Here is a 53,438-nt window from a genome sequence, read left to right on the forward strand (position 1 = left end):
CGAGATGGAAGTGCGCGAGCTGCTTTCGTCGTACCAGTTCCCGGGCGACGACATTCCGATCACCATGGGTTCGGCCAAGGCCGCGACCGACGGCGTGAACCCGGAAATCGGCGAACAGCGCGTTCTGGCGCTGATGGAAACGGTCGACGCCTACATCCCGCAGCCGGAGCGTCCGATCGACCTGCCGTTCCTGATGCCGGTGGAAGACGTCTTCTCGATCTCGGGCCGTGGTACGGTCGTGACCGGCCGCGTCGAGCGCGGCATCGTCAAGGTCGGTGAGGAAGTCGAGATCGTCGGCATCCGTCCGGTCCAGAAGACGACCTGCACGGGCGTGGAAATGTTCCGCAAGCTGCTGGACCAGGGCCAGGCGGGCGACAACGTCGGCGTTCTGCTGCGCGGCACCAAGCGTGAAGACGTCGAGCGCGGCCAGGTGCTGTGCAAGCCGGGCTCCATCACCCCGCACACCAAGTTCGTCGCCGAAGCCTACATCCTGACCAAGGAAGAGGGCGGCCGTCACACCCCGTTCTTCACCAACTATCGTCCGCAGTTCTACTTCCGCACCACGGACGTGACCGGCACCGTCGAGCTGCCCGAGGGCACCGAGATGGTGATGCCGGGCGACAACATCGCCCTCGGCATCAAGCTGATCGCGCCGATCGCCATGGACGTCGGCCAGCGCTTCACCATCCGTGAGGGCGGTCGTACCGTCGGCGCGGGCGTCGTGAGCGGCATCGACAAGTAAGATAGCGGATCGGCGCCCCGGCGCCGGCCCGACACGCGGCGGCCCGGCTCTCCTCAAAAAAGGAGAGTCGGGCCGTTGCCATTTAATGAGGGCTCCTTTAAGGGCGCCCCTTCAAGTTTTACTGAGTTACGGCTCTTTCTCGTCGCCCCCGCCCAGCGTGGGGGTCTCATCCCGCCGGTCCAGCACCAGCGGCACGAGTCCTACGCTTCCATGCGGAGGAGACGGCCGGGGTCGTGCTCCATCGCATCGGTAGGGATCATGGACAGCAACATCCGCATTCGCCTCAAGGCGTTCGATCATCGCGTGCTCGACCAGGCGACCGGCGACATCGCCGACACCGCGCGTCGTACCGGCGCGCTCATCCGCGGTCCGATTCCGCTGCCCACGCGCATCGAGAAGTTCACCGTCAACCGCGGTCCGCACATCGACAAGAAGTCGCGCGAGCAGTTCGAGGTCCGCACCTACAAGCGCATGCTCGACATCGTGCAGCCGACCCCGCAGACGGTCGACGCGCTGATGAAGCTCGACCTCGCCGCGGGCGTTGACGTCGAGATCAAGCTGGCGTAATGGCCCGCATCCCGCGGTCGACGTCGATTCCCGCGGGTTTGCCGTTTCCGCCCTGGCGGAGCGGCCGGTTTGGGAACTCCGTCCTGCGGAGCACCTGACAGACACGAGATACCGCCGGCTCCCCGGAGCCGGGACAGCGTCTCCCGTCATGTCCCCGGCAACGGGGGCGACCAGCCCGGGACGGGGCGACGCAAAGACCTACGGGCTGGACTGGCACCGTTTCGGCGGTGTCGCACGCACGCACGGGAATGGTCCCGGGCGTGCCTCTGTAAAAGGAGTGCAGGATCATGCGTACTGGCGTGATCGCGAAGAAAATGGGTATGACCCGCCTGTTCCAGGACGACGGCCGCCACGTGCCGGTCACCGTTCTGCAACTCGAAGGCCTCCAGGTCATTGCCCGTCGCGAACAAGATCGTGATGGCTATACCGCCGTCCAGCTCGGTGCTGGCGTCGCCAAGGCTAAGAATGTCGCCAAGCCGCAGCGCGGCCACTTCGGCAAGGCCGAAGTCGAGCCCAAGGCGGTCGTCGCCGAATTCCGCGTCACCGAGGACAATCTCCTCGACGTCGGCGCAGAGATCTCGGCAGAGCATTTCGTCGCTGGCCAGCTGGTCGATATCCAGGGTCGTACCCAGGGTAAGGGCTTCGCCGGCGGCATGAAGCGCTGGAACTTCGGCGGTCTGCGCGCGACGCACGGCGTGTCGGTGTCGCACCGTTCGCTCGGTTCGACCGGTCAGCGTCAGGATCCGGGTCGCGTCTTCAAGAACAAGAAGATGGCCGGCCACATGGGCGACAAGTATCGCACGCAGCAGAACCTCGAGGTCGTCGGCACCGACGCCGAGCGCGGTCTGATCTTCGTGAAGGGTTCGGTCCCCGGTTCGAAGGGCGGCTGGCTGTTCGTGAAGGACGCGGTCAAGGTCAAGGCGCATGCCGAGGCTCCCTATCCCGCCAGCCTGAAGCAGGCTGCCAACAGCAACACCGCAGCCGACACGCCCGCAGAGACGAGCGCGCCGGAAGCTACCGACGGCCAGGAGGGCTGAACGTGAAGGTCAAGGTTCAATCCTTCGCCGGCACCGCTGCGGCGGACGTCGAGCTCAACGACGAGGTCTTCGGCCTCGATCCGCGCGCCGACATCCTGCACCGCGTGGTCACCTGGCAGCTCGAGAAGCGTCGCGAGACGGCTCGTGGCACCCGCGAGCGTGCGGACGTCGCCCGCACCGGCAAGAAGTTCGGTCGCCAGAAGGGCGGCGGTACGGCTCGCCATGGCGATCGTCGCGCTCCCGTCTTCATCGGCGGTGGTAAGGCTCACGGCGCCCGCGTCCGCGACTTCAACCCCGGCCTGAACAAGAAGGTTCGCGCGCTCGGTCTCAAGATGGCTCTGTCGAGCCATGCCAAGGCCGGCTCGCTGATCGTCATGGACAGCATCGTGGTCGAGGGCAACAAGACCAAGACGCTGGTCGGCGATCTCGCCAAGGTCGGCTTCGGCAAGACCGCGCTGGTCATCGATGGCGACGCCGTCGAGACGAGCTTCGCGCTGGCCGCTGGCAACCTCCATGGCATCAACGTGATGCCGTCGGCCGGTGCCAACGTCTATGACATCCTGAAGGCTGACACGCTGGTGCTGACCCGCGCGGCGGTCGAGAAGCTGGAGGCTCGCTTCAATGGCTAAGCAGCAGAAGGCCGTCGACAACCGTCATTATGACGTGATCGTCGCGCCGCACATCACCGAGAAGGCGACGCTGCTCTCCGAGCACAACGCCGTCGTGTTCAAGGTTGCGAACGACGCGACCAAGCCGCAGATCAAGGCTGCCGTCGAAGCTATCTTCGACGTCACCGTGACCGGCGTGAACACGATCGTCCAGAAGGGCAAGACCAAGAAGTGGAAGGGCGCTCCCTACCAGCGCTCCGACATGAAGAAGGCCATTGTCACCCTGAAGGACGGCCAGTCGATCGACGTAACCGAGGGGGCCAAGTAAGATGGCACTCAAGCATTATAACCCGACGAGCCCGGCCCGCCGCGGCCTGATCCTCGTCGACAAGTCCAGCCTGTACAAGGGCAAGCCGGTCAAGGCGCTGACCGAAGGCAAGCGCAAGACCGGTGGTCGCAACAACAAGGGCCATGTGACCTCGCGCGGCATCGCCGGCGGTCACAAGCAGAAGTACCGCTACGTCGACTTCAAGCGTCGCAAGTGGGACGTCGAGGGCACCGTCGAGCGGCTCGAGTACGATCCCAACCGCACCGCGTTCATCGCGCTGGTGAAGTATGCCGACGAAGAGCTGGCCTACATCATCGCGCCGCAGCGTCTGGCGCCGGGCGACAAGGTCCTCGCGGCCAAGAAGACCGACACCAAGCCGGGCAACGCGATGGAGATCGGCCAGGTCCCCGTCGGCACCATCGTCCACAACGTGGAGATGAAGCCGGGCAAGGGTGGCCAGATCGCCCGTTCGGCCGGCACCTACGTGCAGGTCGTGGGTCGCGACCGCGGCATGGTCATCGTCCGCCTCAACTCGGGCGAGCAGCGCTACATCCGTGGCGAGTGCATGGCGACGGTCGGTGCGGTGTCGAACCCGGACAACCAGAACCAGAACCTCGGCAAGGCCGGGCGTTCGCGCTGGATGGGCAAGCGTCCGCTGACCCGCGGCGTCGCCAAGAACCCGGTCGACCATCCGCACGGCGGTGGTGAAGGTCGGACCTCGGGCGGCCGTCATCCGGTCACCCCGTGGGGCAAGCCGACGAAGGGTGCGCGCACCCGTCACAATAAGTCGACCGACAAGATGATTATCCGGTCGCGTCATTCGACTAAGAGGAAGGGCTAACCATGGCTCGTTCAGTCTGGAAGGGCCCGTTCGTCGAACTGAGCCTTCTCAAGAAGGCGGAAACCGCGCAGGACGCCGGTGGCCGCGCGCCGATCAAGACCTGGTCGCGTCGTTCCACCATCCTGCCGTCGTTCGTCGGCCTCACGTTCAACGTCTACAACGGCCGCAAGTTCGTGCCGGTGTCGGTCAATGAAGACATGGTCGGCATGAAGCTGGGTGAATTCGCGCCGACGCGCTATTTCCCCGGCCACGCCGCCGACAAGAAGGGCAAGCGCTGATGAGCAAGCCAGTCTCCCCCCGCAAGGTCGGCGAAAAGGAAGCCCTTTCCGTCGGCACGCAGATCCGCGGTTCGGCGCAGAAGCTGAACCTGGTCGCTGCCCTGATCCGCAACAAGCCGGTCGGCGACGCGATGAACATCCTTGCCTTCTCGACGAAGGCGATGGCGGTCGACGCGCGCAAGGTGCTGGCCTCGGCCATCGCCAATGCCGAGAACAACCACAACCTCGACGTCGACGCCCTCGTCGTCGCCGAGGCGTCGGTCGGCAAGTCGATCACCATGAAGCGCTTCGCGACCCGCGGCCGTGGCAAGTCCACCCGCATCCTGAAGCCGTTCAGCCGTCTGCGCATCGTCGTGCGCGAGCAGGAAGAAGCATAATGGGTCACAAGAGCAACCCCATCGGCATGCGGCTCCAGATCAACCGGACCTGGGACAGCCGCTGGTTCGCCGAGGGCCATGATTATGGCCAGCTGCTGCTGGAGGATCTGAAGATCCGCGCCTTCATCATGAAGACGCTGCCGCAGGCCGCCATCTCCAAGGTCGTCATCGAGCGTCCGGCCAAGCTGTGCCGCATCTCGATCTTCGCTGCCCGTCCCGGTGTCATCATCGGCAAGAAGGGCTCGGACATCGAGAAGCTGCGCAAGACGATCGGCGCGATGACCAAGTCCGACGTGTCGCTGAACATCGTCGAGATCCGCAAGCCGGAGATCGACGCCAAGCTCGTCGCACAGGGGATCGCCGATCAGCTCGAGCGCCGTATCGCCTTCCGCCGCGCCATGAAGCGTGCGGTGCAGTCGGCGATGCGCCTGGGTGCCGACGGCATCCGCGTCGCCTGCGGCGGCCGCCTCGGCGGCGCCGAGATCGCGCGTTCGGAAAGCTATCGCGAAGGTCGGGTTCCGCTGCACACGCTGCGCGCGAACATCGATTATGCCGAGGCCCAGGCCCACACGTCCTACGGCGTGTGCGGCGTGAAGGTCTGGGTCTTCAAGGGCGAGATCCTCGGCCATGACCCGATGGCGCAGGACCGGCTGATGATGGAGGCTCAGACCTCCGGCGTCCGCCCGGCCCGCGACGACCGTCGTTAAGGACTGACACGATATGTTGCAGCCAAAGCGCACCAAATTCCGCAAGGCCTTCAAGGGCCGCATCCATGGCGACGCCAAGGGTGGCACCAGCCTCAACTTCGGGTCGTACGGCCTGAAGGCGATGGAGCCGGAGCGGATCACCGCACGCCAGATCGAGGCGGCCCGCCGCGCGATCACGCGTCACATCAAGCGCCAGGGGCGTTTGTGGATCCGCATCTTCCCGGACGTTCCCGTCTCGTCGAAGCCGGCCGAAGTCCGCATGGGCTCGGGCAAGGGTTCGCCGGAGTTCTGGGCCGCCCGCGTCAAGCCGGGCCGGATCCTGTTCGAGCTCGACGGCGTCGAAGGCAAGATCGCTGCCGAAGCGTTCGAGCGCGCCGCGATGAAGCTCCCGATCAAAGTCAAGGTCGTCGCCCGCCTGGGTGACACCAGCCACCTCGGAGGCGAATGATATCATGGCAAAGACCGATTTCGTCAGCCAGAGCGACGATCAGCTGTCCGAGAACCTCGGCCAGCTGAAGCGCGAGCAGTTCAATCTCCGCTTCCAGGCGGCGACGAACCAGCTCGAAAAGCCGAGCCGCGTCAAGGAAGTCCGTCGCGACATCGCGCGGATCAAGACCCTCCAGGCGCAGCGCACCAGCGCCGCGGCTGCCAAGTAAGGATAGTAGCACATGCCTAAGCGCGTGCTGACCGGGCTGATCGTCTCCGACAAGGGCGACAAGACGGTGGTTGTGAATGTCGAGCGCAAGGTCAAGCACCCGCTCTACGGCAAGATCATCCGTCGTTCGAAGAAGTACCACGCCCATGACGAGGCGAACGAATACAAGCAGGGTGAGACCGTGCGCATCGAAGAGACCGCGCCGATCTCCAAGCTGAAGACCTGGAAGGTCGTCGATCGGGTCAACACCCATGCGACGCCCGAGCGGGTCGACGTCGACGCATAATCCGGTGCCGGCTCCGGCCGGCTGACCGGATGAGGGCAGGGGGCTTGCCTCCTGCCAGCGGAGTGGTTACAGGGCCGCTCCCCCGGTGCAGTTCGCTGCGCCGGGGTCATTATTTTAGGCGGGGTTGGGTCGGTATCCACCCCATAGACGAGAAGGAAATGGATCGATGATCCAGATGCAATCCAATCTCGACGTCGCTGACAACAGCGGCGCGAAGCGGGTGCAGTGCATCAAGGTGCTGGGCGGCTCGAAGCGTCGCACGGCATCGGTTGGCGACATCATCGTCGTCAGCATCAAGGAAGCACAGCCCCGCGGTAAGGTGAAGAAGGGTGACGTGCATCGCGCCGTCATCGTCCGCACCGCCAAGGACATCCACCGTGCCGATGGCTCGACCATCCGCTTCGACGGCAACGCCGCCGTCCTGGTCAACAAGAACGAGGAGCCGATCGGCACCCGTATCTTCGGCCCGGTCGTGCGCGAGCTGCGTGGCAAGAAGCACATGAAGATCATCTCTCTCGCTCCCGAGGTGCTGTAATGGCTGCCGCGAAGATCAAGAAGGGTGACCGCGTCGTCGTTCTGTCCGGCAAGGACAAGGGCAAGACCGGCACCGTGACGCTGGCGATGCCCAAGGACGGCAAGGTCGTGGTCGAGGGCGTGAACATTGCGACCCGCCACAAGAAGCCGACCCAGGCGAACCCGCAGGGCGGCCTCGAGAAGATCGAAGCGCCGCTGCACATCTCGAAGGTCGCGCACGTGACCGCCGACGGCGAGCCCACCCGCGTCCGTTTCGAGACGCAGGACGGCAAGAAGGTCCGCGTGGCCGTCAAGACCGGAGACAAGATCGATGGCTGATGCAGTCTACAAGCCCCGGATGAAGGGCCTCTACGAAGAGACCATCATCAAGGCGATGGTCGAGAAGTTCGGCTACAAGAACGTCAACGAGATCCCGCGTCTGGACAAGATCGTCCTGAACATGGGTGTCGGCGAGGCGACCCAGGACAAGAAGCGCGTCGACCAGGCCGCTTCCGAGATGGAGCTGATCGCCGGTCAGAAGCCGGTGATCACCAAGGCGAAGAAGTCGATCGCGCAGTTCAAGCTGCGTGAAGGCATGCCGATCGGCGTGAAGGTCACCCTTCGCCGCGAGCGCATGTACGAATTCCTCGACCGGTTCATCACGATCGCGCTTCCCCGCGTCCGCGATTTCCGCGGGCTCAACCCGAAGAGCTTCGACGGCCGTGGCAATTACGCCTGCGGCATCAAGGAGCAGATCGTGTTCCCCGAGATCAACTATGACCGCATCGACAAGGTGCGCGGCATGGACGTGATCGTCACCACCACTGCGAAGACCGACGACGAGGCGCGCGAGCTGCTGCGTCTGTTCGGTTTCCCGTTTCCTCAGCCCGAGGCTGAAGAGCAGAAGCAGGCTGCGTGAGCAGCCTCGCTTTTCTGAAGTAAGGAAGAGAGCTTAAGTCCATGGCGAAACTGAGTTCGATCAACAAGAATGAGCGTCGCAAGAAGCTTGTGAAGCAATATGCTCCCAAGCTGGCGAAGCTGAAGGCGATGGCCAATGACCAGAGCCTCGACGAGAGCGAGCGTCTGATCGCCCGCCTCAAGATGGCGGAACTGCCGCGCAACTCGAACCCGACCCGGATCCGCAACCGTTGCGAGATCACTGGTCGTCCGCGCGCTTACTACCGCAAGTTCCGTCTCGCTCGCGTGATGCTTCGTGATCTGGCCAACAAGGGCATGATCCCGGGCCTCACCAAGTCGAGCTGGTAAGGATTCAATCATGGCATTGACCGATCCCCTGGGTGATTTGCTCACCCGCATCCGCAACGGCCAGCGCGCGAAGAAGGACTCCGTCCTTTCGCCCTCGTCGAAGCTGCGCATCCGCGTCCTCGACGTGCTCCAGCGCGAAGGCTACATCCGTGGCTACAGCGACGAGCAGATGGGCCCGGCCGCCGGCGTCCGCATCGAGCTGAAGTATTTCGAGGGCCAGCCGGCGATCAAGCACGTCGCGCGCGTCTCGAAGCCCGGCCGCCGCGTCTATTCCGGCTCGCAGGAACTGCCGCGCGTCCGCAACGGCCTCGGCATCACCATCGTCTCGACGCCTCGCGGCGTTCTGTCCGACGCGGAAGCGCGCGAGCAGAATGTCGGCGGCGAAGTCCTTGCGGAGGTCTTCTGATGAGCCGCATCGGTAAGAAGCCGGTTCCCGTCCCGGCCGGCGTGACGCCGTCGATCGACAAGGGCATCATCAGCGTGAAGGGTCCCAAGGGCACCCTCACCATGCCGATGCGCGACGAGATCAGCTACACGATCGAGGATGGCGGCATTTCGGTGCAGCCCGCGAACGACACCAAGCGCGCCCGTGCCTTCTGGGGCATGCAGCGCACGATGGTGCAGAACCTGGTGACCGGCGTGACCGACGGCTTCACCAAGAAGCTGCTCATCACCGGCGTCGGCTATCGTGCCGCGGCGCAGGGTCGCAACCTCAAGCTGCAGCTCGGCTACAGCCACGACGTCAACATCGACGTGCCGGAAGGCATCGAGGTCAAGACGCCGGACGCCACCACCGTCGAGATCAGCGGCTCGGACAAGCAGAAGGTCGGCCAGCTGGCCGCCGAGATTCGTCAGTGGCGCAAGCCGGAGCCCTATAAGGGCAAGGGCATCAAGTACGACGGCGAGTTCATCTTCCGCAAGGAAGGGAAGAAGAAGTAATGACCAAGGGTCTCTCTCTTTTCGCGAAGCGCCGTCGGCGCAATCGTACCGCGCTGAAGGCGCGTGCCGGCACCCGTCCGCGGCTGTCGATCCATCGTTCGGGCAAGCACATCTATGCCCAGGTCATCGACGACGTCGCCGGCAAGACCGTCGCGTCGGCATCGACGCTGGAAAAGGACGTGCGCGACCAGTCGGGCGCCAACGTCGCGGCAGCGACCGCAGTCGGCACCCGCGTGGCGGAAAAGGCCAAGGAAGCGGGCGTGACGCAGGTCGTGTTCGATCGTGGCGGCTTCCTCTATCACGGTCGTGTCAAGGCGCTGGCCGAGGCCGCGCGTGAAGCCGGATTGGAGTTCTAATAATGGCTGACGAGAACAACGTGCAGCCGGCAGCGGCTGAAGGCGCTCCCCAGGAGGCCAATGCGGCCCCCCAGGGTGGCCAGCAGGGCGGCTTCGGCGGTCCCGGCGGTGGTCGTGGTGGCCCCCGCGGCGGTCGCGGTGGTGGCGGTGGCGGTCGTGGTCCGGGTGGCCCCGGCGGCAATCGCGGCGGTCGTGACGGCGGTCGCGGTCGCGACAATCGTGGCGGTCGTCCCGGTCAGGACGATGGCGGCGAAGAGCTGATCGAGAAGCTGGTTCACATCAACCGCGTCTCGAAGACGGTGAAGGGCGGCAAGCGCTTCGGCTTCGCGGCGTTGGTCGTCGTGGGCGACGGCAAGGGCCGGGTCGGCTTCGGCCACGGCAAGGCGCGCGAAGTGCCGGAAGCCATCTCCAAGGCCACTGCGGCCGCGAAGAAGGCGATGGTTCGCGTTCCCCTGAAGGACGGCCGTACGCTGCATCATGACGGCAACGGCCACTTCGGTGCCGGTCGCGTGACGCTCCGTTCGGCGCCGCAGGGCACCGGCATCATCGCGGGTGGCCCGATGCGCGCCATCTTCGAGAGCCTGGGTGTCGCCGACGTCGTGACCAAGTCGATCGGCACGTCCAACCCCTACAACATGATCCGCGCCACGTTCGAGGCACTGGGTGAGCAGACTTCGCCGAAGTCGGTCGCGCAGCGCCGTGGCAAGAAGATCGCCGACCTGCTCGGCCGCGGTGGTTCGCAGACCGCCGAGGCGGATGCTGCGGCCGTCGTGGAGTAATCGACATGGCGACTATCAAGATCAAGCAGACCGGTTCGCCGATCCGCCGGACCAAGGACCAGCGCGCGACGCTGATCGGTCTCGGCCTCAACAAGATGCACAAGATCTCGGAGCTGGAAGACAGCCCCGAGGTCCGCGGGATGATCCGCAAGGTGCAGCACATGGTCGAGGTGCAGGGCTAACCCCCTTCGCGTTCACCTAGTGACAAATACGGGGAAGGGGGCTAACCGGCCCCCTTCCTTTTTCCATGTTTTTCCGTCCGCGCGACAAAAGCGAAAGCGAGTGCATATCATGAAGCTCAACGAACTCCGCGACAACCAGGGTGCCCGCAAGTCCAAGATCCGCGTCGGACGCGGCATCGGCTCGGGCAAGGGCAAGACCGGCGGCCGCGGCCAGAAGGGTCAGAAGAGCCGCGAGGGCGTCAGCATCGCCGGCTTCGAGGGCGGCCAGATGCCGCTCCACATGCGTCTGCCGAAGCGTGGCTTCAACAACATCTTCGCCAAGGATTATGCCGAGGTGAACACCGGGGCGATCCAGAAGGCGATCGACGCGGGCAAGCTGTCGGCCGAGGGCACGATCGACCAGGCGGCGCTGAAGGCAGCCGGCCTCGTCCGTGGTGGCAAGGACGGCGTCCGTCTGCTCGCCAAGGGCGAACTGACCACCAAGCTGGCGTTCCACGTCGCGGGCGCATCGGCCGGCGCGAAGGCGCAGGTCGAGAAGACCGGCGGCTCGCTCGAGATCCCGGTCGTCGTTCCCGCTGCCGAAAAGGCTGCCGCCAAGAAGGGCGTGCAGTATAAGGCACGCCAGGAAAAGAAGGCGTCGTTCAAGGCGTAAGCGCTTCTGTTCCCCGGCGGAGGCCGGGGTCCAGTGACGAGCCGCTCGCGACTGGACCCCGGTCTTCGCCGGGGAACATCGCTCTATAGGTTAGACAACCTTCGGAGCATGACTATATGAGCGGCGGGGCGGTTCAAACGCATCCCGCCGTTTTTGTTTCCAGGACACCGACACGCATGGCATCCGCAGCCGACCAGATGGCGCAAAGCATCAGCCTCGCGAAATTCGCGAAGGCGACCGACCTCAAGAAGCGGCTGTGGTTCACGATCGGTGCGCTGATCGTCTTCCGCCTGCTCAGCTACGTGCCGCTGCCGGGGATCGACCCGACCGCGCTCAACCTGCTCAGCGAGCGGACGACGGGCGGCGTCCTCGATTTCTTCAACACCTTCTCGGGCGGTTCGCTCAGCCGCATGTCGCTGATCGCGCTCGGCGTGATGCCGTACATCACCGCCTCGATCGTCGTGCAGCTCGCCACCTCGCTGTCGCCGCAGCTCGCCGCGATCAAGAAGGAAGGCGAATCGGGCCGCAAGAAGCTCAACCAGTATACCCGCTACGGGACGGTCGCGCTGACCGCGATCCAGGGCTATTTCATCGCCGTCGGGCTGGAGGCGCTCAGTGCCACCAACGGCGTCGCAGCGGTGATCGAGCCGGGCATGACCTTCCGCGTCGCGGCGGTCATCAGCCTGATCGGCGGCACGATGTTCCTGATGTGGCTGGGCGAGCAGATCACCAGCCGCGGTATCGGCAACGGCGTGTCGCTCATAATCATGGCCGGGATCGTCGCGCATCTGCCGACCACGCTCGTCAACCTGCTCGAAGGCGGCCGGTCCGGCTCGATCGACGCGGTCCGGCTGATCGGCATCGTCATCGCGGTCGTCGCGCTGATCCTGTTCATCTGCTTCATGGAACGCGCGCAGCGCCGCATCCTGATCCAGTATCCCAAGCGCCAGACGCAGCGCGGCATGCAGGCCGATCGCAGCCACCTGCCGCTGAAGATCAACACTGCGGGCGTGATCCCGCCGATCTTCGCCTCGTCGCTGCTGCTGATGCCGCTGACGATCAGCCAGTTCGCCGGGCAGCGCGTCGCGGGCGAATCGAAGTGGGGCGATTTCATCATCACCCTCAACCAGTATCTGGCGCACGGGCAGCCGGTGTACATGGCGCTCTACGCCGCCGGCATCATCTTCTTCTCGTTCTTCTACACCGCGGTGGTGTTCAACCCCGAAGAAACGGCGGACAATCTGAAGCGCTACGGCGGCTTCATCCCCGGCATCCGTCCCGGCAAGAACACCGAGACCTATTTCGATTACGTCCTGACCCGCATCACCGTGATCGGCGCGGCCTATCTGACGATCATCTGCCTGTTGCCGGAATATCTCGTCTCGGCGCTGTCGATCCCCTTCTATCTGGGCGGCACCAGCCTGCTGATCGTGGTCAACGTCACCATGGATACGGTGACGCAGATCCAGTCGCACCTGCTGGCCCACCAGTATGGCGATCTCATCAAGAAGGCGAAGCTGAAGGGCGGGCGTCTCCGCTAAAGGCGGGGCGACGCGTGTAAACAGGGGAGTGCGGCTGTGAACATCATCCTTCTTGGGCCGCCGGGTGCGGGCAAGGGCACCCAGGCGCAACGGCTGATGGCCGCCCGCGGCATGGTCCAGCTGTCGACCGGCGACATGTTGCGTGCCGCGGTCAAGGCGGGCACGCCCGTCGGGTTGCAGGCGAAGGCGGTGATGGAAGCGGGGGAACTCGTGTCCGACGACATCGTCTCGGCGCTGATCGGCGAGCGGCTCGACCAGGGCGTCGCCGGCGGGGCGATCTTCGATGGCTATCCGCGGACCGCCGCGCAGGCGCAGGCGCTCGATTCGTTGCTCGAGGCGCGCGGCCTGACGCTCGATCACGTCATCGAACTCGAGGTCGACGAAGCCGCGCTGATCGAGCGCGTCGAGGGGCGCTATACCTGCGCCAAGTGCGGCGAAGGCTATCACGACCGGTTCAAGCATCCGAAGGTCGATGGCGTCTGCGATGTCTGCGGCTCGACCGAGTTCAAGCGCCGGCCGGACGACAATGCCGAGACGGTCCGCACCCGCATGCAGGAATATCGCGCCAAGACCGCGCCGATCCTGCCGATCTACCAGACCCGCAATCTGGTGCAGCGCGTGAACGGCATGGCGGACATCGACCATGTGTCGCAGGCGATCGCGAGCATTCTGGACGGCGACGCGGCCTAGATCCGACCCGCCCCCCGGCACGACGCAGGGACGACCTGCGCTGCCATGGGGCGGGACGTTTGCCGCGTTTGTGATCCCTCTCATACGCCTGCTCCGGCAGCGGCCGGGGGCGGCCGGGCGGGCGTTCGCCGTGACATCCGGCCACCATCCGGCCGGCACATATTGCGACAACCATGATGCTTTTGTCATGTCGTGGTCATCGCCCCGCCAAGCGCCTCCGCCTACAACGAACCCACGGTCGCAGCGCGGCCGGCAAGTTCGATGAGATCGGTGCCCGACACTCCCGGGGGTGCCGTAGGGGGCCGGCGGAAGGGATGCTTTCCGCCGGCCTTTCCTGTAGAAGACTGGCGTGAGGAAGCACCCGTGACCCGCAAGATCCTGATCGTGGAGGATGACAGCTCGACCGCGGCCTATCTTGCCAAGGGGCTGTCCGAGGCCAGCTATTCGGTCGAATCGGCGCGCGACGGACGCGACGGGCTATTCCTCGCCAGCGAAGGGATTTTCGACCTCATCATCGCCGATCGCATGCTGCCGGGCCTGGACGGCCTGTCGATGGTCAGTGCGATCCGCGCCGCGGGCATTGCTACGCCGGTGCTCGTTCTGTCCGCGCTCGCCGCGGTCGACGACCGCGTCGACGGGCTCAAGGCAGGGGCCGACGATTATCTCTGCAAGCCGTTTTCCTTCGCCGAACTGTCGGCGCGGATCGAGGCGCTGGTCCGCCGGTCCGACCGCGCGGCGACCGAACCGACCAGGACGCGGCTCGCGGTCGGCGATCTCGAGATCGACCTGCTCGCGCGTCACGTCACCCGTGCCGGACGGGCGATCCCGCTCGGCGCACGCGAATTCAACCTGCTCGAATTCCTCGCCCGGCATGCCGGTCAGGTCGTCACCCGCACGATGATGCTGGAGAAGATCTGGAACTATCATTTCGACCCGGGCAGCAATGTCGTCGACGTGCATATCGGCCGCCTGCGCCGCAAGCTGGAGGATGGTTTCGCTTCGCCGATCCTCCATACGGTACGCGGCGCGGGATATCGGCTTGCGGCCGATCCGGTCTGACCGCGGTTCGCTTTCGTCCGTGAACCGGCTAAGGCAGGCCATGCGCCTGTCCGTCACCGCCCGCATCGCCTTGTTGTCGATCGGTCTGGCCCTCGTCTCCAACCTCGTGCTGGTCGGATTCGTCTGGAAGCAGACGGATGCGGCGGTGATCGGCACCGTCCGACGCGAGACGATCGAGCAATCTGACGCGATGCGGTCGATCTACCATGTCGGTGGCCTGCCCGCGGTGGTCGAGGCGATCGGCCATGCACGCGCGACGGGCGATACGTCGCTGCTGCTGGCGGTGCTCGACAGCCGCGGCGTACGGATCGCCGGCTTCGCGCCCGCGGGGATCGCGCTACCGCTGACGCCCAGCCCGTTTCGCATCGCTGATCTCGACCCGGCCCGGGCGACCGGCGACATCGGCTATACGCTGCGACCGATCGGCCGCTACTGGCTGCTCACCGGCCGCCGGCTCGATCTGGTCGAGGCGGAGCGGCGCGCGATCGAGGGCGCGCTGGCGGTGGCGGTGCTGCTGTCGCTGGTGCTCGGCGTTGGCGCGGGACTCGTGCTGGCGCGCTATGTCGGCATGCGGCTCAACCGGATCGCCGCGGTGATCGAGGCGGCGGGGGAGGGCGATCTTTCGCGACGCGTGCCGGTGGCAGCGAGCCGGCGCGACGCCTTCGACCGGCTCGCCAACCAGCTCAACCTCATGCTCGGCAAGCTCGAACGGCTGATGGTCGAACTGCGCCTCGTCACCGACAGCCTCGCGCACGACCTGCGCTCGCCGCTCAGCCGGCTGCGGACCAAGACCGAACAGGCGGTGCTGATCGCGGACCCCGCCGCGCGCGAGGCGGCGCTGGGCGGGCTGCTTGCCGAAACCGATCTGGTCATGCGGATGCTGACGATGCTCATCGAGATCAGCCGGTCGGAGGCGGTGTCGCGCGACCGGTTCATCGAGGTCGAGCCTGCCGAACTGGTCGAGGAGATCGCCGAACTCTACGAACCGGTCGCGGAGGAGGCGGGGTTCGCCTTCACCACCGCGATCGACGATACGGCGCCGGCGATGCTGCTCCACCGCGAATTGCTGAGCCAGGCGATCACCAACCTGATCGACAATGCGTTGAAGCACGCCGCGAGCGGCGGGGTGCTGACGCTCCGGCTGGTCTGCCTGCCGCAGGCGATCGCGATCCAGGTCGAGGATCGCGGCAGCGGCATCGCGGAGGCGGACCGGGCGCAGGCGCTGAAGCGATTCGGCCGGCTCGATTCCGCCCGGACGACGCCGGGGGCGGGGCTCGGCATGGCGCTGATCGAAGCGGTGGCGCGGTTGCACAACGGCCGGTTCGAGCTTGCCGACAACGCACCGGGGCTGATCGCGCGGATCGTCCTGCCGGTCTGACGCCGCGACTTCGTCGCATTTCCGCCCCGGCTGAGGGTTAACCACTTGCTAGCCCGGGTCCGATAGTGTGTTGGACGGGCGCGGCCGGGGGGCTGCATCTTATCGAGGGGCTTTGCGCCGGGTTCGGCAAGAAGGAGCGTTATGCTTGGGGCGATCGTGTTCACCTATGGCATGCTGATGAGCTTCGTGTTGCAGGGGGCATCCCGCAACGCGAAGCTGAAGCGGCCCAATCCGCCGATGCTGCAATATGTCGGCTACGTATTGTGCGGCCTGTCCGCCGGACTGTCGGGGCTGCTGCTGCTCATGGCTTTCACCGCGAAGGCCCCGTTTCCCCTGATGTGACCGGCAGGCGCGCTCAGGCAGCGCGGCGGGTGCCGAGGGCCGCGTCGATCCGGGCGATCAGCTCGCCGAGCGCGGGCGGCGACCATGGCGTACCGACGCCGGGCGCGGGGGCCTGCATCTTTCTGGCGATTCGACTATAAGCGTGTTGCGACGGAGCCATCTGCATATCCTCTGACCGGGAGGCGCTGTGGTCCGTCCGCCGCTACCAAATGGTTAACGGGCCGGCAGGACGTTGACCGAACTGTCGAAACCGGAACCGCCAGCCCCGCGGCCCTCCCACAGGATCATCATGGACGCCCTCAGTCTGTTCGGCCTTTTTGCCATTCTGTTCATGCTCCTGTGCTATCTGATGGAGGAACGGTCGCCGTGGTGGACGTTCGGGTTCGCCATCGGATGCCTGCTCAGCTCGACCTACGGGTTTCTGCAGGGGGCTTGGCCGTTCGGTGCGGTCGAGCTGTTGTGGACGGCCATCGCGCTGCGCCGCTGGTGGATCGCGCTCGCCAAGCGACGGACGGTGGAACCGGTCGCTTGACACGGCGTTTGCGCGCGCCTACCTGCCTTTCCCTCCGAAATACCGGTTGCTCCGGCGGCGCTCGTTTGCGCTCGCCGCGTTTTGCGTAGACGCGAACAGGGGCGGGCGGTGTTGCTCGGAGGATGCGACGAGATGGGGGTCGTGCGGCCATGCCGAACCCCGTGGAGCTAGGAGAAACATTTCATGGCACGTATCGCGGGTGTCAATATCCCGACCAACAAGCGCGTGGTGATCGCGCTGACCTACATCCACGGCATTGGTCTGACCAAGTCGAAGGAAATCACGGCCAAGCTGAACATCGCGCCCGAGCGTCGCGTTCAGGACCTGACCGATCAGGAAGTTCTGCAGATCCGCGAGACGATCGACGCCGACCACACGGTCGAGGGCGATCTGCGTCGTGAAACCGCGATGAACATCAAGCGCCTGATGGATCTGGCCTGCTATCGCGGCCTGCGTCATCGCAAGGGCCTGCCGGTCCGCGGCCAGCGCACGCACACCAATGCGCGCACCCGCAAGGGCAAGGCAAAGCCGATCGCCGGCAAGAAGAAGTAAATCGGCCCGGGGACGATTTACTCCGCCGGAGGCTCCCGACGTTCGCCGTCGATCCTCTGGCGTTTCAGCTAGATTAAGGTCAGGACTCATCCATGGCACGTGAACCGCAGCGTATTCGCCGTCGCGAACGCAAGAACATCACCGCCGGCGTCGCCCATGTGTACGCCAGCTTCAACAACACCATGATTACCATCACCGACGCGCAGGGCAACGCCATCTCGTGGTCGTCCGCCGGCATGATGGGCTTCAAGGGCAGCCGCAAGTCGACCCCGTATGCCGCTCAGGTGGCCGCGGAAGACGCCGGCAAGAAGGCCGCCGAGCACGGCGTCCGCACCCTCGAAGTCGAAGTGAAGGGTCCGGGTTCGGGCCGTGAATCGGCGCTGCGCGCGTTGCAGGCGGTCGGTTTCCAGATCACCTCGATCCGTGACGTCACCTCGATCCCGCACAATGGCGTGCGGCCGTCGAAGCGTCGTCGCGTCTGATCTCTCACGCGCCGGCTGACGAGTCGGCGCGTCTTTCTCCCGGCTGGAGCTGCCCCCTGTTCCGGCCCAAATTAGGGGACACCTGTGTCTGTCAATGCAAAGAACTGGCAGGAACTGAAGAAGCCCAACGGCCTTGAGAAGAAGGGCGGCGATGGCAAGCGCAAGGCTACCTTCGTGGCCGAGCCGCTGGAGCGTGGTTTCGGCCTGACGCTTGGCAACGCGCTGCGCCGCGTGCTGCTCTCCTCGCTGCAGGGTGCCGCCGTCACCTCGATCAAGATCGAGAACGTGCTGCACGAATTCTCCAGCCTGGCCGGCGTCCGCGAGGACGTCACCGACATCGTTCTGAACGTCAAGCAGATCGCCATCCGCATGCAGGGCGAGGGGCCGAAGCGCCTCCAGCTCTCGGCGACCGGGCCCGGCGAAGTGAAGGCCGGCGACATCGCCGTGTCGGGCGATATCGAGGTGATGAACCCCGATCTGGTCCTCTGCCACCTCGACGAAGGCGCGACGCTCAACATGGAGCTGACCGCCGACATCGGTAAGGGCTATGTTCCCGCGACCGCCAACCGTCCGGCCGACGCGCCGATCGGCCTGATCCCGGTCGATGCGCTGTATTCGCCGGTACGTCAGGTGTCGTACAAGGTCGATCCCACCCGCGTCGGGCAGGACCTCGATTACGACAAGCTGACGCTGACGATCGAAACCGACGGCACGGTGACCCCGGAAGACGCGGTGGCCTATGCCGGTCGCATCCTCCAGGACCAGCTCGCGCTGTTCGTCCACTTCGACGATTCGGCGATCACGCGCTCGTCCGCGCCGATCGGCCAGGCGGCTGCTCCGGCGGCCGGTGGCGAGACGGCGGGCGACACCCAGCAGATCAACCGTTACCTTCTCAAGAAGGTCGACGAGCTCGAACTGTCGGTGCGTTCGGCGAACTGCCTCAAGAACGACAACATCATCTATATCGGTGACCTGGTCGGCAAGACCGAGGCCGAGATGCTCCGGACCCCGAACTTCGGCCGCAAGTCGTTGAACGAGATCAAGGAAGTCCTCTCGTCCATGGGCCTGCGCCTCGGCATGGAAATCCCGGGCTGGCCGCCCGAGAACATCGAAGAGATGGCGAAGAAGCTCGAGCAGGAAATCATGGGGTAATCGCAGGCAGATAGCCTCGGCTATCTGCCGTCTCGGCGATGACCTCGGCCGACGGGCGGGGAAGCGGCCACGCCGCGACACCGTCCCGTTCGACGTGACCGGTGCGGCTTCGCCGCACCGCCACCCGGCCAGAGTTCAAGAGGTCCCGGCTCGAGCCGGGACGACGGTTACCGGTCGGCTCACCGTCCCGACCAGATCTGGGGTTCCGTGAAACGGCCCCTTAACGAACGAAGGAATTACCCATGCGTCATCGCGTTGGCGGTCGTAAGCTGCAGCGTACCTCGGCCCATCGTACGGCCCTGTTCCGCAACATGTCGGCCGCGCTCATCAAGCATGAGCAGATCACCACCACCGTCGCCAAGGCGAAGGAACTGCGCCCCTACGTCGAGAAGCTCATCACGCTGGCGAAGAAGGGTGGCCTGTCCAACCGTCGTCTCGCGCATGCGCGGCTGCTCGACGATGCGCAGCTGGTGAAGCTGTTCGACGTGCTCGCGTCGCGCTACGCCGACCGCAACGGCGGTTACACCCGCATCATCAAGGCCGGCATCCGCGCGTCGGACGCCTCGCCGATGGCGATCATCGAATTCGTCGATCGCGACGTCTCGGCGAAGGGCCAGGATTCGGGTCCGGTCCAGTCGGACGAGGATTTCGACGAGGCGGCGTAAGAGCCAGCGAAGCTGGACCCGAGGCTGACGCCTCGTCCGGCCGGCGTCGCTACAGCGACGTCCGACGACTCGGCTTTGCCGGGTCGCTACCCATCGAAGGGGCCGCACCAGCGATGGTGCGGCCCCTTTTTGGTTATAGTCCGATACCGACTGCCGCCGCGGCAAAGCCGCGTCGTCGGACGGGGCCAAGCCCCGCCGGCCGGGCTTGGCCTTATGCGGCTGCGCCGCTAAGGCCTGCGCCCATGCAGCACACCGACAGCATCCTCATCGTCGATTTCGGCAGCCAGGTGACCCAGCTCATCGCCCGCCGCGTCCGCGAAGCCGGCGTCTATAGCGAGATCGCCCCCTTCCAATCCGCCGAAGAGGCATTCGACCGGATCAGGCCCGCTGGCATCATCCTGTCCGGCGGTCCCGCGTCGGTGACGCTGGCGACCAGCCCGCGCGCGCCGCAGCGGTTCTTCGAGGCGGGCATCCCCATCCTCGGCATCTGCTACGGCCAGCAGCTGATGAGCGCGCAGCTCGGCGGCAACGTCGTCATCTCCGGCGACGGCGGCGAATTCGGCAAGGCGTTCGTCGACGTCAAGTCCGACTGCGGCCTGTTCCACGGCCTGTGGGCCGAGGGCGAACGCCATCAGGTCTGGATGAGCCACGGCGACAAGGTCGATGCGCTGCCGCCCGGCTTCGTCCCCGTCGCCACCTCCGAAGGCGCGCCCTTCGCGATCGTCGCCGACGAGGCGCGGCGTTTCTACGGCGTCCAATTCCACCCGGAGGTCGTCCATACGCCCGACGGCGGCAAGCTGATCGCCAATTTCGCGCGCCACGTCTGCGGCCTCGCCGGCGACTGGACGATGGCCGAGTTCCGCGACGCCAAGATCGCCGAGATTCGCGAACAGGTCGGCACGGGCAAGGTGATCTGCGGCCTGTCGGGCGGGGTCGATTCCTCCGTCGCCGCGCTGCTGATCCACGAGGCGATCGGCGACCAGCTGACCTGCGTCTTCGTCGATGGCGGCATCCTGCGGGCCGGGGAGGCGGAGCAGGTCGTCGGCCTCTTCCGCGGCCATTACAACATCCCGCTCGTCCATGTGCAGGCGCAGACGCTGTTCATGAACGGCCTCGCCGGCGTCACCGACCCCGAGGCGAAGCGCAAGTTCATCGGCAAGACCTTCATCGACGTGTTCGAGGCGGAGGCGAAGAAGATCGGCGGTGCCGAGTTCCTCGCGCAGGGTACGCTCTACCCCGACGTGATCGAGAGCGTTAGCTTCACCGGCGGTCCGTCGGTGACGATCAAGAGCCACCACAATGTCGGCGGCCTGCCCGAGCGCATGAACATGAAGCTGGTCGAGCCGCTGCGCGAACTGTTCAAGGACGAGGTGCGGGCGCTCGGCCGCGAGCTCGGCCTGCCCGACGTCTTCGTCGGTCGCCATCCGTTTCCCGGACCCGGCCTCGCCATCCGCATCCCCGGCGAAGTGACGCAGGAGCGTTGCGACATCCTGCGCAAGGCGGATGCGGTCTATCTCGAGGAAATCCGCAACGCCGGCCTGTATGATGCGATCTGGCAGGCGTTCGCCGTGCTGCTGCCGGTGCGCACGGTTGGCGTGATGGGCGACGGGCGCACCTATGACCACGTCCTCGCGCTGCGCGCGGTGACGTCGACGGATGGCATGACCGCGGAGGTGTTCGACTTCCCGAGCGACTTCCTGCCGCGCGTCGCGACGCGGATCGTCAACGAGGTGAAGGGCGTCAACCGCGTCGTCTACGACTACACCTCCAAGCCGCCCGGCACGATCGAGTGGGAATGACCTCGCCGCAGCGCGCTTGACCTGCGTCGCTTCTTGTCTGACAAGAGGCGCGGCAAGGGGAGAGGAACGGACGTTCCCCCGCGGACAGGCGCCGGCAGGCGAGGGAGAGCGACCGATGAAGACGATAATGACCGCGCTGGCGTTGGTTCTGGCTGCGTCCGCTCCCGTGATGGCGCAGGATGTGGCCCCTCCCGCCGACACCGTCATCGTCCATGGCGACCGGCCAGCGCCCAGGTTCGACAAGCGCATCTTCGGCCAGTTCGCCGAGCATCTGGGCACCGGCATCTACGGCGGCATCTGGGTGGGCAAGGGCAGCCGCATCCCCAATGTCGACGGCTACCGCCGCGACGTGCTCGACGCGCTGAAGGCGATCCGCGTGCCTGTCGTCCGCTGGCCCGGCGGCTGCTTCGCCGACGAATATCACTGGCGTGAGGGGATCGGTGCTCCGTCGAAGCGCAAGGTGAAGATCAACACCAACTGGGGCGGCGTGACCGAGGACAATGCGGTCGGTACGCACGAATTCATGAACTATTCCGAGATGCTCGGCGCCGAACCCTACGTGTCGGGCAACGTCGGCAACGGCACGCCGAGCGAGATGGCGGAATGGGTCGAATATATGACCTCGCCGACCGGATCGAGCCTCGCCAAGGAGCGTGCCGCCAACGGCCGCAAGACGCCCTGGGCGCTGCCGATGTTCGGGATCGGCAACGAATTGTGGGGCTGCGGCGGCAATATGCGCCCCGAATATGCCGCCGACATCACGCGACGCTACGGCACCTTCCTGAAGATGCCCGAGGGGCAGAAGGTGATGAAGATCGCCAGTGGCGCCAATGCCGAGGATTACAACTGGACCGAAGTGATGATGCGCGATGCCGGCCGTCATTTCGACGGGATCGGCGTGCATTATTACACCATTCCCTATGACTGGAAGCACAAGGGCGCCGCGACCGGCTTCGACGAGGATCAATGGGCGCGGACGCTCGCCAAGACCGTCAAGATGGAAGAGCTGATCGCGAAGCATGCGGCGGTCATGGACAAGCATGATCCGCAGAAGCGCGTCGCGCTGCTCGTCGACGAATGGGGCACCTGGTACGATCAGGAACCCGGCAGTCATCCGGGCTTCCTCTACCAGCAGAATTCGCTGCGCGATGCGCTGGTCACCAGCCTGAACTTCGACATCTTCGCCCGCCACACCGACCGGCTGCGCGGCGCAAACATCGCGCAGATGGTCAACGTGCTCCAGGCGATGATGCTGACCGACGGCAGTCGCATGGTCAGGACGCCGACCTATTGGGTGTTCGACCTCTACAAGGATTATCAGGACGGCATCGTCCTGCCGGCCGACGTCCAGTCGCGCTGGTATTCCAAGAACCAGTGGGTGCTGAAGGCGGTCAGCGCCAGCGCGGTGCGCGGTGCCGATGGCGTGGTTCACATGGGACTGACCAACGTCGATCCCAACCGGCCCGCGACCGTGACGGTGCAACTGGACGGCGTCGCCGGCGGGGCGGTGACCGGCCGCATCCTCACCGCCGCGACGATGGACGCGCACAACACCTTCGACGCGCCGAATGCGGTGGTACCGGCCGCCTTCGCCGGGGCGACGCTGGCGGGGGGCAAGCTGCAGGTAACGCTGCCGGCCAAGTCGGTGGTAATGCTGGATATTCGCTAAGGGAAGGGGAGGGATTGGCGCGCCCCGTATAGCGCCCCGTATAGCGAATGCGGGCACTCAGGCCGTTGGCAGATTTCGGTTCGAATGAAGTGAGGTTGAGCGGAGGCTGACGCATCGCGATCGGGTCGGCACCCATCGGTGTCATTGCTCAGCCGGGTCGGAGCGGCGCGGACGTCCATGAGGCGAAAAACGCCGATGTGGTGCGCACTGCCTGTCCCGCGCATCCGGTTTATGCCAAAAGCCGGACATGACTGTATCCAATCGCCGCCCGATCGGGAATCGCGCATGACCGCGATCGGCATCTATGGCAGCAGCGGCCGGATGGGCCGTGCGATCGCCGAACAGATCGCGGTGGAGGGCGCGACGCTCGCCGGCGGCGTCGATGCGGGCGGCGACCCGGCGGCGCTGGCGCAGCGGTCGGACGTGCTCGTCGACTTCTCGACCTCCTCGGCGCTCGAGGCGCATCTCGCCATCGCCCGCGCCGCCGGCACGCCCTTGGTCATCGGTACCACCGGCCTTACCCAGGCGCAGCATGCCGCGATCGATGCCGCCGCGGCCGATATCGCGGTGCTGCAGACCGGCAACACCTCGCTCGGCGTCACGCTGCTGGCGCAGCTGGTGCGCGAGGCGGCGGCGAAGCTCGGCACCGACTGGGATATCGAGATCGTCGAGAGCCACCACCGGCACAAGGTCGACGCGCCCTCGGGCACCGCGATCCTGCTCGGCGAGGCGGCGGCGGCAGGGCGGGGGACGACATTGTCCGAACTGCGCGTCGACGGCCGCGCCGGGCTCACCGGCGCGCGGACCGAGGGGACGATCGGCATGGCGTCGCTGCGCGGCGGGTCGGTGATCGGCGACCATAATGTCGTCTTCGCCAGCGAGGGCGAGCGGATCGAGCTCGCGCATCTGGCGCAGGACCGCAGTATCTTCGCCCGCGGTGCGGTGCGCGCCGCGCTGTGGATCGCGGACCAGCCGCCCGGGCGCTACCGCATGGGCGACGTACTCGGGCTGTGAGCGCGGTGCGGTGAAGAAGGCGGACGTCTTCGAATTCTACCGCCGGCTGGCGGAGGCGAACCCGCATCCGGAAACGGAACTCGAATCGGGCAATGCCTATCAGCTGTTGGTTGCGGTCGTGCTGTCGGCACAGGCGACCGATGCCGGGGTCAACAAGGCGACGCGCGCCCTGTTCGCGACGGTGACGACACCCGAACAGATGGTGGCGCTCGGCGTTGACGCGCTCAAGCGGCATATCCGCACGATCGGCCTGTACAACACCAAAGCGAACAACGTCATCGCCCTCTCCGAAACCCTGATCGCCGAACACAACAGCCAGGTGCCCGACGACCGTGCGGCGCTGGAGCGCCTGCCGGGAGTCGGCCGCAAGACCGCCAATGTCGTCCTCAACGTCGCCTTCAGTGCGGAGACGTTCGCGGTCGATACGCATATCTTTCGCGTCGGCAACCGCACCGGCCTTGCCCGGGGCAAGACGCCGCTCGCGGTCGAACTGAAGCTCGACAAGGCCACCCCGCAGCCCTTTCGCCTCCACGCGCACCACTGGCTGATCCTGCATGGTCGCTACGTCTGCAAGGCGCGGCGGCCCGAATGCTGGCGCTGCATCGTCGCCGACCTGTGCGCCTACAAGCCCAAGACCCCGCCGCCGAAAGCGGTCGCCGCATAAACCCACTGGCGCAGCCCGCGGGGCTTTGCTAGGCGCGTCGCTCAGGCACCCGTAGCTCAGCTGGATAGAGCGCTGCCCTCCGAAGGCAGAGGCCACTGGTTCGAATCCAGTCGGGTGCACCAGCTTTTCACTGCATGACCGACGCGCCGTGTGACCGAGCGTCGCGGGTTGTGGATCACCAGCCGAACGTCAGCATGTCGGGGGTGAGGTCGTTCCATGTTGCATGTTCGACGAGCACGTCGACATTGCCGAGGTGGAACAGCAGCCCGTCGGCAGTCTGTTCGCCGTGACGGAAGACATCCGCGGCGCTGGTAAAGCCGCTGCCGGCGATCCGGATCATGTCGTGTTCGACATCGTTCAGCCGGAAATCCTCGATCGTCACCCGGCCGGCCCGCGTCGTATCGATGACGAACGTATCGTCGCCGAGGCCGCCGTTGAGCCGGTCGGTGCCGCCGCCACCCGTCAGCCGGTCGTTGCCTTCGCCGCCATAGAGGACATCGTTACCGCCACGGCCGTCGATCGTGTCGTTGCCGGCGCCGCCCGACAGCAGGTCGTTGCCCGCCGTGCCGGTGATCGCGTCGCTGCCGGCGAGGCCGAACACGCGCGAGCCGGTCAACGTGTCATTGCCCGCCGTACCCTGCCGCGCCGCGGTGTAGGCGACGTCCTGATCGAGCGATTCGAAGACGCCGCTCCACGTCATATCTTCGAGATGGTCGGCCGCGAGGGCGTAGGTGCGGCCGATCAAGGGCAGGCCGGCATCGAGGAACGTCACCTTCTCGACCCCCGATACGATGTTGAGGCCGAAGGATTGGGAGAAGAACGCGGTCGTGCCGTCCGACAGGCGCGACACGCTCCAGTCGCTCATCTTGCCGTCCAGTTCCAGCGTATCGCTGCCTGCGCCGCCCTCGACCCGGTTGGCGCCTAGCCCGGTGCGGATGATGTCGTCGCCGGCACCGCCGTCGATATAGTCGTTGCCGACATTGCCACGCAGCCGGTCGGCATAGTCCGAGCCGATCAGGAAGGCGGAATCGCCGACATGGTCGTGCGTGTCCGACGGGCGGCGGACGTCCTCGACCCAGGTGACGCCGCGGGTCAGCCCGGTGAGGTTGGAGACGATGACCAGACTGTCGCGCGCGGTGTAATCATAGAAGGCGGAATGCGTTATGCGCGGGATCGCGTCCGAGACGATCCCGGCGATATGCGCGCTCCATCCGCCGACCAGATTGTACAAAGCGAAGGGTCCCGCCGGCCACAATGGGCTGGCGTAATCGTCGCTGAACAGGATCAGATTGTCCGTCGAGGAGGCGAGGGCGTAATCCTGCCCCTGCAAGCCGGGGGCATGCGCGACCGCATCGCCGAACGTGGGGAAATCCGCCGCGGCGCGGTGCACGACGTCGTTCTCATACCCGATGTTGAGCACGCGGTCCTGCCCCTCGAAGGTATAGGGCACCTCGTGGGCGATATAATTGCTGTTGGCGAAGAAGCCGCCGGCCAGCGTGTCGGCATATTTCGCCATGATGTTGGTATAGGCGGCGCCCAGCGAATAGCCGGTGACGAGGACGTGATCCGCCGCCACGTCATGCGCGAGCGCATAGGCGCGCACCGCGGCGAGCAAGGGTTCCAGCTTGGGTGCGATCTCTCCGCTGTTGAGCTGGGTGTAGTCGGGCAGATCGACGGGGGAGTTCGTTCCGGTGAAGGTCACCGACAGGCGGGTGATCCGCCCGGCGGCATCGCGCTCCTCGAACACCTCGGCCTGCGGGCCGGAATAGGTCCTGCCGGTCAGCGGGCTGTCGATGATGAAATAGCCGTCCGCATCCACCGAATCGGCCGGCAGGTGGAGCGGCGCGGGGCCAACCTTGGTCCATCCCGCGGGCAGCGCGGCATGCGGCGTATTGGCGGTCAGACCGGCCGGCATGATGCTGCCGAACAGGTTGACGACCGCCGCGCCGTCAATCCCGATGATGCGATCGACCTGCCCGAAGGTGGCAAGCTTGAGCGAGGTTTCGGCAAGTTCCGCAGATTCCCTAGCGGAATATCGACGGTAATCGAACAGACCCATGACAGTTTCCTCTCCTCTGGCACCGGTCCCGCGTCGCATTCGCGTATCTGCGGGGGCAGGATATTGACCGAACCCGGTCGTGACGGGCCGATGTGGGTTTCGTCTGGCCGCGTTATTTGCGTGTTGCGCGGTCTATGGCGTTGCCGACGCATGATAAGCGGCTTTCTGCTTGCGTCCACAGAAATGTCGGAAATGGTCAGGCGTGCCCGACCGCGAGATTTACGGTGCTTCCCCCGCGGCGCTTGGCTATGCCGTGGCGACAGCGACCGCGGGCCACCCGGACGAAGGCGCGCCGACGAGAGGGAGGGGACTTGCGATGACCTACGACCATATCCTGGGGGAGCGGCACGGCGACGTGCTTGTGCTGACGCTCAACCGGCCCGACCGGCTCAACGCCGCCCCGCCGGCGCTGTTCGACGAATTGCGCGCGGCGATCGCTAAGCTGGACGGCGCGCGGGCGGTGCTCGTCACCGGTGCCGGGCGCGCCTTCTGTTCGGGCGCGGACGTGGGCGGCGGCGCGCTGGGCAGCGACAATCCGGGCGAGACGACCCATGCGGCGCTGACCGACCATTACAATCCGACGATCATGGCGATCGCGGACCTGGGCGTGCCGGTGGTGAGCGCAGTGCGCGGCCCGGCGGCGGGGATCGGTTGCAGCCTCGCGCTCGCGGCCGATTTCTGCGTCGCGAGCGAGACGGCCTATTTCCTCCAGGCGTTCGTCAACATCGGCCTCGTCCCCGACGGCGGCGCATCGTGGATGCTGCCGCGGCTGATCGGCCGGGCGCGTGCGGCGGAGATGATGATGCTCGGCGAGCGCGTGCCGGCGGCAAGGGCGCTGGAATGGGGCATGATCCACCGGGTCGTCGCCGACGAGGCGCTCGATGCCGAGGCGCTGGCGCTGGCGACGCGGCTGGCGGCGGGGCCGACGATGGCGCTGGGGCTGATGCGCCGGGCGCTCGGGCGCGCGCTGGAGACGGACTATGCCGATGCGCTGGCGGCCGAGGCGGATGCGCAGCGCACGGCACGCGGATCGGCAGATTCGATGGAGGGGGGTATTGCCTTCCTCCAGAAGCGCAAGCCCACGTTCACCGGGCGGTGACCGGGCGGTAACTGGGCGCGTGTCCGCGCTGACACGCAAGCGAGACAAATTGCGACACAAAATCGCTGGACGCCGCCGGGTGTGTTGACCACACAGCACGCCATGGTTCGTGTTCCCGCACTCCTGCTGTTTACCGCTGCGCTGGCCGGCTGCACCGTCGGACCCGATTATCGTCCGAGAAGCGCGACGGAACTGGGCGTGCCGACCGGCTATTCGGTGCCGGCGCAGGCGAGCCCCGAGGATCTGACCCGCTGGTGGTCGAACTTCGACGATCCGGTGCTGGGACAGCTGGTCGAACAGGCGCGGGTCGCCAACACCGACGTCGCGCAGGCGGTGGCGCGGTTGCGGCAGGCGCGCGAGGCGCTGGTGCAGAGCCGCGCGACGTTGCTGCCGACGCTGTCGGGATCGGCCGGATACCAGCGCAACGAGAATCTGCGCGGCGGCGGGCGGTCGTTCACGCTGCCCGACGGCACCGTGGTCGACACCGGCGGCGGTGGCACCAACAACTTTTCCGCCGGCCTGTCGGCAAGCTATCAGGTCGGCCTGTTCGGCGAGATCCGCCGCACGGTCGAGGCGAGCCGTGCGCAATATGAAGCGAGCGGGTTCGACTATGCGACGGTGCTGCTGACGGTGGAGAGCGAGGTCGCGCGCAACTACGTGCTCGCCCGCGCCTATCAGGCGCAGCTCGCCAATGCGCGCGCCAGCCTCGGCATCCAGGACGACAATCTGGAGATCGCCGGTTTCCGCGTGCAGGCGGGGCTGGTGTCGTCGGTCGACGTCGAACAGGCGCGCAGCCAGCGGGCGCAGACCGCCGCGACGGTGCCGCAGATCGAGCAGCAATATGCGGCATCGGTCGCGCGGCTGGGCGTGCTGACCGGGCAGGCGCCGGGCGCGCTGCGCACTGCGCTGGCGGCGGCGAAGCCGATCCCGAAGGGGCCGGCGACGGTCGGCGTCGGCATCCCGGCCGACACGTTGCGCCGCCGTCCCGACGTGCGCGCGGCCGAACGGACGCTCGCCGCCACGACCGCGCAGATCGGCGTCGCCAAGGCTCAGCTCTATCCGGCGCTGGCGATCACCGGCAACATCAACACCAATGCGACCAGCATCGGCGATATCGGCAATGCGATCACCGGCGGCCTGTTCGCCGGGCTGACGCAGGCGATCTTCAACGGCGGCCGGCTGCGCAGTCAGGTCCGCTCTAGCGAAGCCGCCGCCGATGCCGCGTTCGCCACCTATCGCGGCACTGTGCTGACCGCGCTGGAGGATGTCGAGAATGCCATCGTCGCGCTCGACACCGCACGGCAGCGCGAGACGCAGTTCCGCATCGCCTTCGACGCCGCCAGCGCATCGGCGATCCTCAGCCGCAGCCAGTATCGCAGCGGCCTGACCGATTTCACGACGCTCAACCAGCAGGAGGCGGCGCTGCTGTCCGCGCGCAACGGCCTCGTCCAGGCGCGATCGGATCAGGCGACGGCGCTGATCGCGCTCTACAATGCGCTCGGCGGCGGCTGGGATGCGAGCGTCACCCCCGAAGCGCCGCCCGCGACCGGCGTGCAAACCCCCGTGGCAGAGACCCGCTGATGGCCGACGAACAGATCGACGATTTCCTCGGCGTGAAGCCGGTGCCGGCGTGGCGGCGCTACCTGAAATGGGTGTTCGTCGCGATTGGCGTGGTGCTGCTCGCGCTGCTGCTCAAGAGCTGCTTCGGGCCGAAGGCGGAGGCCGGCTATTCGACGCAGGCGGCGGAGCGCGGCAACCTGACCGTCACCGTCTCGGCGACCGGCAAGCTGGCGCCGACCAATCAGGTGACGGTGGGTTCGCAGCTGTCGGGGCTGGTCACCAAGGTGGTGGTCGACGTCAACGACCGCGTCACCGCCGGCCAGCCGCTCGCGCTGATCGATCCCGAGCAGATCGAGGACCAGATCCGCCAGCAGCAGGCGCAGATCGCCGCCAACCGCGCGCAGGTCAATCAGGCGCAGGCAACAGTGGCGGAGAGCCGGGCGCAGCTGGCGCGGCTGGAAGAGGTCTACAAACTGTCGAACGGCCGGGTGCCGTCGGGGACCGAATTGCAGGCGGGGCGCGCCGACTACCAGCGCAGCGTTGCCGCGCTGAAGGTCGCGCAGGCCAACGTCACCGCGGCGCAGGCGGCGCTGGCGCAGAGCCAGACACAGCGGGCGCGGGCGATCATCCGCTCGCCGGTCAACGGCGTCGTGCTCGCGCGCCAGATCGATCCGGGCGCGACCGTCGCGGCCTCTTTCAACACCCCGACGCTGTTCGTCATCGCTAAGGACCTCAGCAAGATGAAGCTGGAGGTTGCGATCGACGAGGCGGACGTCGGCGAGGTCAAGGTGGGGCAGAAGGCGAACTTCACCGTCGACGCCTTTCCGGGCCGGACCTTCCCCGCCGAAATCACCCGCGTCGACCTGGGGTCGAACCTGACGGTGAGCTCGGCAAGCTCGACCGCGACGACCACGACCACGGCAACCACGGGGCAGGTGGTGAGCTATGCGGCCGACCTGACCGTCGCCAATCCGTCGTTGCAGCTGCGCCCCGGCATGACCGCGACGGCGGATATCGTGACGTCGGACCGTCAGAACGTGCTGCTCGTGCCGAATGCCGCGCTGCGCTTTAAGCCGACCGCGGCAGGGGCGGCGGGTGGATCGAGCGGCGGGATCGCGGGATCGCTGACCTTCCGCCCGCGCCGCGACCGGCCGGAGCGGACCGCCAAGCTGGGTCGCGGCGCGAGCCAGACGATCTACGTCAAGGATGCCGAGGGCAAGCCGCAGGCGGTGCAGGTGACGACCGGCGACAGCAACGGCACGATGACCGAGGTGCTGGGTGGCGACCTCAAGCCCGGGCAGCAGGTCATCACCGGGCAGCTGGCGAGCGGCAGCGATGCGGCGGCCGGCGGCGCGCGGCGGGCCGGCGGCCAGCGGCGACAGCAGGGCGCGGCCGGTGGGCAATAGGACGGCGAACGCCCATGGCTGACCCGCTCATCACGATGCGCAACGTCACCAAGGTGTACGGCATGGGCGCAACGCAGTTCCAGGCGCTGAAGGGCGTCGACCTCGACATCGAGGCGGGAGATTTCGTCGCGGTGATGGGGCCGTCAGGGTCGGGCAAGTCGACGACGATGAACATCCTCGGCTGCCTCGACGTGCCGTCGGGGGGCACCTTCCTGTTCCGCGGCCATCATGTCGAGGCGCTGGATCGCGACCAGCGGGCGTTGCTGCGGCGGCGGTATCTCGGTTTTGTCTTCCAGGGGTTCAACCTGCTCAGCCGGACGAGCGCACTGGAAAATGTCGAACTGCCGCTGCTCTATCGCGGCGAGGACAAGAAGGCGCGGCGCGAGCTGGGCATGGCCGCGCTCGCCAAGGTCGGGCTCGACAAATGGTGGGATCACACCCCGGCTGAGCTGTCGGGCGGGCAGCAACAACGCGTCGCGATCGCGCGGGCGATCGTGACGCAGCCCGACGTGCTGCTGGCGGACGAGCCGACCGGCAACCTCGACAGCGAGCGGTCGATCGAGATCATGGAATTGCTGACCGACCTCAACCAGAACAGCAACATCACCGTGCTGATGGTGACGCACGAGCCCGACATGGCGGCGTTCGCGCGGACCGTGATCCATTTCAAGGACGGGCTGGTCGAGCGGATCGAGGCGCAGCATCGGCCGGGCGTGATGCCGACCGCAGACGAACCCCTCCCCTTCAGGGGAGGGGTTGGGGTGGGAGAGTCCGGTGTTGGTCTCGGTAAGATATCCATCACCCCCAACCCCTCCTCTAAAGAGGAGGGGCTTTCCTGATGCTCGGCACCACGCTCATCCTCGCGTTGCGGTCGATCCGGCGGCATCTGTTGCGGTCGTTCCTGACCATCCTCGGCATCGTCATCGGCGTCGGTGCGGTCGTCACGATGGTGACGCTGGGCAAGGCGACGACGGCGGCGGTGCAGCAGCAGATCAGCGCGCTCGGCAGCAACATCCTGCAGATCCGTCCCGGGCAGGGCTTCGGTCGCGGCGGCGGCGGGCCGCAGCCGCCCAATTTCAAGCCCGAGGACGTCGAGGCGATCGCACAGCAGGTCGCGGGCGTCACCGCGGTCGCGCCGCAGGCGAGCGCGTCGGCCACCGCGATCTACGAGGGCGCCAACTGGTCGACCTCGATCAACGGCACGACCAGCGCGTTCCTGACGGTGCAGCCGTGGCCGCTGACGGCGGGGCGTTACTGGACCCCGGCGGAGCAGGAAGCGGGCAAGGCGGTGTGCCTGATCGGCAATACCGTGCGCCAGAACCTGTTCCGCGGCGGTGACCCGATCGGCGCGCGTATTCGGCTGGGCAATATCAGCTGCGACGTGATCGGCGCGCTGAGCACGCGCGGGCAGGGCGGCTTCGGCGATCAGGACGATGTCGTCGTCATGCCGATCAAGACCGTGCAGCGCCGCTTCACCGGCAACCGCGACGTGCGGCTGATGCTGGTCGGCGTCGATACCGACTATCAGACCAGCAACGTGCAGGCGTCGATCACCGACCTGCTGCGCGAGCGCCGGCACCTGACCGGCGCACGCGACGACGATTTCAATATCTTCGACACCAAGCAGATCTCCGACACGTTGACCGGCACGACGACGCTGCTGACCCGCATCGTCGCGGCCGTGGCGGCGATCAGCCTCGTCGTCGGCGGCATCGGCATCATGAACATCATGCTGGTGTCTGTGACCGAGCGGACGCGCGAGATCGGCATCCGCCTGGCGATCGGCGCGGTCGCGCGCGAGGTGCTGTTGCAGTTCCTCGTCGAGGCGGTGGCGCTGTCGTGCCTGGGCGGGGTGATCGGGCTCATCATCGCGCAGGGCGTCATCCTCGCGCTGGTGCCGCTGATGCAGGTGCCCTGGACGTTCGATCCGCAGATCAACCTGATCGCCTTTGCGATATCGGCGGTGATCGGCGTGGTGTTCGGCTATTTCCCGGCGCGGCGGGCGGCGGCGCTCAATCCGATCGACGCGCTGCGGCACGAGTGACGCGGCGGCAACATGGACAACATGAACACCTTGATGGAAACGATCGCCTTCTGATCGTTTCGTATCTGGCGTCGATGCGAAAGAGCGGCGTTTAGGCCCGGGGGATTGACTGGCCCGGACGGTTTAGGACAGACGGGGAGATGTTTGCTTTTGTCCCCAACGGATAACGGCGGGGCCGTCCAACGCCGCGCGGCGGCGGCGTCAGATCTGCCGGCGCCGGGTATAGGCCTCGGGCGCGTTGACCAGTTGGCGCAGCCTTTCAAGTTCCTCGGGCGTGTCGACGTCGATCAGCTCCGCCGGGTTCGTCACGACGTGCTTGCCCGCGCGCACCATGTCGCGGGCGCCGGCATCGCCCTCCAGCTGCAGCAGCGCGTCGAAGCGGGCGCGGCCGAAGACGGCGGGGGGCTTGGGGGAACGGCCGTCGCTGGAGGCGACCACCGCATCCTCGCCCTCGGCGGCGTCGAGCAGCGTGTAGATATGCGTCGCGGTGACGCGCGGCATGTCGGCGAGCGCGACGACCACCGCCTTCGCCCCGCGCGCGCGCGCGCAGTCGACGCCGAGCGCCACCGACCGGCCCATGCCGAGCTGGGGATCGTCGTTGTGGACGAGCGTGTAGCCATGTGCGGCATAGTCGCAGTTCGCCTGGCCGACGACGGCGACGCGTTCCATGAACGGCATGTCCTCCAGCGCGACCGCGACGTGGAGGCCGAGCGGGCGGCCGAGGAAGGGTTCGTCCAGCTTGCTGCCGACGTCGCCCATCCGCCGCGAGCGGCCCGCGGCGAGCAGGATCAGGACGCAATCCCCAGCCGCGATCATGCCCTAGCCGCGATCATGGAAGGCCCCGACCATGGCGGCGGCGATCGACAGCGCGATCTCCGACGGGCCGATCGCGCCGATGTCGATGCCGACGGGGGCATCGATCCGGTCGATCTGTTCCGCGGACAGGCCGGCGGCGGCGAGGCGTTCGCGGCGTGCGGCATGGCTGCGGCGGCTGCCGAGCGCGCCGACATACGGTGCGTTGGTCGCCAGCGCGGCGATCAGCGCGGGATCGTCGATCTTGATGTCGTGGCTGAGCGTGACGACCGCCGTGGCGGGGCCGGGCTTCAGCGCGGCGATCGCCTCGTCCGGCCAGCGATCATCGAGGGTGACGCCGGGGAAGCGTTCGTCGGTAAGAAAGCGCGCGCGCGGATCGATGACCGTCGTGTCGATGCCGAGCGTGGTCGCCAATGCGGCGAGCGCCTGCGCGATCTGCACCGCGCCGACGATCAGCAACCGGCGGGGCGGGTCGTAGCGGTTGACGAACACCTCGCCGGTTTCGGCCGGCCGGAGGTCGCTGTGCCCGGTGGCGAGATCGGTGGTGACGGTGAGCGCCGCGCCATGGTCGCGCGCCTCGGCGATGCGGTCGAACAGTTCGGGATCGAAGCCCGCGGCGGAGACGGGCTGCACCATCACCGCGATCTCGCCGCCGCAGGGCAGGCCGACCTCCCATGCCGCAGCGTCGGCGACGCCGTAATGCTTCACCTGAAAAGGCGCGCCGGCGATGACGTCGGCAGCGGTCTGCAGGATGTCGCTCTCGACGCAACCGCCCGAGACGGAGCCTTCGAAGCGACCGTCGGCGTGGACGAGCATATGGCTGCCCCTCGGCCGGGGCGCGCTGCCCCAGGTCGAGACGACCGTCGCGATGGCGAGCGGCTCGTCCCTCCAGTTGCGGGCGGCGGTGAGGACGGAATCGTTTTCGGCCATGGTTCTTCTTCTCTCGCGTTCCTCCCCGTGTCGGGGCGGAACCTACAGGTTCGGCAAATCTGCCAGCAGTTTGTCCAGCGTCACCGGGAAGTCGCGCACCCGTATGCCGCATGCGTCGCAGATCGCGTTGGCAACCGCCGCGCCGGCGCCGGAGATGCCGAGCTCGCCCACGCCCTTCGCACCGACCGGATTGGCGGAATCGTCGATCTCCTCGATGAAATGCACCTCGATCCTCGGCACGTCGGCATGGACCGCGACATGATATTCGCCGAAGTCGGGATTGGCGAAATGGCCGCTGCGGGTGTCGACCACCGCCGCCTCGCCGAGCGCGTAGGACAGGCCCCAGACCATGCCGCCGATCAGCTGACTGGCGGCGGTCTTCGCATTCAGCACCCGGCCGATGTCGAACACGCCGAGCATGCGGTGGACGCGGACCTCGCCGGTGACCGCATTGACCGCGACCTCGACGAAATGCGCGCCGTGGCTCGCCTGGCTGGTGCGCTTCGTTTCCGCGCCGGGGCCGGTCGTGCCGGTGGCGACGATCGGATCGCCGCGGATCAGGTCGGCGAGCGCGACGCTGCGGCCGCCGGCGGTGACGCAGCCGTCGTGGAGCGACAGATCCTCGGGTGCGGCATTCATCCGCCGGGCAAGTTCGGTGATGATGTCCTCGCACGCCAGCACCGTTGCCGAACACGCGCTGCCCGCGCCGAACGAGCCGCCGGAGCCGGCGCTGGCGGGCAGGTCGCTGTCGCCGATGCGGACGTCGACGGATGCGACCGGCAGGCCGAGCATTTCGCCCGCGGTCTGTGCAAGGATGGTATAGGTGCCGGTGCCGATGTCGGTCATGTCGCATTCGACCGTCGCGCGGCCGTCGGTGCCGAGCCGCACCCGCGCCGAAGCCTTGACGGTGAAATTGCCACGCAGCGCCGCGGCCATGCCGTGGCCGATCAACCATTCGCCCTCGCGCCGTTTGCGTCGCCGATCCCAGCCGAAGCGGCGTGCGCCCTCGTCATAACAGTCGAGTAGGCGGCGGGTGGAAAAGGGCTTGCCGTTGACCGGATCGACCGCGGGTTCGTTGATGCGGCGCAGTGCGATCGGATCGATGCCGAGCCGTCCGGCGAGTTCGTCCATCGCACATTCGACCGCGAAGGTGCCGATCGCTTCGCCCGGCGCACGCACCGCGCCGGTCGCGGGCAGGTCGAGCCGGATCAGGTCGGTTCGGAAGCGGCGGTTCGCGCCGGCATAGAGCGGCAGCGAGCCGAACGGGATCGGTTCGAGGAAACGCGCATCGTCGTTCTGCGCGGCGACGCCCTCATGCGCGAAGGCGGTGATGCGCCCGTCGCGGCTGGCGCCGATGCGGACGCGCTGCGTCGTCGCCGACCGGTGGTGGACGAGATAGGCGGTCTGCGCGCGGGGCAGCGCGATCTTGACCGGCCGGCCGATCCGTTCGGCGGCGATCGCGGCGAAGATCACCTCCGGCCCGACGCCGGTCTTGCCGCCGAAGCCGCCGCCGACGAAGGGCGCGAGCACGCGGACGTCGCCCTTGTCGATCCCGAGCGCTGTGGCGATCGTCGCGCTGGCGGCGCCGATCACCTGGTTGCTGGTGCGGACGGTCAGCCTGCCCGCATCCCACGAGACGGTGCTGGCATGCGGTTCGAGCGCGGCGGGGAAGTGGACGGGGGTGGTGTAGCGCGCGTCGAGCGTCACCTCGGCGCCGGCGAGTGCGGCGTCGAGGTCGCCGATGTCGATCGAGGGTAGGAAGCCGAGGTCGTGGTCGGTCTGCACCGGCTGCGCGGCGGCGTCGAAGCGGTCGCGGCCCGGCTCGGCATGGACGACGACCCGCGTCGCCGCGTCGCGCGCGATCGCCTGATCCTCGGCGACGACGATCGCGACCGGCTGGCCGTAGTGGAAGATCGTGTCGGTATCGCTGTGCGCCGCGGCCTGCGAGTTGCTGCCGCCGGTCACGATGCGGGGATCGTCGTGGATGATCGCGATGACGCCGGGCAGGGCCGCCGCGGCGGTGGTGTCGATGCGGATGACGCGGCCGCTGCCGATCGGCGCGCCGACGATCGCGGCGTAAGCGATATCCGCCGGCGCGCCCTCATAGGCGTAACGCGCGGTGCCGGTGACCTTGGCGGGACCCTCGATGCGCGGAACTGGCTGACCGAGCAGGGCCTGCCGTGCGCGCGTGAGGGCGTCGGAGCGGTGCGCCCGGTCCATGATGCTGTCGGTCATGCGCGTCGATCCTTGCCCGAAGCGGGATGGAGCCGATGTAAGATGATGGAAGCGCGCGGCAAAGGTGTGGCGCGGGTGAGTGGACGAAAACATTGCGGTCACCCCGGATCGGCACCGGGGCGACCGCGAAGGTCAGACCGTCGGCAGTCCGTCCAGCAGCTTGTCGAGGGTGATCGGATAGTGGCGGACGCGGACGCCGGTGGCGTTGTAGACCGCATTGCCGATCGCCGCCGCCGCGCCGCATATGCCGAGCTCGCCTAGCCCCTTGGCGTGGAGCGGATTGGCCTGGATGTCGCGTTCGTGGAGGAATTCGACCTCGAGCTGCGGCACGTCGGCATTCACCGGCACGTGATACTCACCCAGATCGCGGTTGACGATCTTGCCGTTGCGGGGGTCGTGGACCAGTTCCTCGGTCAGCGCGCAGCCGATGCCGAAGGTCATGCCGCCGAGGCATTGCGAGCGCGCGGTCTTTTCGTTGAGGATGCGGCCCGCGGTGAACACGCCGAGCATCCGCTTCACCCGCACCTCGCCGGTGACGACATGCACCGCGACCTCCGCGAAATGCGCGCCGTAGCTCGCCTGGTTGAAGGTCTTTTCCTGACTGCCCGGGCTGACCTCGCCGGTCGCCTCCAGCCCGTCGCCGACCAGTTCGGCGAGCGGCACGCTGCGGTTGTCGGCGATGGCGCGGCCGTCCTTGAGCGTCAGGCCGGTTGCGTCGACCTTCATCGCCTTGGCGATCTTGTCGCGGAGCAATTCGCAGGCGAGATAGACCGAGGTGCCCGACGAGGCGGCGCCCCACGATCCGCCCGAACCCGCGCCCGGCGGCGCATCGGTGTCGCCGAGGTGGACCGTTACGTCCTCGATCGGCAGGCCGAGAAGTTCGGCGGTGATCTGCCCGAGGATCGTGTAGGTGCCGGTGCCGATATCGGTCATGTCGGTTTCGACGATCGCCTTGCCCTGGCCATCGATCGACACCCTGGCGGCGGACTTGATGAGCATGTTCGACCGCGTCGCGGAGGCGACGCCGATGCCGTACAGCCAGTCGCCGCGCCGGTCGGTGCCCGCCGGCTTGCGCCGCGACCAGCCGAACGATTCGGCGCCCTTTTCGAGGCAGGGGATCAGCAGGCGCGACGAATAGGGCACCTGCTTTTCGGGGTCCTGCTCAGGTTCGTTGCGGCGGCGCAGCTCGATCGGATCGATCCCCGTCGCTTCCGCGAGTTCGTCCATCGCGCCTTCCAGTGCGATCAGGCCGACCGCTTCGCCGGGCGCGCGCATCGATCCCGCCAGCGTCCAGTCGAGCCGGACGATGTCGTGGGTGATGAGCCGGTTCTCGCCCGCGTAGAGGAAGTGCGTGGCGACGCCGGCGGGTTCGAAATAATCCTCGCCCGGCAGGTTCGACACCAGCGTCTCGTGCCCGATCGCGGACAGTTTGCCCTCGGCATCGGCGCCGAGCCGCAGCCGCTGTTCGGTGTTCGAGCGGCGGACGGTGGCGTCGAACACCTGCTGGCGCGCCATCACCGCCTTGACCGGGCGGCCGAGACGCTTGGCCGCGATCGCCGCGGCGACGCTTTCAGGGGCGATGCCGAGCTTCGACCCGAAGCCGCCGCCGACATAGGCGGCGACGATGCGGACCTTGTCCGCCGCCACGCCGAGCGCCTTGGCAAGCTGCAGCTTGTCCGACGAGGGCATCTGATAGGCGCCGTACAAGGTCAGCGCGCCGTCTTCCCACACCGCAAGGCTGGCGTGCGGCTCCATCGCCGCCGAATTCTGGCTGGGCGTGGTGTAGGTGACGTCGATCCGGTGTGCGGCGTTCGCCATCGCCTTGTCGACGTTGCCCTGGCTGTGGTGCGGCGGGATCTGCTGCGCGGCGGGCTTTTCCGCCTCCTCGCGATGCGCGAGGAAGCTGTAGCGGCCCTCGGCAGGGGCATATTCCACCGTCATCTGCGTCGCGGCGTCGCGGGCGGCCTCGTAGCTTTCGGCGATGACGATCGCGATGATCTCACCGTGATAGGCGACGTTCTCCACCCCTTGCGTCGGCGCGGCGGTCTCGCCGCCCTGCTGCGGGTTGCGGATGAAGCTGGCGTAATCGGTGACGACGTCGATGACGCCGGGCATCGCCTTCGCCCGCTCCGCGTCGAGTGACATGATCTTGCCGGCGCCGACGGTGGCGCGGACGAGATAACCGTAGGCGAGGTCGTCGAGCGCATATTCCGCGGCGTAGGTCGCCGTGCCCGACACCTTCTTCGGGCCGTCGATACGGTCGATCGGCTTGCCGACGATGTCCTGCGCCGCCGTATCGAGCAGGCTGTCGGGATGCGCCTTGTTCATGGTGAGCGAATTGGTGTCGCCGCTGCCGAAACCGAACATGCTTATTCTCCCGTCAGATCGCGCAGCGTGGCGATCAGGACCCGCCGCGCGAGCGGGATCTTGAAATCGTTCGAGCCATAGCCCTTCGCGTCGGCCAGCAGCGCGTCGGCGGCGGCGCCGAACACCGCGTCGGACGGGGCCTGCCCGACCAGCGCGGCCTCGACCGCCGGGTTGCGCCACGGCATCGGCCCGAGGCCGCCGAAGGCGAGCGCGGCGCTCGCGATCCGGCCTTCCTCGACGCTGACGACGCCGGCGACCGAGACCAGCGCGAAGGCATAGGAGGCGCGGTCGCGGACCTTGCGATAGACCTGCCGGCCCTTCGGCGGCGCGGGCAGTTCGACATGGGTGATGAGCTCGCCCGACTGCAGCACGGTCTCGATATTCGGGGTGTCGCCGGGCAGGCGGTAGAAATCGTGGATCGAGATGCGGCGCCTGTCGCCGTCCGACGTCTGCGTGATGATCGTCGCATCAAGCGCGCGCATCGCCACCGCCATGTCGCTCGGGTGGGTGGCGATACACTGGTCGGAGGTGCCGAGCACCGCCAGCACGCGGTTGAAGCCGCCGACCGCGGAACAGCCGGTGCCGGGCTCGCGCTTGTTGCACGCCATCGCGGTGTCGTAGAAATAATAGCAGCGGGTGCGCTGGAGCAGGTTGCCGCCGGTCGATGCCTTGTTGCGCAGCTGGCCGGACGCGCCGGCGAGCAGGGCACGGCTCAGCACCTCGTATTTCGCGATCACGCGCGGGTCGGCGGCGAGGTCGGAATTGGGGACCAGCGCGCCGATCGTCAGTCCGCCATCCTCGCGCTCCTCGATCTCGCCGAGCGGCAGCCGGCTGATGTCGACCAGCTTCTCGGGCGTCTCGACCTGCAACTTCATCAGGTCGAGCAGATTGGTGCCGCCGGCGATATAGCGGGCGCCGGAGACGTGCGCGTCGCGTACTGCCGTGTCGGTGGTGTCCGCGCGGGTGTAGGTAAAGGTCTTCATGCGCCAGCCTCCGCCTTGTGACGAAGCGCGACGTCGACGACGCCCTCGGCCTCGGCGACCTCACGGATCGCATCGACGATATTGGGATAGGCGGCGCAGCGGCACAGGTTGCCGCTCATCCGCTCCGAAATCTCCTCGTTGTCGAAGCGCGGTGCGTCGAGATCGCCGGTGACGTGGCTGGCCCAGCCCTTGCGCACCTCGTCGAGCATGCCGACCGCGGAGCAGATCTGGCCGGGCGTACAATAGCCGCACTGATAGCCGTCGTGGCGGACGAACGCGGATTGCAGCGCGTGCAGGTCATCGGGCGTGCCGAGCCCCTCGATCGTGGTGATCTCGTCGTCCTGATGCATCACCGCGAGGCTGAGGCAGCTGTTGATGCGGCGGCCGTTGACCAGCATCGTGCAGGCGCCGCACTGCCCATGGTCGCAACCCTTCTTGCTGCCGGTCAGGCCGAGGTGTTCGCGACACAGGTCGAGCAGCGAGGTGCGGATATCGGGATCCGCGTCATAGGATGTGCCGTTGATGGTGAAGTGCATGCGCCGCCTCGCGAAATTCGGGTGTCTCGCCCGTGTAGGATTGATGCCCTAACGCGCCCGGTCATGATGGTTTCCGCTTTGCGAATCGCTCTCACTGCCGCAGCGCTGGCCTCGGCGCCCGCGCCCGGGCAGGATCGCAGCATGAACAAGCCGCTGTCCCCGCCGATCGTCATCGCCCACCGCGGGGCGAGCGGATCGCGCCCCGAACATACGCTCGCCGCCTATGAACTGGCGATCGATCAGGGGGCGGATGTCATCGAGCCCGATCTGGTGCCAACCAGGGACGACGTGCTGGTCGCGCGGCACGAGAATGCGATCGGCGGCACGACCGACGTCGCCGCACATCCCGAGTTCGCCGACCGGCGCACGACGAAGACGATCGACGGGCAGGAGCTGACCGACTGGTTCGTCGAGGATTTCACGCTCGCCGAACTGAAGACGCTGCGCGCGCGGGAGCGACTGCCCGCGCTGCGGCCCGGCAACACCGCCTATGACGGCCGGTTCGCGATCCCGACGCTGGCGGAGATCATCGCGCTGGCGCAGCGACGGCACGTCGGCATCTATCCCGAGACGAAGCATCCGACCTATTTCGCGCGGATCGGCCATCCGACGGACGTGGCCCTGGTCGCCGCGCTGAAGGCGGCAGGGTGGGACAGCGCCGATGCGCCGGTGTTCATCCAGTCGTTCGAGGTCGCCAATCTGCGGCGTATCCACGCGCTCACCAAGGTGCGGCTGATCCAGCTGGTGGCGGGGCAGGGGGCGCCGGCGGATGGCGCGGCGCCGTCCTATGCGGACATGCTGACGCCCGACGGGCTACGGCAGGTGGCACGCTATGCCTGGGGGCTGGGGCCGGACAAGGCGCAATTGTGGGCGGGCGCGGTGCCCACGTCGCTGATCGCGGACGCGCATGCCGCGGGGCTGCGGGTGCATCCCTGGACGTATCGCGCGGAGAATGCGTTCCTGCCGGCGCGGTTTCGCCGCGGGGATGCGCCGGATGCGCATGGCGATGTCGCCGGGGAGATCGGTGCGGCGCTACGCCTTGGTATCGACGGATTCTTCACCGATTACCCGCTAACCGGCGTCGAAGCCCGCCGTGCGGCCAAGGATCATCGGTAATGCGTATCGCCCCCCTCGTCTGTCTGCCCCTGCTGCTCGCCACCGGCGGCTGCATCAACACCGCCGCCTCGATCGTGAAGGCGCCGTTCCAGGTCGCCGGCAAGGCGGTCGACTGGACGACGACCAGCCAGGAGGAGGCGGACCGCAACTACGGCCGCAAGATGCGCAAGCAGGAAGCGAAGGAAGGGCGCGAGCGCAAGGAAGCGGCGAAGCAATGCCGCAAGCACCCCGAAGACCGCCGTGCGTGCGAATATTCGGGGTATCGCGCCGGGTATTGAACGCGGGCCGGAGGGGGCGGGGCATTCTTCCGGGCATGTCGGTGTCACTCTGCGACCGGTTGGGGACGTCCCCGCTGCGCGTTCGCGTCTGCGCGAGCATGACCCACCGATTGTGATCTCCGTGACGGCGGGGGGCATTGACGCTAACGGCAGTGATGACGGACGAGGTTCGCCAGTCTGGATGCTCGCCTGCGCGGGGATGACGGATGGTGGGTGGACATTCTCCGCCCGATCGAACGGAAATCCGTTCTAGCGGTCCTGCACGACGGTATCGCCGGCGAGTGCCGCCGCGACGGCGATCAGCACTTCTGGGTGGATGTGGACGCCGAGATGGCCGCTGCTGACCTCCACCGCCTCGGCGGTGGGATCGTGGCAGATGAAGCCGTTGACGAAGCCGTCGCGCGCGCTCCAGATCGCGGTGCAGGGCACGGGGAGCGGTGCGGCGATCGCCTCGCTGCGGGCGATCACCGCCGGGTCGTCGACGCGCTCGCCGGTCGCCCATTCGAACGCGCGCCAGACATTGGTGGCGCGGCCGCTGCCGGCATAAGGCGAGCTGACCGTCACGACGCGCGCGACCAGTTCCGGACGGCGATGCGCGACCAGCCGCGCGAGGATGCCGCCGAGACTGATCCCAACCAATGTCACCGGCCCCGCCTCCGCATGCAGCGCCGCGACCCGGGCGATCAGCCGTTCCGCGTCCGCGCCGACGCTCTTGACGCCGAGGTTGCGGCCGAGGCCCCAGCCTTCGGCGCGATAGCCGGCGCGTTCGAGGAAGCGGCGCAGCACGAGGCTCGATCCGTCGGCGTCGAACAGGCCGGGCAGGATCATCACCGCGCCGCCACGCCCCCGCGGCACCGCCGCCAGCGCCGCGGCGTGGCGCCAGCGCGTCGCGAGCATCCAGGCGACGCGCGGCACCTCGCTCGCCGCCAGCGTCTTGGGCGGCGGTGGCGGCGCAAGGAAGCCGGTGCCGATCCGCGCATGCGGCGGCGCACGATCCTGCCAGCGGGCGAGGCCGGCGGCGAGGCGGTCTAGAACCATGCCAGCACCGTCACCGGAAACGGCGTCCATCGGCCGATGCGCACGCCGGCGTGACGAAGGGCGTCGCCCGCCCAGGCGTTGCAGGTGCGGATCGCGTCATAATGGCCGCGTGCCGCGTAGAAAGCGTCGTTGGCGCCATAGCCGCGGTGGCTTTCGCGCGACGGCGACAGGCTGGCGCGGATATAGGCGGCGAGGCGGCGATATTCCTCGGGGCGCAGCAGCACGCTGCGCACGGCGCCGTCCGGGTGCGGCGCCGGGACATGCTCGACATGCAGCAGCGTCGCGTCGCTGCCGCCCGCGGCGGCAAGCAATGTGCGCAGCTTGAGGTCGGCCCAGGTCGCCGTATCCAGGAAGAAGGCGCGTTCGCCCCAGCCGATCGCCAGATGGTCATAGGCGGCGTAACGCGGATCGGCGAGGTCCGCTCCCGGCGCCAGCCCGCGCCAATCGACCCCGCCCGCGACCTTCGGCACGACGATGCCGACGTGGATGCCGTTCGATTCGACGTAGATGCGCACGCCCTGCGTCGGTGGCCGCCATCCCGCATTCGCCGGCAGCGCGCCGCCGACGAGGCCCGCGACGCCATAACCGCCGATCAGCACCGCCAGCACCAGCGCACACAGGCCGAGCCAGCGGAGCGGGCGGCGCAGTTGGCGTACGGCAGGGGCGTCACTTGGTATCATTCGAAACCTTATGCTAGGCCATGACCATGGCAGATGAATCGCACGCTCTTGATACGCTCCCCGCCGGTGCCACGCCCGACTGGACGATCGACCAGGACTGGCAGCATTACAGCGCGGAGGATCACGCGACCTGGGATACCCTGTTCGCGCGCCAATCCCAACTGCTTCCCGGTCGCGCCTCGGAGGCCTATCTGCGCGGGCTCGATGTGCTCAAGCTGTCCAAGCCCGGCATTCCCGATTTCGCCGAATTGTCCGAACGGCTGATGAAGCTGACCGGATGGCAGGTGGTAGCGGTGCCGGGACTGGTGCCGGACGACGTCTTCTTCGACCATATGGCCAACCGGCGCTTCGTCGCGGGCAATTTCATCCGGCGGCCCGACCAGCTCGACTATCTGCAGGAACCCGACGTCTTCCACGACGTGTTCGGCCATGTGCCGATGCTCGCCGATCCGGTGTTCGCCGATTACCTCGAGGCCTATGGCCGCGGCGGGCAGCGGGCGCTGGGGCTGGATGCGCTGAAATATCTCGGGCGGCTCTACTGGTATACGGTGGAGTTCGGGCTGATCCGCGAGGGCGACGACCTGCGCATCTATGGCTCGGGCATCGTGTCGAGCTTTGCCGAAAGCCGTTTCGCGCTGGACGATCCGAGCCCGAACCGGATCGGCTTCGATATCGCGCGGGTGATGCGGACAGAGTACCGGATCGACGATTTCCAGCAGAATTACTTCGTCATCCCGAGCTTCGACGAACTGCTGCGGGTGACGGTGGAGACGGACTTCGCGCCGCTGTACGAACAGCTGAAGGCGCAGGAGGACATTCCGGTCGCGGCGATCGTCGCGGGCGACGCGGTGCTGACGCAGGGCACGCAGGCCTATGCACGTCGCAAGGCGCTAGGCTGACGGATCAGGTCACAGGTCCAGGGCCCAGCCGTCGCGGCCCTTGGGATCGAAAGGGGCGGTAGGGACGTAGCGCGTCGCGCCGGCGGTGAGGCGCAGGACGGTCCAGTCGCCACGGCGGTCGATCGCGTCGAGCGTGCAGCCGCAGGCGGCATAGGCCGCGACCACCGTCTTGCGCTGCGTTTCGAGCAGGCCGGCGAGGACGATCGTCGCGCCGCCATCGGCGATCGCGGCGAGTTCGGGCGCCATCGACACCAGCGGGCCGGCGAGGATGTTGGCGATGACGAGGTCGAAGGGCGCCTGTGCGTCGATATCGGGATGGCGCGCGCCGTCGGCGACGAACAGTTCGACCCCCGCCACGGCGTTCAGCACCGCATTCTCGCGCGTCACGTCGACCGCGACCGGGTCGATGTCGGTGGCGATCACCCTTGCGTCGGGCCACAGGTCGACCGCGGCGAAGGCGAGCAGGCCGGTGCCGGTGCCGACGTCGATGACGCTGGCGAAACGCTTGCCCGCCGCCTCCAGCGCGTCGAGCATCGCGAGGCAGCCGCTGGTCGTGCCGTGATGGCCGGTGCCGAAGGCCTGCCCCGCCTCGATCAGGAAGGAGCGGCCGCCCGCGGGCACGTCGACGGCATGCGCACCCGTGTGGACGACGAAGCGGCCCTCGCGGATCGGCTCGAGCCCCAACTGGCTCATCGTGATCCAGTCCTCGTCCGCAAGGCGCACGACCAGCGGATCGGTTGCCGACGCGCTCGGCACCAGCGCGTGCAGCTGCGCGAGCAGCGCGCCATCGGGCTCATACTCCATATAGGCGTCGAGCCGCCAGCGTTCGACGTCGTCCTCGACCTCCTCGGTGGTCATCAGCACGGCGTCGATCGCGAGGTCGGACGCGCTGTCGATCGCTTCCGCCTCGGCACGGGTGCAGGGCAGGGTGACCTTCCACGAGTCAGCGGACATAGCTGGCTCCGTTGACGTCGAGCACCGCGCCGGTCATCGATGCCGGCGCGTCCAGCGCGCAGAAGCGCGCGACCGCGGCGACTTCTTCGGGGTCGGCGACCTTGCCGAGCGGGATGTCGGCAAGCAGTTTGTCGCCGCCGCGGCTGGCGAGATAGTCGTCGGCCATGCCGGTCATGGTGAAGCCGGGGCAGATCGCGAAGGCGAGGATGCCTTCGCCGGCATAGCCGCGGGCGATCGTCTTGGTCATCGCGACCATGCCTGCCTTGGCGGCGGCATAATGCCAGTGCGCGGGGCTGTCGCCGCGATAGGCGGCGCGGCTGGCGATGTTGACGATGCGGCCGCCGGTGCCGCGTGCCTGCCAGTGGCGTACCGCGAGGCGGCAGAGTTCGGCGGAGGCGGTCAGGTCGATCCGCAGCGTCCGCTCCCAGTCGGCGACCCAGTCGTCGTGCGGCCGGTCGAGCGGATTGGCTTCGAAGACGCCGGCGTTGTTGACGAGCACGTCGATCGTGCCGCCGGCGCGGTCCAGCGCGGCGTCCCACAGGGCGCGGGGCGCGGCGGGATCGGCGAAGTCGGCGGCGATACCGCTCTGCGTACCGTGGCCGATGACCGAAGCGCCCGCCGCGGTGAGCGTGTCGAAGATGGCCGCGCCGATGCCGCGGCTCGATCCGGTGAGGAGAATGGACATGGCCGCGGCATTAAGCGGGTAGGGACGGCGCGCAACCCCCATCCGTCGCGCCGGGGGTCAGCCGACGCTGGCGGAGAAGCTGTCGGCCGAGGCGCGGAGCTGGCCCAGACGGTCGCCGACCTCGCCGAAGCCGGCGCCGAGGCTGTCGATCTCCCCCGCCACCGCCTGCGTGTCCGCGCGGATCGCGTCGATCGTCTGCGACATGGAATCCGCCGCCAGCGCGGTTTCGTCGACGGCGGCGGTGATCGCGGTGACGGTGTGCGCCTGCGCCTCCATTGCGAAGCGGATGCGGTCGGCCGACCCCTGCACCTCGGCCACGGTCGCCTTGATGCTGGCGTTGGTCGCGACGGTGGTGCGGGTCGCATGCTGGATCGCGGCGATCTTGGCGGCGATGTCGTCGGTGGCGCGCGCGGTCTGGTTGGCGAGGCTTTTCACCTCCTGCGCGACCACCGCGAAACCGCGACCGGCATCGCCCGCACGGGCGGCTTCGATCGTTGCGTTGAGGGCGAGCAAGTTGGTTTGTCCGGCGATGGCGCGGATCAGGCCGAGGATCGATTCGATCGAATGGGCGTGATCGCTCAGCAATTCGCTCGCCCGCACCGCGTCCTGCGCATGTTCGCTGGCGCGGGTCGCAATGGTGGCGGCCGAATCGACCTCGCTGCGCGCATCCTCGATCGCGCGGATCAGGCCGGCCGCGGTCTGCGCCGCCTCGCGCATCGCCAACGCGGATTGTTCGGCGGCGGCGGCGACCTGGCTCGCCTTGCCGAGCACGTCGCGGGTCGAGGCGGAGGCGGCGTTCGCCTGCACGCGGATGCGCGCGCCGAGCGTCGCCGCACCCTCGATCGAGGTCGCGATGCTCTCGCGGAACGCCGCCGACCGGGTCTGGCGCTCCTCGCGCGCCGCCTCCGCCTGCATGGTCGCGAGATGGCCGGTCATCAGATCCGATTCGACCAGGGCGGTGCGCTGCACGCCGTCGAACAGGCGCAGCAGGCGCTGCGTGTCGCCCGCGCAATGCGGTTCGAGCGTCGCCATGGTGAAGCTGTGCGACTGCGCCAACGCCGCCTGCAGACATTGCAGCGGCACGCCCGATTGCGCCGCCTGCTCGGCGTGGCGGATCGCGACGTCGACCCATGCCTCGTCGAACGGGGCATTGTATTTGAGGAAGGCGTAATGCGCACTGTCCTGCACGCGCCGCTCCAGCCGATCGGCGGTGAAGATGTGGCGGATGCCCCGGGTGGCGGGCAACGAGAGATAATGCTGCCAGAAGCGGCTGGCGATCCGGTGATAATCATCCGCGTCGAGCAGCGTGCAGATGTCGCGGCAGGCATCGGCGATCAGCCCGTCGCGGTCATATTCGCCGAGATGTTCGACGATCGTGCGTCTTGCCGGCGTCACCGCCCCCAACGGCAATGCTTTGGCCATGCGTTCGTCCTTCCCGTCCTCACGCCGCGACCTTGGCGACGAACTCGCCGGCGCTGGTCTTGAGGGTGTTCAAGCGCCCGTCGAGCCGGTCGAACCCGCGGCCGACATTGTCGATCTCGGCGGCGACCGTCTCGGTATCCTCGCGGATCGCGGCGATCGTGCTCGACATCGAATCGGCGGCGAGCGCGGTTTCGTCGACGGCGGCGGTGATCGCGGTTACCGTCTGCGCCTGCGCCTCCATCGCATAGCGGATGCGGTCGGCGCTCTCCTGCACCTCGGTCACCGTCGCCTTGATGCTGGCGTTGGTCTCGACCGTCGAGCGCGTCGCCGACTGGATCGAGGCGATCTTGGCGGCGATATCGTCGGTGGCGCGCGCGGTCTGGTTGGCGAGGCTCTTCACCTCCTGCGCCACGACCGCGAAGCCGCGACCGGCATCGCCCGCGCGGGCGGCCTCGATCGTCGCGTTGAGCGCGAGCAGATTGGTCTGCCCGGCGATGTCGCGGATCAGGCCCAGAATCGACTCGATCGACTTGGCGTGGTCGCTCAGCGCCTCGGACATGCCGACGGCGTTGGTCGCCTGTACGGAGGCGCGGCTGGCGATTTCGGCCGCGGCCTCGACCTCGGTGCGCGCATCCTCGATCGCGCGGATCAGGCCGGCGGCGGTCTGCGCCGCCTCGCGCATTGCGACGGCGGATTGTTCGGCGGCGGCGGCGACCTCGCTCGCCTTACCCAGCATGCCGCGCGCCGAGCCGGAGCTGCGCTCCGCCTGTTCGCGCAGCGTATGGCCTTCGTCGGTGGCGGTTTCGACCGCGGTGGCGATGCCCTCGCGGAATTCGGCGGACAGCCGTTCGCGGGCGATCCGGGCGTTGTAATCGGCGAAACCGGCGAACAGTTCGACGGTCAGCTCGGTTTCCATGCCGAACAGGCGCATCAGCGCGTCGACCAGCCCGGCCTGGCGCGGATCGTCGGCCGGCACCCGCCCCATCAGCGCCTTCAGCGCGGCGCGGTCGCTGGCGCAGGACATCGCCAGTACCTCCATCGTCGACACGCCGGCGGCATAGGCCGCGGCGACAGACCGTTCGAGCGATTCGACCCAGGCGCGGCCGTCGAGGTGGCAGCAGCGGTTGCGCAGATAGGCGACGCCCGCGGCGATCCGGCGCTCGGTTTCCAGCGGCGTCCATTCGGCCGCGCCGGGATTGGAGACGCGCCAGTGCGACCAATAGGCCTCGACGATTTCCGGCGCGGCGGGCTCGATGATCGCCCACAATTCGGCGGCGCGCCCGAGCAGCGTGTTTTCGCCACCGTCGAACGCCGTGATGCGACTTTTCAGGTCGACGGTGGCCGCGATGCTGGTCGGCGGGGGCAGAACGATATCGGGCAAGTGCGTCTCCGGCGATCGACAGGCATGGCCAACGGGCATGGGCTCGTGCCTGTTGGTACGCCTCGCTGGTTAACGCGAAGTTAGAGCCGGCGCCTGCAACCGATTGAGTCGCGGCGGGACGGGCAAACCGGCCGGATGCAAGGATGCCGTGAGGTTACAGGGGGTTGCGGCGGCGAATCGCGCACGGGGCGCTGTGGCGCGGAGCGCGGCGCGCGCCATGGCGGCCGGTCGGCCGCGGGACGGCGGCGATGGCGCGATGCGGCGGATACGAAAGCCGGGCCCCGCCCGAATGGTCATCGAGTGGCGGAGCCCGGTCGGGGCAGTATCAGGGTCCGCTCAGACCGTGGTTCGTTTTGTCAATTCCAGAAGACGGCGAACAGGCCGTTGCAAGGTCCGCCGGCGTTTACGAGTACAGGGTGACGCTTTGTGCGCCTCCGGTGACGCGCCGATGCAACTGCACAGAGGATTGGCGCGCCCGGCAGGATTCGAACCTGCAACTCCAAGCTTAGAAGGCTCGTGCTCTATCCAGTTGAACTACGGGCGCGCGGGGGGACCGGTTAGCGCGGTTTGCGCCGGACTGGAACCGCCATATAGTCCCGTCATGAGCAAAATGGGGAACGGGCGCGCGGTGGATGCCGGCGCGATCGGGGGCGGGGCGTTCCGCTATTACGATTTCGTGATGGCGGCGTTCGTCGCGATCCTGCTGCTGTCGAACGTGATCGGGGCGGGCAAGGTCGCGCAGATCGTGCTGCCGGGTATCGGGCCGTGGCCGTTCGGCGCGGGCATCCTGTTCTTTCCGATCAGCTATGTGATCGGCGACGTGCTGACCGAGGTCTATGGCTATGCCCGCGCCCGCCGGGTGATCTGGGCGGGGACCGCAGCGGTGGTGTTCATGGCGTTCATGAGCTGGGTCGTCGTCGCGCTGCCGCCGGCGCCGAGCTGGGGCAATCAGGCGGCCTATGCGACGATCTTCGGCCAAGTGCCGCGGATCGTGCTGGCGAGCGTCTGCGCCTTCTGGGCTGGCGAGTTCGTCAATTCCTATGTCATGGCGCGGATGAAGGTGCGCACCGCGGGGCGGCATTTGTGGATGCGGACGATCGGGTCGACCGTGCTGGGCGAGGGCGTCGACAGCCTGATCTTCTATCCGCTCGCGTTCCTCGGCGCGGAAGGCTTCACGCCGCGGCTGGTCGTCACCGTGATGCTGACGCAATGGGCGCTGAAGGTGACGTGGGAGGTGCTGCTGACGCCGGTGACCTATGTCGTTGTCGGCGCGCTGAAGCGGGCCGAAGGGGTCGACGTGTTCGACCACGGCACCGATTTCACGCCGTTCGCGACGCGGGTGTGAGCGCGGTCGACCCGCCCGACATGGACACCTGAGCGGAAACCGAAACCTTCCACCGTTTCCGTACGTGCGATGACGGTCGACGATGAACAGAGCCGTGCATTCGTGCAGCGGCTAGCATCGCCGCTGGCGTGTAGGACAGCGGGGGCGGTTTGACGAGCGCGTGCAGCGGGTTGGCTATACCCCGCACCCATCCCATGCTGCGCGATGGCTTCCGTGTCCCGCCGGGGCAGGGAGGGGTGTTACGCTCCGATCGTCTCCAGCACGCCTTCGAACAGGCGGCGGCCGTCGGTGCCGCCATGCGCGGTTTCGATCTTGCGTTCGGGGTGGGGCATCATGCCGAGCACGTTGCCGGTCGCGTTGAGGATACCGGCGATGTCGCGGGCGGAGCCGTTGACCGGTTCGCCATAGCGGAAGGCGACGCGGCCGTCGCCCTCGAGCCGGTCGAGCGTGTCGGCATCGGCGAAGTAATTGCCGTCGTGGTGCGCGACGGGGACGCGGATCGTCTCGCCGGCATCGTAGCGGCTGGTGAAGGTCGATTGCGCATTGTCGATCCGGAGCGCGACGTCGCGGCAGACGAAGTTCAGCCCGGCGTTGCGCATCAGCGCGCCGGGCAGCAGCCCGGCCTCGGTCAGCACCTGGAAACCGTTGCAGACCCCGAGCACGGGCAGGCCGCGGCCGGCCTGCTCCACGACCGCCTGCATGATCGGCGAGCGCGCGGCGATCGCGCCCGAGCGCAGGTAATCGCCGTAGGAGAAGCCGCCGGGGACGGCGACGAGGCCGATGCCGTCGGGTAGCGCGGTGTCGCCGTGCCAGACCATTGCCGGCGCGACGCCGGTCACCGCCTCCAGCGCGACGGCGAGGTCGCGGTCGCAATTGGAACCCGGAAAGACGATGACCGCGGTTTTCATCTCAGATCCGCTCCACGCGATAGTTTTCGATCACCGTGTTGGCGAGCAGCTGGCGGCACATGCCGTCGATCGCCTCGTCGGTGGTGGCGTCGGCGACCTCCAGCTCGAACACCTTGCCGGCGCGGACGTCGTCGACGCCCGCGAAGCCGAGGCTGCCGAGTGCGTGATGGATGGCGCGGCCCTGCGGGTCGAGCACGCCGGGCTTCAACGTCACGAAGATACGCAGCTTCATCTTACTTACCCCGGCGCTTGCGATGGCTGTCGAGGTCGAGCACGGCGCTGTCCTCGCCCTCCGGCATCAGGCCGAGACGGCGCGCGACCTCCTGATAGGCCTCCGCCTCGCCGCCGAGATCGCGGCGGAAACGGTCCTTGTCCATCTTCTCGTTGGTGTCCATGTCCCACAGGCGGCAGCCGTCGGGGCTGATCTCGTCCGCGAGGATGATGCGGCCGTAGTCATTGTCCCAGATGCGGCCGAATTCGAGCTTGAAGTCGACGAGCTTGATGCCGACGCCGGCGAACAGGCCCGACAGGAAATCGTTCACGCGGATCGCGAGGTCGGCGATGTCGTGCATCTCCTCCTGGCTCGCCCAGCCGAAGGCGGCGATATGTTCGTCGGTAATCATCGGATCACCGAGCGCGTCGTCCTTGTAATAATATTCGATGATCGTGCGGGGCAGCTTGGTGCCCTCCTCGATCCCGAGCCGCTTCGACAGCGAACCGGCGGCGATGTTGCGCACGACGACCTCGATCGGCACGATCTCGACCTGACGGATCAGCTGTTCGCGCATGTTGAGGCGGCGGATGAAGTGCGTCGGCACGCCGATGGCGTCGAGCATCGTGAAGATATGCTCGGAAATCCGGTTGTTGAGCACGCCCTTGCCGTTGATCGTGCCCTTTTTCTGGGCGTTGAAGGCGGTGGCGTCGTCCTTGAAATACTGGATCAGCGTGCCGGGTTCGGGACCCTCGTACAGGATCTTGGCCTTGCCTTCGTAGATCTGGCGGCGCCGAGCCATGCGCATGTCCCCTGGAAAAGAGCAGCCCCGGCGGCGCGGGTGATCCGCGAGCCGGGGCCGGAATGGGCGGGCCTATAAGGGATGGGGGGCGGGGGCGCAATGCGGTGGCGCTATCTCGGGTCCGGCGGCGGCAGGTCGCGGTCGCCGACGGCGATCAGCCGGTTCCAGAGCGGGCGGCCGAAGCGGATCCAGAGCAGGATCAGCACCAGCAGGCCGAGGAAGGGCGGGCCGAGCGCGGCGAGCAGCCAGAGCGCGGCGCCGAGCGTTGCGGCGGCGGATGCGAGGGCGGTGTCGCCCGAATCGCGCAACCGGTTGACGAAGCCGGCGCCGCGTCCGGTGGCATAGGTGAAGCGAACCGGCGCGGTGACGATGCTGGCGCGCGCGCCACTGCGGGTGGCGGCCGCGATGCGCTGGTCGGCGAGGCGGGCCGACCGCTGCGCCTGCAATTCGGCGCGTTCGGCCGACGGCAGGTCCGATCGGGCAAGCTCGCGGTCGATGCGGGCAAGGTCGGCGCCGGCCTCGTCCGACTGGCCGGCGGCGACCCGCACCTCCTGCGCGGCTTCGGTGCCGCCGATATGCGCGCCGGTCAGCGTCGCGCCGGCCCGTTCCGCGGCATCGACGGCGTCGCGGCCGAAGCGGCGCGCGATCGGCGCGGCGACGTTGGCGGACAGGCTGGCGGACACGTCGCCGGCGGCATCGACGTCATAGGCGATGCCGGTGATCCGGCAGCGCTCCGGCCCCAGCGCCTCGCAGGCGGCGGCATGCGCTTCCTGCAGTTCGTCGATCGCCCGGGCGGGAAGCGTCAGGCTGTATGCATAGGAGAAGGCGAGGCCGGCGGTGCTGGCGTTGCCCAGCGTCGGACCGGGGTCGCCGCCATCGGGCGCCTTGCTGCACCCCGCGAGCGCCAGAGCGGCGATGCTGACGGCGGCGGCGATGCTGCGCATGATGGTCCCTCCCCGGATGTCGGATATACCATCGGCGCACCGGGAAATGGGGTCAAGCGGCGCGGTCGGGTGACAAAGCGATGACAAGCCC

Annotated in this window: 63 protein-coding genes and 2 tRNA genes; 46 read left to right on the forward strand and 19 right to left on the reverse strand. The window is 67.5% G+C overall.

The window, feature by feature from the left end; all coding sequences use genetic code 11:
* From B2515_RS14915 to B2515_RS15045, 27 genes are all read left to right on the forward strand, one after another.
* The coding region (locus B2515_RS14915) for an EF-Tu/IF-2/RF-3 family GTPase (protein ID WP_293877705.1) at positions 1-742 on the forward strand (742 nt) is incomplete at its 5' end.
* Between the two features lie 258 nt (positions 743-1,000).
* Entirely contained in the window at positions 1,001-1,309 is a 309-nt protein-coding gene (gene rpsJ / locus B2515_RS14920; protein ID WP_007406109.1) for a 30S ribosomal protein S10, read from the forward strand.
* Positions 1,310-1,596: 287 nt separating this feature from the next.
* Positions 1,597-2,346: a 50S ribosomal protein L3 gene (rplC, locus tag B2515_RS14925; RefSeq protein WP_293877707.1), complete on the forward strand. Its 750-nt coding sequence runs from the start codon at positions 1,597-1,599 to the stop codon at positions 2,344-2,346.
* Positions 2,347-2,348: 2 nt separating this feature from the next.
* Positions 2,349-2,975 (forward strand): 50S ribosomal protein L4, encoded by a 627-nt coding sequence (gene rplD, locus B2515_RS14930; protein ID WP_293877708.1) that lies wholly within the window; start codon positions 2,349-2,351, stop codon positions 2,973-2,975.
* Positions 2,968-3,282, forward strand: a complete 315-nt coding sequence (locus B2515_RS14935; RefSeq protein WP_293877709.1) for a 50S ribosomal protein L23 — start codon at positions 2,968-2,970, stop codon at positions 3,280-3,282. Before rplD ends, B2515_RS14935 begins: the two co-directional genes overlap by 8 nt.
* Before the next feature lies 1 nt (position 3,283).
* Entirely contained in the window at positions 3,284-4,123 is an 840-nt protein-coding gene (gene rplB / locus B2515_RS14940) for a 50S ribosomal protein L2 (RefSeq protein WP_293877711.1), read from the forward strand.
* A gap of 2 nt (positions 4,124-4,125) precedes the next feature.
* Entirely contained in the window at positions 4,126-4,401 is a 276-nt protein-coding gene (gene rpsS / locus B2515_RS14945) for a 30S ribosomal protein S19 (RefSeq protein WP_017979490.1), read from the forward strand.
* Positions 4,401-4,778 (forward strand): 50S ribosomal protein L22, encoded by a 378-nt coding sequence (rplV, locus tag B2515_RS14950; RefSeq protein ID WP_163959481.1) that lies wholly within the window; start codon positions 4,401-4,403, stop codon positions 4,776-4,778. Before rpsS ends, rplV begins: the two co-directional genes overlap by 1 nt.
* Positions 4,778-5,485: a 30S ribosomal protein S3 gene (rpsC, locus tag B2515_RS14955; protein ID WP_037534164.1), complete on the forward strand. Its 708-nt coding sequence runs from the start codon at positions 4,778-4,780 to the stop codon at positions 5,483-5,485. The genes rplV and rpsC overlap by 1 nt, the downstream gene beginning before the upstream one ends.
* Positions 5,486-5,498: 13 nt before the next feature.
* Entirely contained in the window at positions 5,499-5,933 is a 435-nt protein-coding gene (gene rplP / locus B2515_RS14960) for a 50S ribosomal protein L16 (RefSeq protein ID WP_293877716.1), read from the forward strand.
* A 4-nt stretch (positions 5,934-5,937) separates the two neighbouring features.
* Positions 5,938-6,141 carry a 50S ribosomal protein L29 gene (rpmC, locus tag B2515_RS14965; RefSeq protein WP_163959479.1) on the forward strand — a complete coding sequence of 68 codons (204 nt, stop codon included), beginning with the start codon at positions 5,938-5,940 and terminating at the stop codon, positions 6,139-6,141.
* 12 nt (positions 6,142-6,153) lie between these two features.
* Positions 6,154-6,426 (forward strand): 30S ribosomal protein S17, encoded by a 273-nt coding sequence (rpsQ, locus tag B2515_RS14970; protein ID WP_037534161.1) that lies wholly within the window; start codon positions 6,154-6,156, stop codon positions 6,424-6,426.
* A gap of 166 nt (positions 6,427-6,592) precedes the next feature.
* Complete coding sequence (gene rplN, locus B2515_RS14975; RefSeq protein ID WP_017979484.1) at positions 6,593-6,961, forward strand: 50S ribosomal protein L14; 369 nt, start codon at positions 6,593-6,595, stop codon at positions 6,959-6,961.
* Positions 6,961-7,278: a 50S ribosomal protein L24 gene (rplX, locus tag B2515_RS14980; RefSeq protein ID WP_293877717.1), complete on the forward strand. Its 318-nt coding sequence runs from the start codon at positions 6,961-6,963 to the stop codon at positions 7,276-7,278. The genes rplN and rplX overlap by 1 nt, the downstream gene beginning before the upstream one ends.
* Positions 7,271-7,858, forward strand: a complete 588-nt coding sequence (rplE, locus tag B2515_RS14985) for a 50S ribosomal protein L5 (protein ID WP_293877718.1) — start codon at positions 7,271-7,273, stop codon at positions 7,856-7,858. Before rplX ends, rplE begins: the two co-directional genes overlap by 8 nt.
* A 41-nt stretch (positions 7,859-7,899) precedes the next feature.
* Positions 7,900-8,205 carry a 30S ribosomal protein S14 gene (gene rpsN, locus B2515_RS14990; RefSeq protein WP_163959476.1) on the forward strand — a complete coding sequence of 102 codons (306 nt, stop codon included), beginning with the start codon at positions 7,900-7,902 and terminating at the stop codon, positions 8,203-8,205.
* Positions 8,206-8,215: 10 nt separating this feature from the next.
* Positions 8,216-8,611: a 30S ribosomal protein S8 gene (rpsH, locus tag B2515_RS14995; RefSeq protein WP_163959475.1), complete on the forward strand. Its 396-nt coding sequence runs from the start codon at positions 8,216-8,218 to the stop codon at positions 8,609-8,611.
* The gene (rplF, locus tag B2515_RS15000; protein ID WP_230629385.1) at positions 8,611-9,144 is read left to right on the forward strand and encodes a 50S ribosomal protein L6; all 534 of its coding nucleotides are present in this window, start codon (positions 8,611-8,613) and stop codon (positions 9,142-9,144) included. The genes rpsH and rplF overlap by 1 nt, the downstream gene beginning before the upstream one ends.
* Positions 9,144-9,500 carry a 50S ribosomal protein L18 gene (rplR, locus tag B2515_RS15005; protein WP_293877719.1) on the forward strand — a complete coding sequence of 119 codons (357 nt, stop codon included), beginning with the start codon at positions 9,144-9,146 and terminating at the stop codon, positions 9,498-9,500. Before rplF ends, rplR begins: the two co-directional genes overlap by 1 nt.
* A gap of 2 nt (positions 9,501-9,502) precedes the next feature.
* Entirely contained in the window at positions 9,503-10,279 is a 777-nt protein-coding gene (gene rpsE / locus B2515_RS15010; RefSeq protein WP_293877720.1) for a 30S ribosomal protein S5, read from the forward strand.
* A gap of 5 nt (positions 10,280-10,284) precedes the next feature.
* Entirely contained in the window at positions 10,285-10,461 is a 177-nt protein-coding gene (gene rpmD / locus B2515_RS15015; protein ID WP_293877721.1) for a 50S ribosomal protein L30, read from the forward strand.
* A gap of 109 nt (positions 10,462-10,570) precedes the next feature.
* The gene (gene rplO / locus B2515_RS15020) at positions 10,571-11,113 is read left to right on the forward strand and encodes a 50S ribosomal protein L15 (RefSeq protein ID WP_293877722.1); all 543 of its coding nucleotides are present in this window, start codon (positions 10,571-10,573) and stop codon (positions 11,111-11,113) included.
* Positions 11,114-11,289: 176 nt separating this feature from the next.
* Positions 11,290-12,654, forward strand: a complete 1,365-nt coding sequence (gene secY, locus B2515_RS15025; RefSeq protein ID WP_293877723.1) for a preprotein translocase subunit SecY — start codon at positions 11,290-11,292, stop codon at positions 12,652-12,654.
* 36 nt (positions 12,655-12,690) lie between these two features.
* Positions 12,691-13,344: an adenylate kinase gene (locus tag B2515_RS15030; protein WP_293877724.1), complete on the forward strand. Its 654-nt coding sequence runs from the start codon at positions 12,691-12,693 to the stop codon at positions 13,342-13,344.
* A gap of 363 nt (positions 13,345-13,707) precedes the next feature.
* Positions 13,708-14,403 (forward strand): response regulator transcription factor, encoded by a 696-nt coding sequence (locus tag B2515_RS15035; protein ID WP_293877725.1) that lies wholly within the window; start codon positions 13,708-13,710, stop codon positions 14,401-14,403.
* 40 nt (positions 14,404-14,443) lie between these two features.
* Positions 14,444-15,781: a sensor histidine kinase gene (locus B2515_RS15040; RefSeq protein WP_293877726.1), complete on the forward strand. Its 1,338-nt coding sequence runs from the start codon at positions 14,444-14,446 to the stop codon at positions 15,779-15,781.
* A gap of 141 nt (positions 15,782-15,922) precedes the next feature.
* On the forward strand, positions 15,923-16,123 hold the full coding sequence (locus B2515_RS15045; RefSeq protein ID WP_293877727.1) for a hypothetical protein: 201 nt from the start codon (positions 15,923-15,925) through the stop codon (positions 16,121-16,123).
* A gap of 13 nt (positions 16,124-16,136) precedes the next feature.
* On the opposite strand, the gene B2515_RS15050 is transcribed toward B2515_RS15045, so the two are convergent.
* Positions 16,137-16,283 carry a hypothetical protein gene (locus B2515_RS15050; RefSeq protein WP_293877728.1) on the reverse strand — a complete coding sequence of 49 codons (147 nt, stop codon included), beginning with the start codon at positions 16,281-16,283 and terminating at the stop codon, positions 16,137-16,139.
* Positions 16,284-16,412: 129 nt separating this feature from the next.
* On the opposite strand from B2515_RS15050, the gene B2515_RS15055 reads away from it, so the two are divergent.
* From B2515_RS15055 to B2515_RS15100, 10 genes are all read left to right on the forward strand, one after another.
* Positions 16,413-16,655, forward strand: coding sequence for a hypothetical protein (locus B2515_RS15055; protein ID WP_293877729.1), 243 nt, complete (start codon positions 16,413-16,415; stop codon positions 16,653-16,655).
* A 183-nt stretch (positions 16,656-16,838) separates the two neighbouring features.
* Positions 16,839-17,207 carry a 30S ribosomal protein S13 gene (gene rpsM, locus B2515_RS15060; RefSeq protein ID WP_037534131.1) on the forward strand — a complete coding sequence of 123 codons (369 nt, stop codon included), beginning with the start codon at positions 16,839-16,841 and terminating at the stop codon, positions 17,205-17,207.
* 92 nt (positions 17,208-17,299) lie between these two features.
* Positions 17,300-17,689: a 30S ribosomal protein S11 gene (gene rpsK, locus B2515_RS15065; RefSeq protein ID WP_293877730.1), complete on the forward strand. Its 390-nt coding sequence runs from the start codon at positions 17,300-17,302 to the stop codon at positions 17,687-17,689.
* 84 nt (positions 17,690-17,773) lie between these two features.
* Positions 17,774-18,841, forward strand: coding sequence for a DNA-directed RNA polymerase subunit alpha (locus B2515_RS15070; RefSeq protein WP_293877731.1), 1,068 nt, complete (start codon positions 17,774-17,776; stop codon positions 18,839-18,841).
* Between the two features lie 242 nt (positions 18,842-19,083).
* Entirely contained in the window at positions 19,084-19,506 is a 423-nt protein-coding gene (gene rplQ / locus B2515_RS15075; protein ID WP_230629404.1) for a 50S ribosomal protein L17, read from the forward strand.
* Between the two features lie 242 nt (positions 19,507-19,748).
* On the forward strand, positions 19,749-21,305 hold the full coding sequence (gene guaA / locus B2515_RS15080) for a glutamine-hydrolyzing GMP synthase (RefSeq protein WP_293877732.1): 1,557 nt from the start codon (positions 19,749-19,751) through the stop codon (positions 21,303-21,305).
* Between the two features lie 115 nt (positions 21,306-21,420).
* On the forward strand, positions 21,421-22,974 hold the full coding sequence (locus tag B2515_RS15085; RefSeq protein WP_293877733.1) for an alpha-N-arabinofuranosidase: 1,554 nt from the start codon (positions 21,421-21,423) through the stop codon (positions 22,972-22,974).
* 285 nt (positions 22,975-23,259) lie between these two features.
* Positions 23,260-23,988 (forward strand): 4-hydroxy-tetrahydrodipicolinate reductase, encoded by a 729-nt coding sequence (gene dapB, locus B2515_RS15090; protein WP_293877734.1) that lies wholly within the window; start codon positions 23,260-23,262, stop codon positions 23,986-23,988.
* A 10-nt stretch (positions 23,989-23,998) separates the two neighbouring features.
* A complete protein-coding gene (gene nth / locus B2515_RS15095; protein ID WP_293877736.1) occupies positions 23,999-24,652 on the forward strand; it encodes an endonuclease III in 654 nt (217 codons plus the stop codon).
* A gap of 45 nt (positions 24,653-24,697) precedes the next feature.
* Positions 24,698-24,774, forward strand: a tRNA-Arg gene (locus B2515_RS15100).
* Between the two features lie 53 nt (positions 24,775-24,827).
* On the opposite strand, the gene B2515_RS15105 is transcribed toward B2515_RS15100, so the two are convergent.
* A complete protein-coding gene (locus B2515_RS15105; RefSeq protein ID WP_293877739.1) occupies positions 24,828-26,711 on the reverse strand; it encodes a calcium-binding protein in 1,884 nt (627 codons plus the stop codon).
* 316 nt (positions 26,712-27,027) lie between these two features.
* Here B2515_RS15105 and B2515_RS15110 point away from each other — a divergent pair, with 316 nt between their 5' ends.
* From B2515_RS15110 to B2515_RS15130, 5 genes are all read left to right on the forward strand, one after another.
* Positions 27,028-27,810 carry an enoyl-CoA hydratase-related protein gene (locus B2515_RS15110; protein ID WP_293877741.1) on the forward strand — a complete coding sequence of 261 codons (783 nt, stop codon included), beginning with the start codon at positions 27,028-27,030 and terminating at the stop codon, positions 27,808-27,810.
* 102 nt (positions 27,811-27,912) lie between these two features.
* Complete coding sequence (locus tag B2515_RS15115; protein ID WP_293877743.1) at positions 27,913-29,391, forward strand: efflux transporter outer membrane subunit; 1,479 nt, start codon at positions 27,913-27,915, stop codon at positions 29,389-29,391.
* The gene (locus B2515_RS15120) at positions 29,391-30,776 is read left to right on the forward strand and encodes an efflux RND transporter periplasmic adaptor subunit (protein WP_293877745.1); all 1,386 of its coding nucleotides are present in this window, start codon (positions 29,391-29,393) and stop codon (positions 30,774-30,776) included. The genes B2515_RS15115 and B2515_RS15120 overlap by 1 nt, the downstream gene beginning before the upstream one ends.
* A gap of 14 nt (positions 30,777-30,790) precedes the next feature.
* Positions 30,791-31,615, forward strand: coding sequence for an ABC transporter ATP-binding protein (locus B2515_RS15125; RefSeq protein WP_293877747.1), 825 nt, complete (start codon positions 30,791-30,793; stop codon positions 31,613-31,615).
* Positions 31,615-32,820: an ABC transporter permease gene (locus B2515_RS15130; RefSeq protein ID WP_293877749.1), complete on the forward strand. Its 1,206-nt coding sequence runs from the start codon at positions 31,615-31,617 to the stop codon at positions 32,818-32,820. The genes B2515_RS15125 and B2515_RS15130 overlap by 1 nt, the downstream gene beginning before the upstream one ends.
* Positions 32,821-33,021: 201 nt before the next feature.
* On the opposite strand, the gene B2515_RS15135 is transcribed toward B2515_RS15130, so the two are convergent.
* The 6 genes from B2515_RS15135 to B2515_RS15160 form a co-directional block, all read right to left on the reverse strand.
* Positions 33,022-33,636, reverse strand: a complete 615-nt coding sequence (locus B2515_RS15135; RefSeq protein ID WP_293877751.1) for a nucleotidyltransferase family protein — start codon at positions 33,634-33,636, stop codon at positions 33,022-33,024.
* A 3-nt stretch (positions 33,637-33,639) separates the two neighbouring features.
* Positions 33,640-34,563, reverse strand: a complete 924-nt coding sequence (locus B2515_RS15140; protein WP_293877753.1) for an XdhC family protein — start codon at positions 34,561-34,563, stop codon at positions 33,640-33,642.
* Between the two features lie 42 nt (positions 34,564-34,605).
* Positions 34,606-36,798 carry a xanthine dehydrogenase family protein molybdopterin-binding subunit gene (locus B2515_RS15145; RefSeq protein ID WP_293877754.1) on the reverse strand — a complete coding sequence of 731 codons (2,193 nt, stop codon included), beginning with the start codon at positions 36,796-36,798 and terminating at the stop codon, positions 34,606-34,608.
* A 132-nt stretch (positions 36,799-36,930) separates the two neighbouring features.
* Positions 36,931-39,165 carry a xanthine dehydrogenase family protein molybdopterin-binding subunit gene (locus tag B2515_RS15150; protein WP_293877755.1) on the reverse strand — a complete coding sequence of 745 codons (2,235 nt, stop codon included), beginning with the start codon at positions 39,163-39,165 and terminating at the stop codon, positions 36,931-36,933.
* 2 nt (positions 39,166-39,167) lie between these two features.
* Positions 39,168-40,148, reverse strand: coding sequence for an FAD binding domain-containing protein (locus tag B2515_RS15155; protein WP_293877756.1), 981 nt, complete (start codon positions 40,146-40,148; stop codon positions 39,168-39,170).
* Entirely contained in the window at positions 40,145-40,684 is a 540-nt protein-coding gene (locus B2515_RS15160) for a 2Fe-2S iron-sulfur cluster-binding protein (protein WP_293877757.1), read from the reverse strand. The genes B2515_RS15155 and B2515_RS15160 overlap by 4 nt, the downstream gene beginning before the upstream one ends.
* Positions 40,685-40,825: 141 nt before the next feature.
* Here B2515_RS15160 and B2515_RS15165 point away from each other — a divergent pair, with 141 nt between their 5' ends.
* Positions 40,826-41,800: a glycerophosphodiester phosphodiesterase gene (locus tag B2515_RS15165; RefSeq protein WP_293877758.1), complete on the forward strand. Its 975-nt coding sequence runs from the start codon at positions 40,826-40,828 to the stop codon at positions 41,798-41,800.
* Positions 41,800-42,078: a hypothetical protein gene (locus B2515_RS15170; protein WP_293877759.1), complete on the forward strand. Its 279-nt coding sequence runs from the start codon at positions 41,800-41,802 to the stop codon at positions 42,076-42,078. The genes B2515_RS15165 and B2515_RS15170 overlap by 1 nt, the downstream gene beginning before the upstream one ends.
* Before the next feature lie 249 nt (positions 42,079-42,327).
* On the opposite strand, the gene B2515_RS15175 is transcribed toward B2515_RS15170, so the two are convergent.
* Positions 42,328-43,116, reverse strand: coding sequence for an alpha/beta fold hydrolase (locus tag B2515_RS15175; protein ID WP_293877760.1), 789 nt, complete (start codon positions 43,114-43,116; stop codon positions 42,328-42,330).
* Positions 43,107-43,796 (reverse strand): TIGR02117 family protein, encoded by a 690-nt coding sequence (locus B2515_RS15180; RefSeq protein WP_293877761.1) that lies wholly within the window; start codon positions 43,794-43,796, stop codon positions 43,107-43,109. Before B2515_RS15180 ends, B2515_RS15175 begins: the two co-directional genes overlap by 10 nt.
* Before the next feature lie 26 nt (positions 43,797-43,822).
* Here B2515_RS15180 and phhA point away from each other — a divergent pair, with 26 nt between their 5' ends.
* Complete coding sequence (gene phhA, locus B2515_RS15185; protein WP_293877762.1) at positions 43,823-44,695, forward strand: phenylalanine 4-monooxygenase; 873 nt, start codon at positions 43,823-43,825, stop codon at positions 44,693-44,695.
* Positions 44,696-44,704: 9 nt separating this feature from the next.
* On the opposite strand, the gene B2515_RS15190 is transcribed toward phhA, so the two are convergent.
* The 5 genes from B2515_RS15190 to B2515_RS15210 all read right to left on the reverse strand — a co-directional run bounded on the left by B2515_RS15190 (position 44,705) and on the right by B2515_RS15210 (position 49,681).
* Positions 44,705-45,649 carry a 50S ribosomal protein L11 methyltransferase gene (locus B2515_RS15190; RefSeq protein ID WP_293877764.1) on the reverse strand — a complete coding sequence of 315 codons (945 nt, stop codon included), beginning with the start codon at positions 45,647-45,649 and terminating at the stop codon, positions 44,705-44,707.
* Positions 45,639-46,334: an SDR family NAD(P)-dependent oxidoreductase gene (locus tag B2515_RS15195; RefSeq protein WP_293877766.1), complete on the reverse strand. Its 696-nt coding sequence runs from the start codon at positions 46,332-46,334 to the stop codon at positions 45,639-45,641. The genes B2515_RS15190 and B2515_RS15195 overlap by 11 nt, the downstream gene beginning before the upstream one ends.
* Before the next feature lie 57 nt (positions 46,335-46,391).
* Complete coding sequence (locus B2515_RS15200) at positions 46,392-47,756, reverse strand: methyl-accepting chemotaxis protein (protein ID WP_293877768.1); 1,365 nt, start codon at positions 47,754-47,756, stop codon at positions 46,392-46,394.
* Between the two features lie 19 nt (positions 47,757-47,775).
* Positions 47,776-49,137: a methyl-accepting chemotaxis protein gene (locus B2515_RS15205; RefSeq protein ID WP_293877770.1), complete on the reverse strand. Its 1,362-nt coding sequence runs from the start codon at positions 49,135-49,137 to the stop codon at positions 47,776-47,778.
* A 467-nt stretch (positions 49,138-49,604) separates the two neighbouring features.
* A tRNA-Arg gene (locus B2515_RS15210) sits at positions 49,605-49,681 on the reverse strand.
* 57 nt (positions 49,682-49,738) lie between these two features.
* Here B2515_RS15210 and B2515_RS15215 point away from each other — a divergent pair.
* Positions 49,739-50,482: a queuosine precursor transporter gene (locus tag B2515_RS15215; RefSeq protein ID WP_293877771.1), complete on the forward strand. Its 744-nt coding sequence runs from the start codon at positions 49,739-49,741 to the stop codon at positions 50,480-50,482.
* 239 nt (positions 50,483-50,721) lie between these two features.
* Here B2515_RS15215 and purQ read toward each other — a convergent pair whose 3' ends face one another.
* From purQ to B2515_RS15235, 4 genes are all read right to left on the reverse strand, one after another.
* Complete coding sequence (gene purQ / locus B2515_RS15220) at positions 50,722-51,390, reverse strand: phosphoribosylformylglycinamidine synthase subunit PurQ (RefSeq protein ID WP_293877772.1); 669 nt, start codon at positions 51,388-51,390, stop codon at positions 50,722-50,724.
* A gap of 1 nt (position 51,391) precedes the next feature.
* The gene (gene purS, locus B2515_RS15225; protein ID WP_293877774.1) at positions 51,392-51,622 is read right to left on the reverse strand and encodes a phosphoribosylformylglycinamidine synthase subunit PurS; all 231 of its coding nucleotides are present in this window, start codon (positions 51,620-51,622) and stop codon (positions 51,392-51,394) included.
* Between the two features lies 1 nt (position 51,623).
* Entirely contained in the window at positions 51,624-52,403 is a 780-nt protein-coding gene (purC, locus tag B2515_RS15230) for a phosphoribosylaminoimidazolesuccinocarboxamide synthase (protein WP_293877776.1), read from the reverse strand.
* Between the two features lie 110 nt (positions 52,404-52,513).
* Positions 52,514-53,347, reverse strand: a complete 834-nt coding sequence (locus B2515_RS15235) for a hypothetical protein (RefSeq protein WP_293877778.1) — start codon at positions 53,345-53,347, stop codon at positions 52,514-52,516.
* Between the last annotated feature and the right edge of the window lie 91 nt (positions 53,348-53,438).

Origin of the sequence: Sphingomonas sp. UBA978 (assembly GCF_002292295.1) — a bacterium.
Taxonomy (GTDB): Bacteria; Pseudomonadota; Alphaproteobacteria; order Sphingomonadales; family Sphingomonadaceae; genus Sphingomonas.

Excerpts from the sequence above, each read along its gene's own strand:
- B2515_RS15160 (WP_293877757.1), bottom strand. The coding sequence starts at position 40,684 with ATGCACTTCACCATCAACGGCACATCCTATGACGCGGATCCCGATATC.
- rplO (WP_293877722.1), top strand. The coding sequence starts at position 10,571 with ATGAAGCTCAACGAACTCCGCGACAACCAGGGTGCCCGCAAGTCCAAG.
- B2515_RS15235 (WP_293877778.1), bottom strand. The coding sequence starts at position 53,347 with ATGCGCAGCATCGCCGCCGCCGTCAGCATCGCCGCTCTGGCGCTCGCG.
- purQ (WP_293877772.1), bottom strand. The coding sequence starts at position 51,390 with ATGAAAACCGCGGTCATCGTCTTTCCGGGTTCCAATTGCGACCGCGAC.
- rplB (WP_293877711.1), top strand. The coding sequence starts at position 3,284 with ATGGCACTCAAGCATTATAACCCGACGAGCCCGGCCCGCCGCGGCCTG.
- rplR (WP_293877719.1), top strand. The coding sequence starts at position 9,144 with ATGACCAAGGGTCTCTCTCTTTTCGCGAAGCGCCGTCGGCGCAATCGT.
- purS (WP_293877774.1), bottom strand. The coding sequence starts at position 51,622 with ATGAAGCTGCGTATCTTCGTGACGTTGAAGCCCGGCGTGCTCGACCCG.
- B2515_RS15180 (WP_293877761.1), bottom strand. The coding sequence starts at position 43,796 with ATGATACCAAGTGACGCCCCTGCCGTACGCCAACTGCGCCGCCCGCTC.
- dapB (WP_293877734.1), top strand. The coding sequence starts at position 23,260 with ATGACCGCGATCGGCATCTATGGCAGCAGCGGCCGGATGGGCCGTGCG.
- rpmC (WP_163959479.1), top strand. The coding sequence starts at position 5,938 with ATGGCAAAGACCGATTTCGTCAGCCAGAGCGACGATCAGCTGTCCGAG.
- B2515_RS15190 (WP_293877764.1), bottom strand. The coding sequence starts at position 45,649 with ATGTCCGCTGACTCGTGGAAGGTCACCCTGCCCTGCACCCGTGCCGAG.
- purC (WP_293877776.1), bottom strand. The coding sequence starts at position 52,403 with ATGGCTCGGCGCCGCCAGATCTACGAAGGCAAGGCCAAGATCCTGTAC.
- B2515_RS15055 (WP_293877729.1), top strand. The coding sequence starts at position 16,413 with ATGGACGCCCTCAGTCTGTTCGGCCTTTTTGCCATTCTGTTCATGCTC.
- B2515_RS15170 (WP_293877759.1), top strand. The coding sequence starts at position 41,800 with ATGCGTATCGCCCCCCTCGTCTGTCTGCCCCTGCTGCTCGCCACCGGC.
- B2515_RS15115 (WP_293877743.1), top strand. The coding sequence starts at position 27,913 with ATGGTTCGTGTTCCCGCACTCCTGCTGTTTACCGCTGCGCTGGCCGGC.
- rplE (WP_293877718.1), top strand. The coding sequence starts at position 7,271 with ATGGCTGATGCAGTCTACAAGCCCCGGATGAAGGGCCTCTACGAAGAG.
- B2515_RS15150 (WP_293877755.1), bottom strand. The coding sequence starts at position 39,165 with ATGTTCGGTTTCGGCAGCGGCGACACCAATTCGCTCACCATGAACAAG.
- rpsJ (WP_007406109.1), top strand. The coding sequence starts at position 1,001 with ATGGACAGCAACATCCGCATTCGCCTCAAGGCGTTCGATCATCGCGTG.
- B2515_RS15175 (WP_293877760.1), bottom strand. The coding sequence starts at position 43,116 with ATGGTTCTAGACCGCCTCGCCGCCGGCCTCGCCCGCTGGCAGGATCGT.
- B2515_RS15125 (WP_293877747.1), top strand. The coding sequence starts at position 30,791 with ATGGCTGACCCGCTCATCACGATGCGCAACGTCACCAAGGTGTACGGC.
- B2515_RS15145 (WP_293877754.1), bottom strand. The coding sequence starts at position 36,798 with ATGACCGACAGCATCATGGACCGGGCGCACCGCTCCGACGCCCTCACG.
- B2515_RS15215 (WP_293877771.1), top strand. The coding sequence starts at position 49,739 with ATGAGCAAAATGGGGAACGGGCGCGCGGTGGATGCCGGCGCGATCGGG.
- B2515_RS15155 (WP_293877756.1), bottom strand. The coding sequence starts at position 40,148 with ATGAAGACCTTTACCTACACCCGCGCGGACACCACCGACACGGCAGTA.
- rpsK (WP_293877730.1), top strand. The coding sequence starts at position 17,300 with ATGGCACGTGAACCGCAGCGTATTCGCCGTCGCGAACGCAAGAACATC.
- B2515_RS15105 (WP_293877739.1), bottom strand. The coding sequence starts at position 26,711 with ATGGGTCTGTTCGATTACCGTCGATATTCCGCTAGGGAATCTGCGGAA.
- rpmD (WP_293877721.1), top strand. The coding sequence starts at position 10,285 with ATGGCGACTATCAAGATCAAGCAGACCGGTTCGCCGATCCGCCGGACC.
- B2515_RS15045 (WP_293877727.1), top strand. The coding sequence starts at position 15,923 with ATGCTTGGGGCGATCGTGTTCACCTATGGCATGCTGATGAGCTTCGTG.
- rplQ (WP_230629404.1), top strand. The coding sequence starts at position 19,084 with ATGCGTCATCGCGTTGGCGGTCGTAAGCTGCAGCGTACCTCGGCCCAT.
- B2515_RS14935 (WP_293877709.1), top strand. The coding sequence starts at position 2,968 with ATGGCTAAGCAGCAGAAGGCCGTCGACAACCGTCATTATGACGTGATC.
- B2515_RS15165 (WP_293877758.1), top strand. The coding sequence starts at position 40,826 with ATGAACAAGCCGCTGTCCCCGCCGATCGTCATCGCCCACCGCGGGGCG.
- rpsN (WP_163959476.1), top strand. The coding sequence starts at position 7,900 with ATGGCGAAACTGAGTTCGATCAACAAGAATGAGCGTCGCAAGAAGCTT.
- rpsM (WP_037534131.1), top strand. The coding sequence starts at position 16,839 with ATGGCACGTATCGCGGGTGTCAATATCCCGACCAACAAGCGCGTGGTG.
- rpsE (WP_293877720.1), top strand. The coding sequence starts at position 9,503 with ATGGCTGACGAGAACAACGTGCAGCCGGCAGCGGCTGAAGGCGCTCCC.
- B2515_RS15050 (WP_293877728.1), bottom strand. The coding sequence starts at position 16,283 with ATGGCTCCGTCGCAACACGCTTATAGTCGAATCGCCAGAAAGATGCAG.
- B2515_RS15110 (WP_293877741.1), top strand. The coding sequence starts at position 27,028 with ATGACCTACGACCATATCCTGGGGGAGCGGCACGGCGACGTGCTTGTG.
- guaA (WP_293877732.1), top strand. The coding sequence starts at position 19,749 with ATGCAGCACACCGACAGCATCCTCATCGTCGATTTCGGCAGCCAGGTG.
- B2515_RS15135 (WP_293877751.1), bottom strand. The coding sequence starts at position 33,636 with ATGATCGCGGCTGGGGATTGCGTCCTGATCCTGCTCGCCGCGGGCCGC.
- rplX (WP_293877717.1), top strand. The coding sequence starts at position 6,961 with ATGGCTGCCGCGAAGATCAAGAAGGGTGACCGCGTCGTCGTTCTGTCC.
- rplP (WP_293877716.1), top strand. The coding sequence starts at position 5,499 with ATGTTGCAGCCAAAGCGCACCAAATTCCGCAAGGCCTTCAAGGGCCGC.
- B2515_RS15040 (WP_293877726.1), top strand. The coding sequence starts at position 14,444 with ATGCGCCTGTCCGTCACCGCCCGCATCGCCTTGTTGTCGATCGGTCTG.
- rplC (WP_293877707.1), top strand. The coding sequence starts at position 1,597 with ATGCGTACTGGCGTGATCGCGAAGAAAATGGGTATGACCCGCCTGTTC.
- B2515_RS15140 (WP_293877753.1), bottom strand. The coding sequence starts at position 34,563 with ATGGCCGAAAACGATTCCGTCCTCACCGCCGCCCGCAACTGGAGGGAC.
- B2515_RS15195 (WP_293877766.1), bottom strand. The coding sequence starts at position 46,334 with ATGTCCATTCTCCTCACCGGATCGAGCCGCGGCATCGGCGCGGCCATC.
- rpsQ (WP_037534161.1), top strand. The coding sequence starts at position 6,154 with ATGCCTAAGCGCGTGCTGACCGGGCTGATCGTCTCCGACAAGGGCGAC.
- rpsS (WP_017979490.1), top strand. The coding sequence starts at position 4,126 with ATGGCTCGTTCAGTCTGGAAGGGCCCGTTCGTCGAACTGAGCCTTCTC.
- B2515_RS15200 (WP_293877768.1), bottom strand. The coding sequence starts at position 47,756 with ATGGCCAAAGCATTGCCGTTGGGGGCGGTGACGCCGGCAAGACGCACG.
- rplF (WP_230629385.1), top strand. The coding sequence starts at position 8,611 with ATGAGCCGCATCGGTAAGAAGCCGGTTCCCGTCCCGGCCGGCGTGACG.
- rplN (WP_017979484.1), top strand. The coding sequence starts at position 6,593 with ATGATCCAGATGCAATCCAATCTCGACGTCGCTGACAACAGCGGCGCG.
- rplV (WP_163959481.1), top strand. The coding sequence starts at position 4,401 with ATGAGCAAGCCAGTCTCCCCCCGCAAGGTCGGCGAAAAGGAAGCCCTT.
- rpsC (WP_037534164.1), top strand. The coding sequence starts at position 4,778 with ATGGGTCACAAGAGCAACCCCATCGGCATGCGGCTCCAGATCAACCGG.
- B2515_RS15120 (WP_293877745.1), top strand. The coding sequence starts at position 29,391 with ATGGCCGACGAACAGATCGACGATTTCCTCGGCGTGAAGCCGGTGCCG.
- B2515_RS15085 (WP_293877733.1), top strand. The coding sequence starts at position 21,421 with ATGAAGACGATAATGACCGCGCTGGCGTTGGTTCTGGCTGCGTCCGCT.
- B2515_RS15130 (WP_293877749.1), top strand. The coding sequence starts at position 31,615 with ATGCTCGGCACCACGCTCATCCTCGCGTTGCGGTCGATCCGGCGGCAT.
- phhA (WP_293877762.1), top strand. The coding sequence starts at position 43,823 with ATGGCAGATGAATCGCACGCTCTTGATACGCTCCCCGCCGGTGCCACG.
- secY (WP_293877723.1), top strand. The coding sequence starts at position 11,290 with ATGGCATCCGCAGCCGACCAGATGGCGCAAAGCATCAGCCTCGCGAAA.
- rpsH (WP_163959475.1), top strand. The coding sequence starts at position 8,216 with ATGGCATTGACCGATCCCCTGGGTGATTTGCTCACCCGCATCCGCAAC.